Here is a 54,818-nt window from a genome sequence, read left to right on the forward strand (position 1 = left end):
CGCGCCGTGTTCGACCCGCGCGGGGAAGGCGTCGGCGGCGGTGGCGCGGGACAGGCCGGCGATGTCCAGGGGGTGGTGGGCGGCGGCCAGGACCACGTTGCCGAAGCGGCGGCCGCGCAGTACCCCCGGCTCGGCGATCAGCGCCAGCTCCTCGAACCGCGTCCCCAGGGTGGCGAGTTGGGAGCGCAGGAAGGCGAACGGGGCCGCGTCCGCGAGGTTGGCGAGATAGACCCCGCCGGGCCGCAGGACGCGGGCGGCCTCCTGCGCGTAGGCGACGGACGTCAGGTGCGCCGGGACCCGTGAGCCGCCGAAGACGTCGGCGACCAGGACGTCCGCGCTGTCGTCGGGGGCCGACTCCAGCCAGGCGCGGGCGTCCGCCGCGTGCAGCGTGACATCGGCGCCGGCGGGCAGCGGCAGGTGCTCCGCGACCAGTTCCAGCAGTCCCCGGTCGAACTCCACGACGTGCTGCCGGGAGCCGGGGCGGGTGGCGGCCAGGTAGCGGGGCAGGGTGAGCGCGCCGCCGCCGAGGTGCAGGGCGTCCAGGGGGCGCCCCGGCTCGCCCACGGTGTCGAGGACGTGCCCGAGCCGACGCGCGTACTCGAACTCCAGGTGCGTCGGCTCGTCCAGGTCGACGTACGACTGCGGCGCCCCGTCGACGGTCAGCAGCCAGGCCCGCTCCCGGTCCACGTCGGGCATCAGCTTGGCGGTGCCGTGATCGACGACACGGGTCACGGGGATGGGCTCGCTCACCGTCCCATTGTGTGCCGTCGTCCGTACGGACGGCCGACCGCCCCCTGTCCGGGGGCGGGCGGCCGTCCGTCGCTCAGCCGACCGCCGTCACCGTGCCGGCGCCGACCGTGCGGCCGCCCTCACGGACGGCGAACCCGAGTCCGTCCTCCAAGGGCACGTCCCGTCCCAGTTCGACGGTCATCGTGACCGTGTCCCCGGGCCGCGCCACCGCCGCCTCGCCGAGGTCGACGTCACCCACGACGTCCGCGGTGCGGATGTAGAACTGCGGCCGGTACCCGGTCGACACCGGTGTCGTACGGCCGCCCTCGCGGGCCGACAGCACGTACACCCGCGCGGTGAAGCGCCGGCTCGGCACCACGCTGCCCGGCGCGGCCACCACGTGCCCGCGCCGCACCGCGTCGCGCGGCACCCCGCGCAGCAGCAGCGCCACGTTGTCGCCGGCCTGCGCCTCCTCCATGGGCTTGCCGAAGGTCTCCAGGCCGGTCACCACGGTCTCCACCCCGGCGCCGAGCACCTCGACCCGGTCGCCGACGCGGACCGTGCCGCGCTCCACCGCGCCGGTCACGACGGTGCCCCGGCCGGTGATGGTGAGCACGTTCTCCACCGGCAGCAGGAACGGCGCGTCCAGATACCGCTCGGGCATGGGCACGTACGTGTCCACCGCGTCGAGCAGCGCCTCGACCGACGCCGTCCAGCGCGGGTCGCCCTGAAGCGCCTTCAGCCCGGAGACCCGTACGACGGGCGCGGACTCGCCGCCGTAGCCGTGCGCGGAGAGCAGGTCGCGGACCTCCAGCTCGACCAGGTCGGTCAGCTCCTCGTCGCCCGCGTCGGCCTTGTTGAGCGCGACGACGATGTGGTCGACGCCCACCTGACGGGCGAGCAGCACGTGCTCGGCGGTCTGCGGCATGATCCCGTCGAGCGCGGAGACGACGAGGATCGCCCCGTCGAGCTGCGCGGCGCCGGTGACCATGTTCTTGACGTAGTCGGCGTGGCCGGGCATGTCGACGTGGGCGTAGTGCCGGGTGTCGGTCTCGTACTCGACGTGCGCGATGTTGATGGTGATGCCGCGCGCGGCCTCCTCCGGCGCCCGGTCGATGCGGTCGAACGGGACGAAGCTGCCGGAGCCGCGCTCGGCGAGGACCTTGGTGATGGCGGCGGTCAGGGTGGTCTTGCCGTGGTCGACATGGCCCATCGTGCCGATGTTCAGATGCGGTTTGGTGCGGACGTACGCCGTCTTGGACATGGCGGTACCTCGAAGCCTCTCGGTGATGACGCGTGGTGACGCGTGACGGCCCCGGGCGCGGCGGATCGGCGCGCGGCCGGGACGGGGACCCCAGGAACCTGGCCGACCCTCCCCCTGGGGGGTCCGCCGGGCGATCCGGGGAGGGTCAGCTTCGGGCGCCGTCGACTGCGGCGAGGAATGTGGGAACGGCAGCCTTCGGGGCATCCGCGACCGCGGATGCTGCGAGGTGGAAGGCGTACCGGAACATGGTGTCGATCCTTGCCGACAACCCGCCCCGCGTCGAATGGTTTTCCGCGCCCGGCCGGGTCACCGGGCGCCGGTGTTCTTCAGCGCCTCCCTCACCGACAGCGGCGCGAACCGTCCCTGCTCGCGGGCCAGGAAGGCCCGTACGGCGTCGGGGTCGGTCTTGGCGTACTCGCGCAGGCACCAGCCGATGGCCTTGCGGATGAAGAAGTCCTGGTGTCCGGACCGGCGCAGGCAGTAGTCGAAGAGGCGCGCGGTGTCGGTGCGTTCCTTGTAGCGCAGTTGGTGGAGCAGGGCGGTGCGGGCGAGCCACAGGTCGTCGTCGCCGATCCACTCGTCCATCTCGGCGGTGAGGCTCCGGTCGGCGGCGACCAGCGCCCCGACGACGTGCGCGGCGAGCAGGTCGACGGTGTCCCACCACGGGACCGTGGTGACGAGGTGCCGGGCGACGGGCAGGAAGCCGGAGGAGCAGTGCCGTACGTGGCGGCGCAGGTAGTCCACGGCGAAGTACTGGTACTCGCGCTCGGGCAGCTCCCAGCAGCGCAGGGCGACGGCCGCGCAGTCGGCCTCGCCGGGGCGGGGCAGCCCCGCCACGACGGTGCGGGACAGGGCACGGCGGGCCGGGGTGGTCATGCCCAGGAAGGGGGCGACGTCCTTCATGTACGCCCGCAGGGCCACCGCCCGCTCCGGATCGGCCGCGGGCCCGTACGTGGCGGTGAGCCGCTCCAGCACGGTGTCGGCGAGCGGACTGCCCGGCACACGCGGTGTCGCCGTACCGTCCTCTGTGACGCGCATGAGACGAACACTACGGCGATCACACACATATGTCGGTTAGTGTCACCGGATGCTCGATGCCACCACCCGCTCTGGGGGCACCGCCGCCATGGCCTCTCCCCGGGCCACCGCCACGGACCTCGCGGTACCGCTCCCGCCGGCCACCGCCACGGGATTCGCCGCCCGCTGCGCCAGGATCCTGCTGTCGCCGTGGTCACGGCTGTCCCTGCTGGTCGCCCTGCTCCTCACCGCCGTGTCGCTGATGCTCGCGTTCGAGCCGCAGCGGCTGCTGACCGACGGCTGGCCCGCACAGCTCGGCGGGACCGCCGCGGTCGTGGCGTACGCGGTGGCCTACGGGGTGTGCACGGTGGCGTTCGTGCCGCGCCCGCTGCTGAACCTCGCCGCGGGCGCGCTGTTCGGCTCCCAGCTCGGCCTGGGCGCGGCGCTGGGCGGCACGGTGCTGGGCGCCGGGCTGGCCTTCTGCCTGGGGCGGGCGCTCGGCCAGGAGGCGCTCCGTCCGCTGCTGCGCGGACGCTGGCTGAAGGCCGCGGACGACCAGCTCAGCCGGCACGGCTTCCGCTCGATGCTGGCGGCCCGGCTGTTCCCGGGCATCCCGTTCGCCGCATCGAACTACTGCGCCGCCGTCTCCCGTATGGGCCTGCTGCCGTTCCTGCTGGCGACGGCGCTCGGGTCGGTCCCGAACACCGCCGCCTACGTGGTGGCCGGCGCCCGCGCGTCGACGCCGACGTCCCCGGCCTTCCTGATCGCGCTGGCCTGCATCGCCGTACCGGGTCTGGCGGGCGCGGTGGTGGCGTGGCGCAAGCGGCACCGGCTGCGCGGGCGGTGAGCCGGCCGGCGGTACGTCAGACCTGCTCCAAGACCATCGCGTTGGCGAGTCCGCCGGCCTCGCACATGGTCTGCAGGGCGTAGCGGGCGCCGCGTTCGCGCATCGCGTGGACCAGGGTCGTCGTCAGCCGGGTGCCGCTGGCCCCGAGCGGATGGCCGAGGGCGACGGCGCCGCCGTGCACGTTGACCCGGGCCAGGTCGGCGCCGGTCTCCTGCCGCCAGGCCAGGACCACGCTGGAGAACGCCTCGTTGACCTCGAACAGGTCGATGTCGTCGAGCGACAGGGAGGCGCGGCGCAGCACCTTCTCGGTGGCCGGGACGACGCCGGTGAGCATCAGCAGCGGGTCGGATCCGGTGACGGCGAAGCTGTGCAGCCGGGCGAGCGGGCGCAGGCCGAGGCGGGCGGCGGTCTCGCTCGACGTGATGAGCACGGCGGAGGCGCCGTCGTTGAGAGGGCTGGCGTTGCCCGCGGTGACGTTCCACTCGATCTGCGGGAAGCGCTCGGCGAAGACCGGGTCGTGGTAGGCGGACCGCAGGCCGGCCAGGGTCTCGGTGGTGCTGTCCGGCCGTACGCACTCGTCGCGGGTGACACCGTCGAGCGGTGCGACCTCGGCGTCGAACAGTCCGGCGTTCCAGGCCTCGGCGGCCTTGCGGTGCGAGGAGACGGCGAAGGCGTCCATCTGCTCGCGGGTGATCGACCACTTGGCGGCGATGAGTTCGGCGCTGATGCCCTGCGGGACGAGCCCTTCCGGGTAGCGCTCGGCGACTCCGGGGCCGAAGGGGTCCTTGCCGGCGGGCACGTTGGACCACATCGGCACCCGGCTCATGGACTCCACGCCGCAGGCGACGACGAGGTCGTACGCGCCGGACATGACCCCTTGCGCCGCGAAGTGCACGGCCTGCTGGGAGGAGCCGCACTGGCGGTCCACGGTGGTGGCCGGGACGGTCTCCGGCAGGCCGGCGGAGAGGACGGCGTAGCGGGTGGTGTTCATGGCCTGCTCGCCGACCTGGTCGACGGTGCCGCCGATGACGTCGTCGATCAGCGCGGGGTCCACGCCGGAGCGCTCGACGAGGGCGCGCAGGGTGTGGGCGAGGAGTTCGACGGGGTGGACGTGGGCGAGGGCGCCCTGCGGCCTGCCCTTGCCGATGGGGGTGCGTACGGCTTCGACGACGACTGCGTCACGCATGGTGCGGGCCTCCTTGGCCGGGACCGGTTCAGGACGACGTACCAGTGAGTAGGAAATCCGAACTCACCATAGCCCTGTGAGTTGGAAAATCAAACCCTCCTCTAGACTCGGCCGCATGGCCGCCTCCAAAGACCCGCGCCCCTGTTCGATCGCCGACACGCTCGCACTGGTCGGCGAGAAGTACTCCCTGCTCGTCCTGCGCGAGGTGTGCCTGGGCAACGGCCGCTTCGACCAGTTGGTGCGCAACACCGGCGCTCCGCGCGACATCCTGGCCACCCGGCTGCGGCGGCTGGTCGACGCCGGGATCCTGGCCAAGCACCCCTACAGCGAGCGCCCGCAGCGCTTCGAGTACCGGCCCACCCGGGCGGGACTGGAACTGGAGCCCGTCCTGCTGACCCTCAAGGAGTGGGGCGACCGCCATCTGCACCAGGACGGCGACCTGCCCATGGTGCTCGAACACGCCTGCGGCAACGAGTTCGTCCCGGTCGTCACCTGCCGGGCCTGCGGCGACGAGGCGCGCCACGAGGACCTGACCTCGCACCCGCAGACGCCGGGGTGGACGGTGGGCGGCCCCACGGCGGCCTGAACCGCCGCTTTCCGCCGAGGCGGGGCCGTGAAGCCCCTGTGGCGGAACTGTTCATCTTGGGGCGCTACGCTTCCCCCTCGGCGCGCCTGATCATCGATCACCGCCCACGGCGGTGCGGTGCGCCGTCGCCCGTCCCACGATCGGCACTTGGACTCCGCTACCTCATGTCTTGGTTCGAATCACTCATCCTCGGACTCGTCCAGGGGCTGACCGAGTTCCTGCCCGTCTCCTCCAGCGCGCACCTGCGGCTGACCGCGGCCTTCTCCGGCTGGGAGGACCCGGGCGCGGCCTTCACCGCGATCACCCAGATCGGTACGGAGACCGCGGTCCTGATCTACTTCCGCAAGGACATCGGGCGGATCCTGTCGGCCTGGACCCGCTCGCTGACGAACAAGGAGATGCGCCGCGACCAGGACGCGCGCATGGGCTGGCTCGTCATCGTCGGCTCGATCCCGATCGGTGTGCTCGGGGTGACGCTCAAGGACCAGATCGAGGGGCCGTTCCGTGATCTGCGGCTCACCGCGGCGATGCTGATCGGCATGGGCATCGTGCTCGGCGTCGCCGACCGTCTCGCGGCACGGAGCGAGAGCGGCGGCCGGCACCGCGTGGCCAAGCAGCGCAAGGAACTCGGGGACCTGAGCGTCAAGGACGGCCTGATCTACGGCGTCTGCCAGGCCATGGCCCTCATCCCGGGTGTCTCCCGCTCCGGCGCCACCATCAGCGGCGGTCTGTTCATGGGCTACCGGCGCGAGGCCGCGGCCCGCTACTCCTTCCTGCTCGCCATCCCCGCGGTGCTGGCCTCCGGCCTGTTCGAGCTGAAGGACGCCGCGGAGGGCGGACACGTCTCCTGGGGCCCGACGCTCTTCGCGACGGTGGTCGCCTTCGCCGTCGGGTACGCGGTGATCGCCTGGTTCATGAAGTTCATCTCGACCAAGAGCTTCATGCCCTTCGTCTGGTACCGCATCGCGCTCGGCATCGTCATCATCGTGCTGGTCGCCACGGGCGCCCTCAGTCCGCACGCGGCGGAGTCGGCGGGCTGAGGCCCTGCGGGGAACACGCCTCCCCGGCGGGAACACGCCTTCCTGGCGGGAACGTGACTCGGGCACGTGACCGAAGACATACGGTGTGCGTAGCCGTCCGGTAGCGCACTGTCAGTCCCTGGCCCTAGGCTGGTCCGCATGTCCCCCGATTTAGTGACCCCTGGTTCCGTGCGGTCCGCCGCCGAGGTCAACGAGCAGATCCGCGCGCTGTGGCTGCGCGCGGGCGGCTCCCTGTCCGCCCAGGAGCGCGAGCAGTACGAACTGCTGGTGGTCGAGTGGGCGGCGGCCATCCGCGGCCGGGTCGTCAAGGCGGCCTGACCGCCCCCGCCCCCGCACCGCGGCTCAGCGCCCGCCCGCCACTCTCAGCACCGTCCCCGTGGTGTACGAGGCCTCCGGCGACATCAGCCACGCCACGGCCGCCGCGATCTCCTCGGCCTGCCCCGCCCGCCGCAGCGGAATGCTCCCGGCCATCTCCCGGACACGGTCCGGGGCCCCCATCGCGGCGTGCATCTCCGTGTCGATCAAGCCCGGAGCGACCGCGTTGACGCGGACGCCGTCCGGCCCCAGCTCCTTGGCCAGACCGAGGGTGAGGGTGTCGACGGCGGCCTTGGTCGCCGCGTAGTGGACGTACTCGCCGGGGCTGCCCAGGGTGGCGGCCCCCGAGGAGACGTTCACGATCACGCCCTCGCCCCGGGGCGTCATGAGCCGCGCCGCCCGCCGCGAGCACAGCAGCGTGCCGATGAGGTTGACGTCGACGACCCGTCGCAGGACATCCGTCCCGACCTCGGTGAACCGCCCCAGCGGCCCCGTCACCGCCGCGTTGTTCACCAGCCCCGTCAGCGGACCGAGCTCCCGCTCCGCCACCTCGAAGAGGCGGTCGACATCCGCCTCGACGGAGGTGTCCGCGCGCACGGTCACGGCCCGCGCGCCGGCCGCCCGCACCCCCTTCGCCACGTCCTCGGCGGCCTCGGCGTCCCGGACGTAGTTCACCGCCACGTCGTGCCCCTCCGCCGCGAGCCGCAGACAGGTCGCGGCACCGATCCCCCGGCTGCCACCGGTGACCACCGTGACGAGACGCTTCATGAGTACCTCCAGGCGAAGAACGCGAAGATCGCGGGACGAAGGTCCTCAGGCTCGCAGATGCGCGAGCACGTCGTCGTCGAGGGGGTAGGGACGCTCCTCGGGCAGCAGCCCGGCCGCACGGTCGAGCTCCCCCTCCCGCACCAGGGCGTGGATCTCGGCGGCGAGCGGTGTCACGTCCTCGATGCCCACGATCCACTCGTCCGCGTACCGCGCCGCCGCCTCCCCCGCGAGCCCCAGTTGCAGCGACCGGTGCGCCAGCGGGGTGAGACGCAGATCCCGCTCCGGGTCCCACTGCACCCGCGCGGGCGCCTTCCGCAGCTCCCGCTTCCAGGTGCCGCCGTCACCGTGCAGGGCGGGCACGTAGTGCGACAGACACGCGTTCCGCAGCGCCCACACGAACCCCTCCCGGCTGATCTCCACGGCCAGCACGGTCTCCTGGTCCTTCTTCGTGCCCCACCCGCAGCGGTACATCATCCACAGGAACGACGGCTTGATCCACGTCATGCGCTCCCGGCTCCAGGACGACGGGAAGCGGCCGTGGCGTGCTGCGGCACGGCCGATCTCCGGGCGGTAGGCCTGGTAGACGGTGACGGTGGTCTCGGTGTGGCGGGCGCGCACCTCGAACTTCGGGTGCCGCCCGGTCGGCTGATCGTTCACGGCGTACAGCCTCGGCCGCGCGAGGGGGCGGAGGCCAGTGAATATCCGCGCACGCCCCCTTGGCTGCGCACGTCCCATGGCCAACACTGAGCCGATGACGCAGCGTGTGGAGCTCGCGACCGTGAGGGACCGGCTGGCCGTGGACGGGCTCGTCACCGAGTACGCGGTGGCCGTGGACGACGGTGACTGGGAGGCGTACCGGGGGCTGTTCACGCCGGACGGGCGGGCGGACTACCGCTCGGCCGGCGGCATCGAGGGCAGCGCCCGCGCGGTGGCCGGATGGCTGGCGGACAGTCTCGGGGGCTTCCCCGTGCGGCAGCACCTGATCGTCAACCGGCGGGTGCGGTTCGGGGTCTGGGAGCAGGACACCGGCGACACGGCCCAGGTGCAGGCCGACTACGTCAGTCCGATGGGCCGCACCGGGCAGGACGGCGCGTCGCCCGCGCCGGACCTCATGTGCGGCGGCCGGTGCGTCTTCGCCATGCTGCGCACGGACGACGGCTGGCGGCTGAGCGAGGTGGTCGTACGGGAGAAGTGGCGCCGCCCGCCCGACCGGCGGACGGCTCCCGTGACCGGCTGACCCCGGCGCGCGCTGTCCCGGATCACCGGGGGGACGCACACTGGAGGCACCACGGGGTAGGGAGGCGCCCATGAAGACGCTCGGCCACTGGCTCGCCTCCCCCTGGCGGCGCTCGACCGTCGCCGCGGTCGTGGGCGCCCTGCCCGTCCTGGCCTTTCCCGCCCCGTCCCTGTGGTGGTTCGCCTACGTCGCCCTGGTCCCGTGGGTGCTGCTGGCCCGTACCGCTCCGACGGGGAAACGGGCGGCCTTCGACGGCTGGTGGGGCGGGTTCGGCTTCATGCTGGCCATGCACCACTGGCTGCTGCCGAATCTGCACGTGTTCACGTTCGTCATCGCCGCCCTGCTGGGCGCGCTGTGGGCGCCGTGGGGGTGGCTGGTGCGGCGGCTGCTCGGCGGGGTGCCGTCGCGCGGGCGGGTCGCGACCGCGCTCGTCGTGGTGCCGTCGGGGTGGCTGACGATCGAACTCGTCCGCTCCTGGCAGGGGCTCGGTGGCCCCTGGGGCGTCCTCGGTGCGAGCCAGTGGCAGGTGGAGGCCGCGCTGCGGCTGGCATCGGTCGGGGGGACGTGGCTGCTCAGTTTCCTGGTGGTGGTCCTGAACGTCGCCGTGGCCGTACTGGTCGCGGTCCGGCGGGCCCGGGTGCCCGCCCTGGCCGGGCTCGTCGCCACGGCCGCCGCCGCTTCCGCCGCCTGGGTGTTCTCGCCCCGGCCCGGCACCGACGACCGGGTGCGGATCGCGCTCGTGCAGCCGGGTGTCGTCGCCGGGCCCGACAGCGCGGACCGCCGCTTCGACCGCGAGGAACAGCTCACGCGCGAGCTCGTCGGGCAGGACGTCGGCCTGGTCGTCTGGGGCGAGAGCAGCGTCGGCTTCGACCTCGGGGACCGGCCCGGCCTCGCGCGGCGGCTCGCCGCGCTGTCCCGCGAGACGGGCGCCGAACTCCTGGTCAACGTGGACGCCCGGCGGTCGGACAGGCCCGGCATCTACAAGAGTTCGGTACTGATCGGCCCGGACGGTCCGACCGGCGACCGGTACGACAAGATGCGGCTGGTCCCGTTCGGCGAGTACATCCCGGCCCGTTCCCTGCTGGGCTGGGCGACCTCCGTCGGCGAGGCGGCCGGCGAGGACCGCCGGCAGGGCTCCGAGCAGGTGGTGATGGACGCGGGGAACGGGCTGCGGATCGGCCCGATGGTGTGCTTCGAGTCCGCGTTCCCCGACATGAGCCGGCATCTCGCCGAGGACGGCGCGGACGTCCTGCTCGCCCAGTCCTCCACGTCGACGTTCCAGCAGAGCTGGGCGCCCGCGCAGCACGCCTCGCTCGGCGCGCTGCGCGCCGCCGAGACCGGCCGCCCGATGGTGCACGCGACCCTGACGGGCGTCTCCGCCGTGTACGGGCCGGGCGGGGAGCCCGTCGGCCCGCGGCTCGGCACGGACACGAGCGCCGCGCGGGTGTACGAGGTTCCGCTGGCGCACGGCACCACGCCCTACGTCCGCTTCGGCGACTGGTCGCTGTACGGGGCCCCCATGGTCCTCGTGGTCTGGGGCGTCGCCGAGGTGCTGCGGGTCAGGCGGGGCGCTCGTGGATCGCTCGCAGCACCCGCTCGCACAGTTCATGGGTCGCCAGCGCGTCCCGGGCGCTGAGCACCTCGCCCGCGCGGACCGCGTCCAGGAAGGCGAGCACCGCCTGCTCGATGCCGCGCTGCCGCGACACCGGCACCCAGTCGCCGCGCCGGCGCACGGTGGGCTGTCCCTTGTGGTCGATCACCTCGGCGAGGTTGACCACCTGGCGCTTGGTGTCCTGCCCGGAGACCTCCAGGATCTCCTCGGCCGAGCCGCTGAGCCGGTTCATCACGCCGAGCGCGGTGAAGCCGTCCCCGGAGAGCTGGAGCACCACGTGGTGCAGCAGGCCGTCCTCGGTGCGGGCGCGCACGGTCACGTCGTCGACCGTGCCGGGCACCAGGAAGCGCAGGGTGTCGACGACGTGGATGAAGTCGTCGAGGATCATCGTGCGGGGTTCCTCGGGCAGTCCGACGCGGTTCTTCTGCATCAGGATCAGCTCGCGCGGGTGATCGGCGCACTGGGCGTAGCCGGGGGCGAAGCGCCGGTTGAAGCCGACGGCGAGGCTCGTGCCCCGTTCCTCGGCGAGCGCCACCAGCCGCTCGGAATCGGCGAGTTCGTAGGCGAGCGGCTTGTCGACGTACGTCGGTACGCCCGCCTCCAGGAGCCGGGTCACGATCTCCGGGTGGACCTCGGTGGGAGCGTGCACGAAGGCCGCGTCGAGGTCCTGGGCGATCAGGGAGTCGAGGTCCGCGTGGCGCCGCGCGGGCGGGAGGTGGAGGCCGTCGGCGACCCGGTCGAGGGTCGCGGGGGTGCGGGTCTGCAGGTGCAGCTCCACTCCGGGCTGGTGGGCGAGCACCGGAAGATAGGCCTTCTGCGCGATGTCACCGAGTCCGATGCAGCCGACCTTCACGGGGTGTTCTCCTCTAGCCATTGCTTTGCGTGGTGTGCTGCGAAGCATACGACTGCTGCGGCGGCCGCCAGCCGGCGATCGAGTCGAAGCCGCGCAGGAACAGGGCCGGTCCGGCCTTCGACAGCGCGGCGACCGCGTTGTCGCGTACGGCGACGCCGACGCGGTTGGTCATCAGGTTGAGGCGGGCCACCTTCACGGCCCGGCGGGCGATCCCGGTGGTGCGGGGCAGCCGGGCCGCGGTGTAGGCGGACAGGTCACCGGCGTGGTGGGCGAGGGTGATCGCGTCCTCGATGGCCTGGTTGCCGCCCTGGCCGAGGGTCGGCGGCATGGCGTGCGCGGCGTCGCCGACCAGGGCCACCCGGCCGTGATGGTAGGCGGGCAGCGGCTCGGTGATGTGGTGGACGTCGTGGCGGAGTACGTCCTCGGGGCGGGCGGCGGCCAGTACGTCGGGGACCGGGGTGTGCCAGTCGCCGTAGAGCCGCAGCAACTCGGCCCGCTCGTCGTCGGGGGCGTGCTCCCCGGCGGGCGCCACGGCGGCGGCGTAGGCGTAGACCCGGCCGTCCTTGAGCGGATGCGTGCCCCAGATGCGGCCCCGGCCCCAGGTCTCGTGGGAGGCGAACTCCACGCCGGGCAGCGGGATCACCACCCGCCAGGTGGTGAACCCGGCGTACACGGGCCCGGGGTGGCCGGGGAACAGCACGCGGCGTACGGCGGAATGGATGCCGTCGGCCGCCACCACGAGGTCGGCCTCCAGTTCGCCGTCGGGAGTGCCGACGCGGGCCGGCCGGCCGGAGTCGCCGGGGACACCGGGGTCGAGGAGGCGGGCGTCGGCAGCCGTGCGGACGGCGTCCGACGGGAGCAGTGCGGCCAGGTGGCCGACGAGGGTGGCGCGGTGCAGCAGGACGAGGGGGCCGCCGAAGCGCTCGGTCGCCGCGGCGGCGCTGGTACGGGACAGCCACCGTCCGCCGGGCGCGCGCAGCCCTCCGTCGCCCTGCCAGGCGGACAGGGCGCGGACGTCGTCGCCGAGGCCGATGACGTCAAGGCCGCGCAGTGCGTTGGGCGCCAGGGAGATGGCCGCGCCGACCGGTTCCAGGGAGCCGGCCCGCTCCAGCACCGTCACCCGCACACCGCGCCGGTGCAGGGCGGCCGCCGCGGTCAGGCCGCCGATCCCTCCGCCGATGACGATCGCCCGCTCGATCCGCGCCATGACTCCTCCTCGCACCACACTTGAACTACACCTGTAGTGAACGCAGGACTCCAACGTACTACACCCGTAGTGAGGTGGGTAGTTTGACCTCCATGTCCGTACGCACCGCAGGCGCCGCCCGTGCCGATCTCGTCGCCGACACCGCCCTCGCCCTGCTCGCCGAACGCGGGATGCGCGGGCTCACCCACCGGGCGGTCGACGAGGCGGCCGGACTCCCCCAGGGGTCCACCTCGAACCTGGCGCGCACCCGCCAGGCACTCCTCGAGCTGGCGGTACGGCGGCTCGCCGAGCGGGAGGCACGGGTTCTCGCACTGCACGAGATGCCGGATCCACGGGCCGGCGCGGGCTCCCTGCTGGACGCCATGGCACTGGCCGCGCACCGCGCGCTCACGCGGAACCGGGCGCTGACCCTGGCCCGCTACGAACTGGCCCTGGAGGCCACCCGCCGACCCGAGCTGCGGGCGTACTTCGACGCGGCCGGCGCCCGCTTCCGCGATCAGCTGACCGCCCTGGTCACCGGGCTCGGCTCCACGGACCCCGAACGCCACTCGCTGTCCCTGATCGCCTGGGCGGACGGGCTGATGTTCTCCTGCGTGGCCGGCTCCTTCAGCGCGCGCGTGCCGAGCCTCGCGGAGGTCCGCGCGGATCTGCGGGAGCTGCTGGCGGGGATGCTCGGCACCGAAAAGCCCTGGTGAAGGGGGATCGCGCTGGGCAAGGATGGCGGCATGACGATCGAGCGCAGTGAACCCGCCGTCGACGCCGACGAACGCACCATGCTGGAGGGGTGGCTCGACTACCACCGCAGCACCCTCGCCCTGAAGTGCGAAGGGCTGACCGACGAGCAGCTGCGCACCGCGTCGGTGCCGCCCTCGGAACTGTCCCTGATGGGCCTGGTACGGCACATGTCGGAGGTGGAGCGGAGCTGGTTCCGCAGGGTGCTCGCGGACGAGGACGCCGGCCCCCTGTACTACAGCGAGGCCGACCGGGACGGCGAGTTCCATCCGACCGAGGCGGACACCTGGCAGGAGGCGTACGCGACCTGGCAGTCCGAGATAGGCGCCGCCCGGCGCAACGCGGCCGGCTTCGCCCTGGACGACCCGTCCCGGGGCCGCCACAGGTTCAGCGACGATCCGTACAGCCTGCGCTGGATCTACACCCACATGATCGAGGAGTACGCGCGCCACAACGGCCACGCCGATCTGCTCCGCGAGCGCGTCGACGGCGCCACCGGCGACTGACGTCACCCGCGGCACGTCCGGAGGCCCCCGTACGGGGCGGGAGATCACCCTTGCGGGGCATGCTGTGCCTGTCCGGCCTTCCCGGGGCGGCCGGAGCCAGCAGAGTGGCGCGGGTGCATCGAACGACGACCACAGCAACGCTTCTGGTGACCGTGGCGGTCTCGGCCCTCTCGGGCTGCATGACGGTCCACCGTCCCCTCGCACCCGGACCGGCGACGGCACCGTCCCAGGGCTCGGATCCACGTCCGGTCGGGGGCGACGAGACGGAGGTCGTGCAGGCACCGGCGCGCGAGGCCCTGGAGATGATCGGCCCGTCCCGGCCCTCGAAGACGCCCGCGCCCCCGTCGCGCCGTGCCGCTCCCGAGGCCACGCCGGAGCGGGACGCACCGCCCGACGACCGGAACGGGCAGGCCCGGCCGGCCCGTCCCGGAACCGGCGGGAACGGCCGGCCGCGGCCTCCCGCGACAAAACTCCCCGACGTGGCGGAGTCGATGCGCCGCGGCTCCTCCGGCGGAACGGACGTGTGCGCGCTGGGCAGGCAGTACGGCGGCTGGCGCCCGGGCAGCCCGGAGGCGGCCATCTGCGAGAAGACGTACGGAGGCTGAACCGGCCGGAGCGGTGCCGGTCCTAGGGACGTCGTCCCGGCGGCCACCGGTCCTCGGGCGCCTGGTCCTCGTCCAGCCGGATCTCCAGCCGCCGGATGGCGGCCCGTACGCCCTCGCCGTAGCGGTCGTCGGCCAGGGTGCGGGCGGCGCCCCGGGCCCGGTGGAGATGGGCGCGGGCGGCGTCGGGGCGGCCGAGGCGGGCGTAGTCGGCGGCCAGGTTGAGCTGCAGGGACGGGTAGAACGCACGCACGGCGGGGGATTCCCCGTACGCGCCGACGCGGTCGTCCGCGGCCTCCTCGGCCGCCGTCAGCGCCCGCAGGTCCCAGGCCAGTTCGTCCTCGGGGTCGTCCTGCGTGTCGGCGAGGTAGTGGGCCAGGGTGCAGCGGTGCAGCGGGTCCCCGTGCTCGCCGATCTCCGCCCACAGGCCGAGCAACCGGTGCCGGGCCTCCTCGCGGTCCCCCGCGTGGTGCAGCATCACGACCTGACCGATCCGTGTGAGCACGGCGTCCGGCGCCGCCTGCTCCCGTCGCTCCGCCACCGCGTCCTCCGCACCGCTCGCCGACTGTCGCCCCCGACGCTAACCGCAGGCCGGGGCGATACCGGACAAGCCGCTCCGTAGCGCCGCGAGCGGGCCGGGTGCGGGGCCGACGGAGCGCTCCGCACCCGGCGGGGCGGCGTCAGCCCAGGTTCGGGACGGTCCAGTCGATCGGCTCGTGGCCCTGCGCGGCCACCGCCTCGTTGATCTGCGTGAACGGCCGGGACCCGAAGAACTTCTTCGCGGACAGCGGCGAGGGGTGCGCCCCCTTGACCACTACATGCCGGCTCTCGTCGATCAGCGGCAGCTTCTTCTGCGCGTAGTTGCCCCACAGCACGAAGACCGCCGGGTCGGGGCGGTCCGCCACCGCGCGGATCACCGCGTCGGTGAACAGCTCCCAGCCCTTGCCCTTGTGCGAGTTGGCCTCACCGGCGCGGACCGTGAGCACCGCGTTGAGCAGCAGCACGCCCTGCTCGGCCCACGGCATCAGGTAGCCGTTGTCCGGGATCGGCGTGCCCAGCTCGGCGTGCATCTCCTTGTAGATGTTGCGCAGGGACGGGGGGATCTTCACTCCCGGGCGGACGGAGAAGCACAGGCCGTGCCCCTGCCCCTCGCCGTGGTAGGGGTCCTGGCCGAGGACCAGGACCTTCACCTTGTCGTACGGCGTGGCCTCCAGCGCCGCGAAGACCTCCTCGCGGGGCGGGTAGACCGGACCGTTCGCCCGCTCCTCCTCGACGAACTCGGTCAGCTCCTTGAAGTAGGGCTGCTGCAGCTCGTCGCCCAGAACCCCGCGCCAGGACTCGGGCAGCATGGCGATGTCGGTCACGTCAATGTCCTTACGTGTGCGGTCGCTTCCAGACCACAGAACTTACAGGTGAGCACTGACAACCGGCCCGGCGAACGGCCGTACCCGGCCCTACCAGCTCGTCTTCCGGGAGAGCTGCCACATCATCATGATCGTGGACGGGTCCAGGGCCCGCTCCGCGCCCGAGATGTCGCGGCTCGCCGCCACGTACGGCCGGCCCTGCCACAGCGGCAGCAGCCGCACGTCGTCGACGAGGATCTGCTGGGCCTCCTCGAACTGCTTCACCACGTTCCCGCGGTCGCTCTCCCGGCGGGAGCTGGGCAGCAGCTCGTTTATGATCTTGTCCGCCTCGTAGGGTGTGCCGAGCGCGTTCTGCTTGCCGACGAACGGGGCGATGAAGTTGTCCGCGTCCGGGAAGTCGGGGGCCCAGCCGCGCCCGAACACCGGGTACTCACCGTTCTGGTAGCCCTCGACGTACGTCTTCCAGGGGCGGCTCTTGAGCGTGATGTCGAACAGCTTCGACGCCTCCAGCTGCCGCTCGAGCTCCTTGAACTCCAGGGCGGTCTCGGATCCGTAGCGGTCCGTGGTGTACCAGAGGGTGAGCGGGACCGGTTCGGTGATGCCCGCCTCGGTGAGGATCCGCCGGGCCTTGGACACGCTGGGCTCGCCGTAGTCGTCGAAGAAGCCGGTGGTGTGCCCGGTCAGGCCCTTGGGGACCATGGAGTACAGCGGGTCGACGGTGTCCTTGTAGACCTTGTGCGCGATCGCCGCGCGGTCGACGATCTGGGCGACGGCCTGGCGCACCGCCTTCTTGCCGGCCCACGGGTCCTCCGGGTTGAACACCAGGTAGTTGATGTCCGTCCCGGTGCCGTCGATCAGCTGGAGCTCCTCCTCCTTGGAGGTCTTGCCCTGGAGGTCGATGATGTCGTCCGCCGCCAGACCGCGGTAGGTCAGGTCGATCCGGTCGTCCCGCAGTGCCTTGACCATGGTGCCGGAGTCCTGGAAGTAGCGGATGGTCACCGCGTTGTTCTGGCGTTCGGCGAAGCCCTTGTAGCGGTCGTTGCGGGCGAGTTCGGCCTCCTCGCCCTCCTTGTACGACTGGAGGGTGTAGGGCCCCGAGCCGACGACGCCGTCGTCCTCGCGCAGGGCGTCGGCCGGGTAGGCGTCAGGGTCGACGATGGACATCGCCGGGGTGGCGAGCACGAACGGGAAGGTGGCGTCCGGCTTGTTGAGGTGGAAGACGACCTCGCGCTCGCTGGGCGCCTGCACCCGTTCGAGGCTGCCCAGCAGACCGGCCGGACCGCCGTTGACGTTGATCTCCCGGATCCGGTCGATGGAGTGCTTGACGGCCTTGGCGTCGAGGGTGCTGCCGTCGGAGAACGTCAGCCCCTCGCGCAGCTCGCAGCGGAACACCTGGTTGGAGCTGTCGGAGAACTCGCAGCTCTTGGCGGCGTCCGGCTGCGGGGCGCTCGCGCCGACCGGGTAGCTCAGCAGGGTCTGGTAGATGTTGCGGAACAGCTCCCAGGAGCTGTCCCAGGAGGCGGCAGGATCCAGTGTGCTGGGCGAGCTGGTGGTTCCCACGACGATGGGTCCCTCGTCGTCCGAGGTGTCGGACGACAGGACGCCGCATCCGGTCACCAAGGACGATATGGACGCGATGGCCGCCACCCGCCGCAGGCATCGGTTCCGGTTGAACACGCGCACGCTCCTCGATCTGCCGTCCCAAGAGTCGGCAGACCATACCGCAGTGTTCGCCCCGTTGACCCCTCTCTGTACGGCCCTTGAGATCAACTCTCCGATGACTACGTTGTCACGCACCGTCGCGGCCCCGGTACGCCGACACGGGCGCCGTTTTCGTCAACGGACGCCCGTGCCGGACCGTCGAACAGGAGCCCCGCGCGGCGCACGTGCCGCACCGCGCGGGACGTGCGGTTCAGGCGACGCCGGCGTTGAGGAAGATGCCGCCGTCGACGACCAGGGTCTGGCCGGTGACCCAGTCCGACTGGTCCGAGGTGAGGAACGCGGCGGCACCGCCGATGTCGGAGGGCACACCGAGCCGGCCCAGCGGGTAGCCGGCGGCGGCCTCCGCCTCCCGTCCCTCGTACAACGCCTGCGCGAACTTGGTCTTCACCACGGCCGGGGCGATGGCGTTGACCCGCACCCCGGGCGCGAACTCGTGCGCCAGCTGCTGGGTCAGGTTGATCAGCGCGGCCTTGCTGACGCCGTAGGCGGCGATGAACGGCGAGGGCGCGATGCCCGCGACGGAGGCGATGTTGACGATCGCGCCGCCGTTGTCCTTCTGCCAGGCGTGCCAGGTCTTCTGAGCGAAGCCGAGCGCCGAGATCACGTTGGTCTCGAACACCTTGCGCGCCACGTTCAGGTCGAGATCGGCGATCGGCCCGAACACCGGGTTGGTACCGGCGTTGTTGACCAGGTAGTCGACCCGGCCGAAGGCCTCCATCACGCGCTCCACGGCGAGGGCCTGATGGGCCTCGTCGTGCGCCTTGCCCGCGACGTAGACGGCACGGTCGGTGCCGAGCTTCTCGACGGCCTCCTTGAGGGCGTCCTCGCCCCGGCCCGTGATGCAGACCCGGTCGCCGCGCGCGACCAGCGCCTCGGCGACGCCGTAGCCGATGCCGCGGCTGGCGCCGGTGATCAGGGCGACCTTGCCCGAGAGTTCCACAGCAGTCATGTTCCCGGTCTTCCTAGTCGAGCGGTCCGCCGGCGACGTACAGCACCTGGCCGGAGACGAAGCCGGCCGCCTCGCCGGTGAAGAAGGCGATCGCGTTGGCGATGTCCTCGGGCTCGCCGACGCGGGCGACCGGGATCTGGGTGGCGGCGGCGGCCTTGAAGTCCTCGAAGCCCATGCCGACGCGGTCGGCGGTGGCCTTGGTCATCTCGGTGGCGATGAAGCCGGGGGCGACGGCGTTGGCGGTGACGCCGAACTTGCCGAGCTCCTTGGCGAGGGTCTTGGTGAAGCCCTGGAGGCCGGCCTTGGCGGCCGAGTAGTTGACCTGGCCGCGGTTGCCGAGCGCGGAGGAGGACGACAGGTTGACGATCCGGCCGAACCCGGCGTCCACCATGTGCTTCTGACAGGCCTTCGACATCAGGAACGCGCCGCGCAGGTGCACGTTCATGACGGTGTCCCAGTCGGAGACGCTCATCTTGAACAGCAGGTTGTCGCGCAGCACGCCCGCGTTGTTGACAAGGATCGTGGGCGCGCCGAGCTCCTCGGCGATCCGCGCGACGGCCGCCTCGACCTGTGCCTCGTCGGAGACGTCGCAGCCGACCGCGATCGCCTTGCCGCCGGCGGCGGTGATCTTCTCGACGGTGTCCTTGCAGGCGGCCTCGTCGAGGTCGATCACGGCGACCGCTCGGCCCTCGGCGGCCAGTCGTACGGCGGTGGCGGCGCCGATGCCGCGCGCGGCGCCGGTGACGACCGCGACCCGCTGCTCAGTGGTGGACATTGCTGCTTCTCCTCGCGCTTGGGATGCGGCTCCTGCGGTCGGACCGGAATCGATGAGCGACCGCTTAGTACCTTCAGCAGACGTGACGCTAGAAGCCCTGGCACCCGGTGTCAACGGCACACCGCGCGTGTGTGATCCATTCCCCGCGCGGGGCCCTCTTCCGCCCGCCGTGACCGCCACGCGCCCGGCATCCGCGCGGAGCACCCGAACGGCCCAGCGCTGCGCGCCCTCGCGCCGGTCGGCCCCTAGCGTCGAGACGCGAGCCACCCGCGGCCGGAAAGGAGGCGCTCCATGCGCCGTCGCACCGGTGCCATGGGCACGCTGATCGCGCTCGCCGCGATCGTGCCGTTGGCCGACACCGCTCACGCCCAGGACCTGGACTGCGGCGACTTCACCTACCAGGAGGACGCGCAGGTCTTCTTCGACACGGACCGGAGCGATCCGCACCGGCTCGACGAGGACCCGGGTCCGGACGACGGGGTGGCCTGCGAGGCGCTGCCCCGGCGCGGTCTCACGTCGTCCACTTTCCGTCCGGCTCCCGCCACCTCCGCCCCGGCCTCGGCGCCGACCCGGTCGCCGTCTCCGACACCGACGACGGTCGCGCCCACTCGGTCACCGACGCCGGTGCCGACGACCGCCACGCCCACCAGGACGCCCGTCGCGCCCCCGACCCCCGCGTCCGTCGCGCCGACGCGCGGTGTGCAGGGCGGGCTGGGCGGCTCGTCGGAGTCCGGGCCGAGCGGCTGGGACCTGGGGATCGGTACGACGTTCGTGACGGGCGCCGTGGCCGCGGCGGGGTACCTGGTGAAACGTCACCGGGCCTGACGTGCCGTGGGCGGCTGCGGGTGGTTCGCGGTCGCTCGCGCCCACGCGGCGGAGCCGCATGTCGCCACAGCCCCGCGCCCCGGTCAGCGCACGAGCAACTCCAGCAACCGTTCCGCCTCCGCCGCCGGATCGGTGGTGAGCCCGGTGTGGACGGGGCCGGGCCGGACGATGGTGGACCGGGGTGCGATCAGCCAGCGGAAGCGCCGTCCCGCGTCGTCCCGCGCCGCCTGCCCTGCCGCGTCCCCGCCCGCGCAGACGCCCTCGACGGCACGCAGCGCGGCCCGTACGCCGGGCACGTCGGCCTCCGGGTCGAGGGCCAGCAGCCGCGCCTCGTCGAGATGGGTGCGGGCCGTGACGAACGACTTGGGGCGGCAGTACACGAGCACCCCGGCGTTGACGCACTCCCCGCGTTCGACGCGCGGTACGACCCGCAGCAACGCGTACTCGAAGACGTACCGGTCGCTCACTGGTCCCCCTCGAGGCCGTGGATGTCGTGGTGGACGGTGGCCGCGCGGGCGATCAGCGGCCGCGCGTAGGCCGACCGGAGTTCGTCCGGGGTGTCGAAGCCGGGCTCGCCGGTCAGCCAGAGGTCGGGGATCTCCGCGGTGACCTCGGCGAGCAGTTCCTCGGTGACCTGCGGCGCGAGCCGGGCCGCGGCGGACGCGATGTCCGGCGCGAACGACTTCAGGGCGTGGTCGGAGGCGTCGTAGGGGCGGGCGGCGGAGGCTGCCGCGCCGGGCCAGTTGTGGTGCCAGATCATGGTCGCGCCGTGGTCGATGAGCCACAGTTCGCCGCGCCGGCGGAGCATGTTGGGGTTGCGCCAGGAGCGGTCGACGTTGTTCACCAGCGCGTCGAACCAGACGATCCGTCCGGCCTCCTCCGGGCCGACCTCGAAGGCGAGCGGGTCGAAGCCGAGGGCGCCGGAGAGGAAGTCCATGCCGAGGTTGGTGCCGCCGCTGGACTTCAGCAGCCGCTGCACCTCCGGCTCGGGCTCGCCGAGCCCCAGCACGGGGTCGAGCTCGACGGTGACCAGGCGGGGCACCCTCAGTCCCAGCCGGCGGGCGAGTTCCCCGCAGACGACCTCGGCGACCAGCGTCTTGCGGCCCTGTCCGGCGCCGGCGAACTTCAGCACGTACGTGCCGAGGTCGTCGGCCTCGATCAGCCCCGGCAGCGAGCCGCCCTCGCGCAGCGGCGCGATGAAACGGGTCGCGGTGACTTCCTTCAGCATCGCACCAGGCTACTGGCGTGTCGCCGCACGTCGGAGGCGACCCGTGCGGGACGGCCCGGAGTCCGACAGCGAAACGACAGCCGTGGTTTACGCCCGTCAGACCGCGGACACGCCAAGCTCTCGGCATCGTATGAACGGCATGGGCCCGCCGACCGTACCTCTCCCCAGATCACGCGACCCCGGAAGGGACACACCGGCATGACCAGCGCATCGTTCACATCCGCGTCGGGACCCGCCCGTCGAACCGTCGTGGCGGCGGCCGGAGCGGCGGGCCTCGCCGTCGCGCTGACCGCGTGCGGAGGCTCCGACGACGCGTCGGACTCCTCCGTGGACTCCGGCTCCACCGGCGCCTCGTCGGACGGCGGCGGCGACGGCACGAGCGGCGGGGGTTCGGGCGGCGGCGAGAACGCCGGCGCCGGTGCCGACCCGCTCGCCTCGACCGCCGACATCCCCGAGGGCGGCGGAAAGGTCTTCGCCGACCGTAAGGTGGTCGTCACCCAGCCGACGGCGGGCGAGTTCAAGGCGTTCTCGGCGACCTGCACCCACCAGGGGTGCGCGGTGAAGAGCATCGCCGACGGGGTCATCAACTGCCCCTGCCACAACAGCAACTTCTCCATCACCGACGGCAGTGTGCGGAGCGGCCCGGCGACCAAGCCGCTGCCCGCCGTGGAGATCACGGTGAGCGGGGACTCGATCACCCTCGCCTGAGTCGCCGGCGCCGGGCACGACACGAGAGACGAAGGGACCGTATGACCGCCACGCAGCGCCGGGGCCGGAAGATCATGATGACGCCCGGTGAGCTGGACGACTTCCTCACCGTCCAGCGCACCTGCCGGGTCGCCACGGTGTCCGCCGACGGGGCGCCGCACGTCAGCACGCTCTGGTTCGCCTGGGACGGCACCTCGCTGTGGCTGTACTCCGTGGTGCGCAGCAGGCGCTGGACGGATCTGCGGCGGGATCCACGGGTGGCGATCGTGGTCGACACGGGCGAGGAGTACGACGAGCTGCGCGGTGCGGAGCTGTCCGGGCGGGTGGAGTTCGTGGGCGAGATCCCGCGCACCGGTGAACTGCGCGCGGAACTCGACGTTCCGGAGACGCTGTTCGCCCGTAAGAACTTCGGCCTGGACGAGATGCCCCACGACGGGCGGCACGCCTGGCTGCGCCTGACCCCGGAGAAGACCGTGTCCTGGGACTTCAGGAAGCTGCCGACGCTGCCGTAGGGCTCTCGCTCGTCGCCCCGACGCTCTCCCCCGCAGCCCGCAGCGCCTGGACCGCCGCCCGGATCGACGGGCGGCGGTCGGCGTCCGCGCGCCAGACGACGAAGACGTGCCGTCGTACGCGCTGCTTGAGCGGGACGGTCGCCACCCCGTCGGGCAGCGGGTCGCGGCCCAGCAGCGGGGCGATGCAGACGCCGAGCCCCGCCGCGACCAGGCCGAGCTGGGTGTGACTCTCGGCGGCGCGGTGGCCGATGATCGGCTCGATGCCCTTGGAGCGCAGGGTGAACATCAGCCACTCGTGGCAGAACTCGCCCTCGCCCCAGGTGATCCACTCGTCCCCGGCGAAGTCGGCGAGGTCCACCTCGTCGCGGCCGGCGAACCGGTGGCCGGCCGGGAGCGCCACATCGGCCGGGTCGTCCAGCAGGGGCGCCTTGACCAGGCCGTCGGGCAGCGGCATCGGCTTGTTGTGCCAGTCGAGCACCACCGCGAGATCGAGGTCCCCGCGCACCACTCCCCGGATGCCCTGCTCCGGCTCCTGCTCGCGGGAGCGCACGCGCAGCGCGGGATGCCGCTCGCGCAGGTCCCGCAGGGCCGCCGGGAACAGTCCCCGCGCGGCGGTCGGGAAGGCCGCGACCCGCAGCTCACCGGCGACCTGTCCGCGCTGCGCCTCCAGGTCGGACTGGGCGAGCTCGACCTGGGAGAGGATGCGCGCGGCGTGCTCGGCGAGCAGCCGGCCCGCGTCCGTGAGCCGGACGCCCCGCCCGTTCTTGGCCAGCAGTTGCTGGCCGACCTCGCGCTCCAGCTTGGACATCTGCTGCGAGACGGCCGAGGTGGTGATGTGCAGTCCCTCGGCCGCGCCGCTGACCGAGCCGTGCCGGGCGAGGGCGTCGAGGGTGCGCAGGCGCTCCAGGTTCAACATGTAAGCGATGCTACGAGATACCGCGTGCGAAATCTCGATTGTGCTACGAGATGGATGTCCCTCATCGTTGCGTCCATGAGCAGCGTCACCGCGACCACCACCGCACCGGCCGGCCCCGCCCCGGAGCATCCCCGCCCCCGCCTGGACTGGCGGCTGCGTTTCGGCGCGCTCTCCCTGATCTGGGGGTTCAGCTTCCTCCTCATCAAGGTCGGCACCCAGGGCTACGCCCCCTTCCAGGTCACCTTCGGCCGGCTGGCCTTCGGTACCGCCGTCCTGGCGGTGGCGATGGCGGTACGGCGGGAGGGGCTGCCGCGCGATGCGCGCACCTGGGGTCATCTCGCGGTCGCCGGGTTCCTGCTGAACGCCCTGCCGTTCTCGCTGTTCGCCTTCGCGGAGCTGACCATCCCGTCCACGCTGGCCGGGATCTGCAACGCGACCTCGCCGCTGTGGGGCATGGCGCTGTCGCTGGTGGCGCTCTCCGAGGACCGGCCGACCCGGGTGCGGGTGGCGGGGCTCGGCCTGGGCTTCCTCGGGGTGCTGACCGTGCTGGGCGCCTGGCAGGGATTCGAGGGCCTGGACGCCCGCGGCACGACGCTGGCCCTGCTGGCCTCGCTGAGCTACCCCGTCGGCTGGATCTACGTCCGCCGTACCCTGGCGGGCAGCAGCCACTCGAACCTGTCCCTGACCGGCGGTCAGCTGCTGCTGGCCACGGCCCAGCTGGCCGTCGTCACCCCGCTGTCCACCACCCTGCCGACCGACTTCGCCGTCGGTCCGCTGCTGGCGATCGCCGCGCTGGGCACGCTGGGCACGGGGCTGGCCGTACTCATCCAGTACGGCCTGGTCGCCGAGGTCGGCCCGACGACCGGCCAGATGGTCACCTACTTCGTCCCGGTGATCGCCGCGGCGGCCGGCATCGCCCTCCTCGGCGAAACCCTGACCTGGTCGACACCGGTGGGCGCGGCGATCGTCCTGGCGGGCGCGGCCCTCACCCAGGTGAGACCCAAGCGGCCGGCGTAACCGCCCCGGCTACGGCCGATCACCCCAGCGCCCACCCCGCCCCGTCACCACATCGCCGCGTCACCGCATCACCACAGCGCCGCGCAGCTGCGGGCAGTCGTGCCTCCCCCAGTGCCTCAAGGGCCTGGGAGGTACCCCCAGGGCGGCACGGGTGGGCGATGGGGGTACCTCCCGCTCATGGGGGTACCTCCCGCTCGAGCGAAGCCGAGAGTGGGGGAGGAGCCGAGAGTGGGGGAGGCACCCCGCGAACGCCGGGCCGCGCAACACCCCGCCCAGCGCGCTCCCGGACACCGCCTCAGGCATACGTCCGCACCAGCCCCCCGGCCGGACCGATAGCCGCGGCGATCGCCTCGGACAGCGGCCCTATCTCGTCCTCCGTGAGCGTCGAGACCGTGACCCGGATCCCCGGCGCCGCGTCCATCCGGAAGCGAGCCCCGGGGGCTACCGCCCAGCCCGCGTGCAGCAGCCGGGCGACCGCACCGGTCTCGTCGGGGACCGGCACCCACACGTTCATGCCGCTGCGCCCGCGCGCCGCGACCCCGCACCCGGCCAGTGCCCCGATCAGCGCCTCCCGGCGCCGCCCGTACCGCGCGGCCACGGCCGCCGGATCCACCGCCCCCTCGCTCCACAGCCGCACCACCGCGCGCTGGACGATCCTGCTGACCCACCCCGGCCCGAGCCGCTGCCGCCCGCGCACCCGGTCGAGGGTGACCGCGTCCCCGGTGAGCACCGCGAGCCGCAGGTCGGGGCCGTAGGCCTTGGCCGCCGAGCGCACGAAGGCCCAGCTACGGGTCGTACCCGCCAAGGCGTACAGCGGCAGGTCGACGATGTGGTGCCCGTGGTCGTCCTCGATGAGCAGCGTCTCCGGATGGTCGGCGAGCACCCGGCGCAGGGCACGCGCGCGTGCGGCGCCCAGTGCGGCGCCGGTCGGGTTCTGCGCCCGGTCCGTGACGATCAGGGCCCGCGCCCCGCCCGCCAGCGCCCTCCGCACGTCATCGGGCAGCGGACCCTCGTCGTCGACCCCTACGGGAACGGTCCTCAGCCCCAGCGCCGGGACCAGGTCCAGCAGGCTCCCCCACCCCGGATCCTCCACCGCGACCGCGTCCCCGGGCCTGAGATGCGCCACGAGCACCCGCTCCATCGCGTCCAGCGCGCCCGAGGTGACGGCGACGGGCCCGTCGGGAACACCGTCGGTGTCCAGCCCGGCCCGTGCCAGCCGCGCCAGCTCGGGCTCCACGGGCGCGTGCCCGTACAGCACCGGCTCCCGGTCGCCCTCCCCGGCCGCCGCCGCGAACGCCCCGGCCAGCGCGGGCAGCAGCGCCGGGTCCGGGTTGCCCTCGGACAGGTTCCGCACGCCCGGCGGGACCTCCACCCGGATGAGTTCACGCGCGGTGGTGGCCGGTTTGGACCGCACCCGGCTCCCCCGCCGGCCCGCGGTCTCGATGACCCCGCGCTCGCGCAGGGTCCGGTACGCGGCGGCGACGGTGTTCGGGTTCACCCCGAGCCGCTCCGCCAACTCCCGCAGGGGAGGCAGCGGTTCGCCCGGACCCAGCGCCCCGTCCCCCACCGCGCGCTCGATGCTCGCGGAAATCTCCGCCGCACGCCGCCCACTGATCCGATACTCTCCTAGCACAAAGCCAATTATGCACTAGTGCAATGGAGAGTGCCATGCAGGGGACCCCGCAGCAGCGGCCCGCCGACACCTACCCGCCCACCGAGCGCACCGTCCCCACCCGCTCCCCCGAGCGTGCCGCGTACGACAAGGAGCTGGTGCACGCGATACTCGACGAGGGCTACGTCTGCCACCTCGGCTTCGTCCGGGACGGCGCGCCGGTGGTGCTGCCCACGCTGTACGGCCGGGTCGGCGAGGTCCTCTACGTGCACGGTTCGACCGGCTCGCGCCCGCTGCGCGCGGCGGGCCAGGCCGACCCCGGCCTCCCGGTCTGCCTGACCGTCACCCACGTCGACGGGCTGGTGCTGGCCCGCTCGGCCTTCCACCACTCGATCAACTACCGCTCCGTGGTGGTCCACGGCCTGGCGTACGACGTGACCGACCCCGAGGAGAAGCGGCAGGCCCTCGACGCCCTGGTCGACCACGTCGTACCGGGCCGCGCCGCCGACTCCCGGCCGGCGAACAAGAAGGAGCTGGCCGCCACGGCGGTGATCCGCCTCGACCTGGACGAGGTCTCCGCCAAGCTCCGCACCGGCGGTGTCAACGACGAGCCCGAGGACCTCGCCCTGCCCCACTGGGCCGGCGTCGTCCCGCTGCGCAAGGGCTACGACGCCCCGCTCGCCGACCCGGGCCTGGCCCCGGGCACCGAGCTGCCCGGCTACCTGACGGCCCTGTGATGCTGATCCACCCCTGGGACGCGCCCCGCGACGACGACGAATGGCAGCGGTGGCTGGCCGCGCACGACTTCGGTCAGCTCGCGGTCAACGGCCCGCCGGGCGAGCCGCCCCACGTCCAGCCCCTGCACTTCGCCTACGACGCCGAGCGCGGCGAGGCGGTCACCCACCTGGCCCGGCCCAACCCGCTCTGGCACGCCGTCGAGGCGAACCCGGAGGTCGTGCTGAGCGTGGTCGACGACTACGTCTACGTCCCCGGCCCCTGGCAGGCCGAGCCCGGCACCCCGCCCGAGCACGGCGTCCCGACGAGCCTCTACGCGTCCGTCCAACTCCGCTGCCGCGCCCATGTCGTGGACGATCCGGTACAGAAGGCCGCGCTCCTCGACCGCCAGGTCGGCCACTTCCAGCCGGAGGGCGGCTCCGCACCGGCGGCGGCGGGCGAGGCCCCGTACGGCAGGCTGCTGTCCGGGATCCGCGGGCTCCGGCTCGAAGTGACGGGCGTGCGGGCGAAGTTCAAGTACGCGGGCAAGCGGTCCGAGGCGGTACGGGAACGCATCGCGGCCGGGCTGGCAGACCGGGGCGGCGCGCGTGACGCGGAGGCACGCGCGCACGTCCTGCGCCGGCAGCCGGCCTGACCACCGGGGTCGGGGGCCCTTCCGCGCGGAAGGGCCCCGCGCCGTCACACCGGCACCACGTCCGGCTCCTCCCCGCGGGCCCGCGCGCTCCGCGCCTCGCCGACCGCGAGGCCCGCGACCGAGCCGAGCATCAGCAGGGTGCCGGCCAGGGTGGCCGTCGTGAGCCGCTCACCGAGCAGGGCGACCGCGAGCACCGCCGCGCTCACCGGCTCCAGCAGCATGATCACGGACACGGTGGCCGACCGTACGACGGCCGCGCCGGCGAAGTAGAGGCCGTACGCGAGCGCCGTCGGCACGGAGGCGACGTACACCAGCAGGCACAGCAGCGCGCCGGGGGCGTCGGTGTGCGGCACCAGTCCCTCGGCCGCGGCGAACGGCAGCAGCACCAGACTGGTGACGGCGAACGCCCTGACGGTCGTGCCGGCGGAGTCCGTACCGCCGTCGCGCCCCCACCAGCGGGTGAGCAGCGTCATCGCCGAGTATCCGGCCGCGGACAGCAGGGCGAGCAGGACGCCCCACGGGTCCACGGTCGCGTCCCCGCCGCCGAGGACGAGCACGACGAGTCCGGCGAGCGCGCCCACGACGGCGGCCAGTCCGCCGCGCCCCAGGCGCTCCCCCATGGTCAGCCACGCGCCGAGCGCGATCAGTACGGGTCCGGCGCCGAGGGTGACGACGGTGGCCACGGCGAGTCCCGTGGCGGAGACGGCCGCGAAGTAGGCGGTCTGGAAGACCGCGAGCCCGACGCCGGTGGCCCCGGCCCGCAGCGCCCGGCGGGCGAGCGGCTCGGGCGCGGCGGGCCGGGAACGGCGGGACAGCGGCCGGGCGGCGAGCAGCAGGACCAGGCCGACGGCGCAGCGCCAGAAGGACAGGGCGACGGGGCCCATGTCGCTGGTCCGGTAGACCAGCGACGCGGCGGCGCCCGCGGTGCCCCAGGCGGCACCGGCGACGATCAGATAGAGGAGGCCTCGCCCGACGGGCAGGCCGGAGACGGCGTTCGACACGTGTTCTCTCCGCGGGTGCACGCACCACGCGCGTCGGCGTGGGCGCGGAAGTTCGGGAAGGGATCCCGGATCAGTCCCGGTCGGGGCCGGGCAGGCGGGATCCGCGGACTTCGTTCGCGGGCAGCACCGTCACGCCCGGCGACCGGCCGGGCGGATGTACCGGAGGGCCCGCGTCAGGCGGCCGGAGGCGGAAGAACACGTGCGCGCGCATGCATGATCAGCACCCTAGGCGGTCGTTCCCGGCGTGGACAACTCCCTTTCGGGACCGCCGCTCGCCACGGGTTCTCCCGAGCCCTTCGCGGGGGCCGAGGACTGGGCGATGAAGGCGCCCGTCAGGACCACCGCGCCGCCCACGATCTGCGGTGCCGACAGGTGCTCGCCGAGCAGGACCCAGGCGAGGACGGTGGCGATGACCGCCTCCAGGCAGGCCACGACACCGGCGACCTGCGGGGAGAGCCGGCGCACCGACACCACCCCGGTGACGTACGCGGCCACCGTGGCGACGAGGACGATCCAGGCCAGCAGGACGAAGGCGGCGACCGGGGTGCCGTCCATCTCCGCGCTGCCGGTGAGCACGGACCACTCCATGGACCAGGGGCGGGCGACGACGGTCAGGACGGCGGCGCCGATCAGCAGTCCGTAGGCGATCACACCGAGCGGGTCGGGTGCCTCGTCGCCGTCGCTGCCCTGGTCGGACAGGACGAAGTAGCCGACCTGGCAGCAGGCCGCGCCGAGCGCCAGCAGCAGACCGAGCGCGTCGAAGCCGAGGCCCGACCACACCTCCACGACACAGGCGAGCCCGCCCACCGCCAGGACCACGCCGACCGCGGCGGCACGGGTCACCGGCCGCCGCTGCACGAACCGCACCCAGCCGAGCACGAGCGCGGGCGCCAGGTACTCGACCAGCAGGGCGACCCCGACGGGGATGCGGGAGAGGGCGGCGAAGTAGCAGGCCTGGACGCCGGCCACGGCGAACAGGCCGAACCCGGCGAGCAGTCCGGGCCTGCTGCGCAGGAGTCCCCGGTGGCGCACCGCCGGCGGCAGCATGACGAGCGCCGCGCCCGCCACCCGCAGCCACACGACGTGGAGCGGGTCGAGACCCGCCTCGATCAGCGGCTTGGCCGCCACACCGGAACCCCCGAAGGCCAGCGCGGACAGCAGCGCGAGGCCGAGCCCGACGCCCTTCCGGTGGTCGCTCGGGGTGATGACAGAGGTAGGCACCGGCACATGATGACAGGCCCCGACAGGAGCGTCACCCCTTATGGCACCTGTCTCACCGACCGGACGGCGCCTCAAGTCGGACGAACAGTTCACGAGGGTCGATCCCGGCGCGTTCGAGCACCTCGACGGCGCGCGCCCCGGGATCCACGACGAGCGCCGCGAGCAGGTCCGTGCCGCACGCCGGGCCGCGTCCGTGACGGGCGGCGCGCTCGTGGGCGTACTCCATGCAGCCCGCGGCCAGCGGCGAGAGGCCCGCGGTCCCGGCCACCACGGGGACGCTTCCGGAGTCCTCGACCGCGCCCTGCCAGCGCAGCCCGTAGCCGATGCTGCGCTGGACCAGGTAGCCGAGCAGCCGGGCGATCCGCGGGCCCTCGCCGAAGAGGGCTCTCACGTCGGCGTCGGACTCCAGGAGCGAGTGCAGCAGATGGGCGGTGTCGATCTGCCGGTCCCCGTCCCGGACCGCTCTGCGCCGGGCACCGGACACCACCGCTGCCAGCTCGGCGCCGAGCCTGACATCGTTCTCCGCGCGGTGGATGCCCTGCTCCTGGAGCTCCTGGGCCTGCTGCCGGGGGATACGGGGTTGCACGTCCCCCACCCCATCAGCCGCACGGGCCCGGGGCATCCCCGGCGGGAAGCATCTTGGCGTCCGACGGGAAGTGGACGTCCCGGTCCGGGATCTCCTCCTTGCGAAGGACATCAGGGCGTTTCCGCCCGAGGGGCGCGCGCCGGTTTGCGTCACGCCCCTCGGCGGCCCTCACCGGCCTCGTCAGTCCTCGTCGGCGAGGATCAGGTACAGCTTCTTGCGGGCCTCGTTGATGACGGCGAGGGCCTTCTCCCGCTGCTCCTTGCTGCCCGTCTTCCAGACCTGCCCGAAGGCCTCCATCAGGCCGAAGCCGGCCTGCCGGATCTCGCTCAGCGCCTCCCAGTCGACCCCGCGCGAGGCCTCCTCCCAGGGAGCCTCGGGGCCCTCCTCGGCCGCCGAGCGGCCGGCGTCGGTCAGCGAGAACAGCTTCTTGCCGCCCTCGGACTCGCTGGCGATCAGCCCCTCGTCCTCCAGCAGCTGGAGGGTGGGGTACACCGAGCCGGGGCTGGGCTTCCACGCCCCGCCGCTGCGCTCGGCGATCTCCTGGATCATCTCGTAGCCGTGCATCGGACGGTCCTTCAGCAGGGCCAGGATCGAGGCCCGTACGTCACCGCGCCGCGCCCTTCCCCTCGGTCCGCCGCGCCCTCGTCCGCCCCAGGGGCCGCCGTGCCCGAAACCCGGGCCGAAGGGACCGCCGGGACCACCCGGGCCCCCCGGGCCGAAGGGCCCGAAGGCCGCCCGCAGCCGCTCGAAGTCGCCCCGGCCGCCACGCGGGCCGCCGTGACCGTGTCCATGCTCGTGACCATGGGTGCGCATCGCAACCACTCCATTCTGTCGTTGATCTGTCGCGATGCTTCAACGATATATCGGAACTGTTCATCCGGCAACCCCCTTCCGACCGGGCGACAGCCGCGGCGAACGGGCCGGCACTCCCGAATTGGCCTTGGCCCGCGGCTTCGTGGAACCCCTACCGTCAGGACATGCGGATTCGAATCGTCGACGCCTTCACCGACCGGCCCTTCGCCGGCAACCCCGCCGGGGTACTGCTGCTGGACGCCTTCCCGGACGACCCCTGGCTGCAGAACGTCGCCCTGGAGGTCAACCACGCCGAGACGGCCTTCGCCCACCCGCTCCCCGCGGGCGGCGAGGCCGACTGGGCGCTGCGCTGGTTCACCCCCGCCACCGAGGTCGCGATGTGCGGCCACGCGACGCTGGCCACCGCGCACGTCCTGCACACCACCGGCGCGCACCGGGGGCCGGTGCGGTTCGCCACCCGCAGCGGCGTCCTCGTCGCCACGCCCGGCGAGGACGGCGCCGTCACCCTGGACTTCCCCACCGCCCCGCTCACCGCGGTCGACGTTCCCGAAGGCGTCGCCGAGGCGCTGGGCACCCGGCCGCTCACGGCGTTCGACACCGGCCCGAACATCGGGGACCTGCTCGTCGAGGTCGCCGACGAGCGGACCGTCCACGCCCTGCGGCCCGATCTCAAGGCCCTGACCGCCCACTCCGAGCGCGGCGTCATCGCCACCGCCCGCGCCGAGAACTCCGCCCTCGGCTACGACTTCGTCTCCCGCTGCTTCTTCCCGAACGTCGGCATCGACGAGGACCCGGTCACCGGCAGCGCGCACACCGCTCTGGCCCCGTACTGGTCCGAGCGCCTCGGCCGCTCCGTCCTCACCGGCCTCCAGGCCTCACCGCGCTCCGGCCGCGTCCGCACCGAGGTGCGCGGCGGGCGCACCCTGCTGGGCGGACGGGCCGTGACGGTCATCGAGGGCGACCTGCTGGTCTGAACCCGGTACGGCGGAGGGGCGTACGGCCGTGCCGTACGCCCCTCCGCCGCCTCACGCCGTCGGCAGCCAGTCCACCTTGCCGGCCAGCAGCGCGTACCCCACGAACGCCCCGATGTCGAGCAGCGTGTGCGCGACCACCAGCGGCCCGACGCGCCCCCAGCGCCGGTAGAGGTACACGAACACCACGCCCATCACCATGTTCCCGATGAAGCCGCCGATGCCCTGGTAGAGGTGGTACGAGCCGCGCAGCACCGAACTGGCCGCCAGCGAGGCGCCGGGGCTCCAGCCCAACTGATCGAGCCGGCGCAGCAGATAGCCGACGACGATGACCTCTTCGAGGATCGAGTTCTGCATCGCGGACAGGATCAGCACGGGGTACTTCCACCACACCTCGGGCAGCGCCTCCGGCACCACGGTGAGGTTGAAGCCGAGGCCGCGCGCGGCCAGGTAGAAGGCGATGCCGCTGCTGCCGATGACCGCCGCGACCGCCGCTCCGCGGCCGAGGTCGGACCAGGGCCGGGTGCGGTCGAAGCCGAGGGTGCGCAGCCCCGCGCCCTCGCGCAGCAGGAAGTGCGCGACCAGCGCGACGGGGACGAGCGCCGTGGTGATCCCGAAGAGCTGCCAGGCGAGGTCCAGCCAGGGGCGGCCCGGCGCGGCCGACGCGTTGAGGGTGGCCGCCTGGTCCTTCAGGCCGCCCGGTTCGGTGACCGAGCCGACGAAGCTGATCAGGGCCGACACTCCGCTCGCGCCGAGCGACAGCGCGAGCACGAGAAGCGTCTCGTTGCGGAGCGTCGTCCGCGAGGGCCTCCGCTCAGGGTACGAATCGGCCGCCGGGCCCGCCTCCGCCTGCACACCTGCCTCCACATCACCGATCGGTCCGATCAGTATGAGGGCAGCGGCTGTGCGCCCGGCCGGGGGGCGGTGACGGCGTCAGCCCGTGGGCACCGGTTCCGGCAGTCCCACCGGCCAGCTGTGCACCGGATCGCCCTGCTTCATCAGCTCGCGGTAGCGGCGGGTGGTGGCGGCCAGGGCGGCCTCCCGGCCGAGGCCCAGGTCGAGGGCCCGGTGGAAGGTCGCGGCCTGCCAGGTCGCGCCGTTCACCCTTCGCCGGCACCGCTCCTCGATCACCCCGAGGTACAGGTCCCGGTCCGCGGGCTCGATCCCCCACGCGTCCAGCCCGGCCTCGGCGAGCGGCAGCAGTTCGTCCCGTACGAGGGTGACCGCGTCCACCTCGCCCAGCCCGCCGAGACGGCCGCGCCGGGGCCAGGTGAGGCGGGCGTCGATGCCGTGCTTGCAGGCGGCGTCGAAGTTGGCGGCCGCCGCCTCGAACGGCAGCCGGGTCCACACCGGCCGGCTGTCCTCGGCGAGGGCGCGGACCACGCCGTAGTAGAAGGCCGCGTTGGCGATGACGTCGGTGATCGTGGGGCCGGCGGGCAGCACGCGGTTCTCCACGCGCAGGTGGGGAACGCCGTCGGCGACGCCGTAGACGGGGCGGTTCCAGCGGTAGACGGTGCCGTTGTGCAGGACGAGTTCGGCGAGGCTGGGGACGCCGCCCCGGTCCAGCACCTCCAGCGGGTCCTCGTCGTCGCAGAGGGGCAGCAGGGCCGGGTAGTAGCGCAGGTTCTCCTCGAACAGGTCGAACGCCGAGGTCACCCAGCGCTCCCCGAACCAGGTGCGCGGCCGCACGCCCTGGGCCTGGAGCTCGGGCGGGCGGGTGTCCGTGGACTGCTGGAACAGCGGGGGCCGGGACTCGCGCCACAGTTCGCGGCCGAACAGGAACGGCGAGTTGGCGCCGACGGCGATCTGGGCGGCGGCGACGGCCTGGGCCGCGTTCCACACACCGGCGAAGCGCTCCGGGGTGACCTGGAGGTGCAGTTGCACCGAGGTGCAGGCGGCCTCGGGGGCTATGGACTTGGAGGTGCAGCTGAGGCGCTCGACGCCGTCGATGTCGAGGGTGAACTCCTCACCGCGCGCGGCCACGATCTGTTCGTTGAGCAATGCGTAGCGGTCGACGTCGGAAAGATTCGAGGAGACCAGGTCGTCCCGGTCCAGCGTCGGCAGGATGCCGATCATCACGATCCCCGCGTCCACCTCACCGGCTTTCCGGTCGGCGTACGTGAGCGAAGTGCGCAGTTCCTCGTCGAGCCGGTCGAATACCCGCCCGCCCAATCGGTGGGGGGCGATGTTCACTTCCAGATTGAACATGGCGAGTTCCGTCTGGAAGTCCCTGCTGGCGATCCGTTCGAGGACTTGCGCATTCAACATTTTCGGCATGCCGTCGGCGCCCGCGAGATTCAATTCGATCTCCAGCCCCATGAGGTTCTTGGGGCGGTCGAACCGCTTCTCCGCCAGCAGTCGCTCCAAGCCCGTCAGACAGCTGCGGAGCTTCTCACGGTAACGCTGGCGATCGGACAGGTCGAACCGACCTGCCACGACCTTCTCCCCCATCGAAGGGTCCTTCCTCGCGCGGGCGGGCCGAAGATCGGCCGCCGGGGTCCCGGTCCACAAGGGAGGATGCCCCGTCGATGCGATCGATAACGCCCCGGACGGAACCGTCGACCGCTAGTCTGATCGAGGTGACCAGCGGCACATTCACGAGGCATGGCACAGAAGGCGACTTGCGGGTCGGTTGCGAACTCGTGAAAAACGCCGACGAGAATTGGCCGACCGCTTCGCGGCCATTTTCCGAGGTCATCGGCGTGCACCCGGCCCGGAATCGGGATGATTTTCGCATTTCACCGGCCAGAAGTGCCCTTGTTCCGCCGGTCGAGAACAGCTAGAAGAAACACAGTCTGAACACATGTCGTATAAACTTCGCGCACAAGGCAGAAGGTTGGCGCCCACGGTTCGAGCGATCCAGCCGGGAGGTGGCGTGCGGCACTCCTCGCCCCCGTCTCCCGGGCTCGGCCCCCGGCCCCTGTCTCTCTGACCTTCGCGAGCTGACAGCGCCGTCCGCCCCGCCACGCCCCGCCCTCGCGCCACTGTGCCTTCGAATGAGAGGCGACCCACCATGCCGCTGCATGTTCCCCCGGCTCCCGCGCCCGCACTGCGTTCCGTCCTCACCGCGCTCTCCTCACCGACCGCGGTCCGCGAAGCCCGAACTCCCTCTCTGCTCGTCACCCAGGGACCCGCCTCACCCGAGCTGCCCCTTCCCGTGCACGTCCTGGACCGGACCACCCCCGACGGCGGGACCGCGACCCGGCTGGCCGGCTGGCGTTTCCTGATCCGCACCGGCGACCGCGCGGTGGCCGCCGCGGACACCGTGCTCACCGCCGACGGCTGGACGTTCTCCCGCTTCTTCGAGGGCCCCTACATCACCTCCACCGAGCTCGCGCTGCGCCAGGCCGAGGCCATGGCACAGCCGTACCAGCCCCGGCTGCTGTCGGTGCCGGGCCTCTACATGCTGGCGCTCTGGCTGCACGGCGATCCCAGCGCGGACGGCGCCACCGGGCACCCGGCCGCCGACGATCTGCTCGTCCCGCTCGCCCCGGCGCCGCCCGGCATCGCGGCCCACCGCCCGCACCGGTTCACCGACCTGCTCCCGGTCCTGACGCACCGGGTGACACCGACCCGCCTGCTCGGCTCGCCCGCCTGAGGGTCCACCGTGTGCCCCGCCGCCCGGACCTCCGACGCGGCGGGGCACACACGTCTTCCGGAAGGACTAGCCCCATCCGGCCACGGCGAACCACCCGAAGTGACAGTGCAGTTGAGATGAACCGTCCGCGCGGGTGACGCGTCCTCAAGCTGTGAGGAGCGGTGCCGCGAAATCCCTGCGGATCCCCGCCCATGGGGCAACACTGGTTTCCGACCGACCTATCACAACGGGGGGCGGCCATGAACGAAGCTTCACGCCGCGGAACTGAAACGACAGCCGACTCACAGGTCACCACAGAGCGAGAGATCCCACCCATGTGCCAGCACCAGCCACCGTGCCCCTCAGCAGACTCCGCCGACCGGGAATCCGCCCGTCTCGTGGCGCACCACCCGGAGCAGGGCTGGAGCCTGCTGTGCAACGGTGTCGTGTTCTTCGAGGACACCGGTGAACTCCTGCCCGACGGCAGGATCATCGCCCCGCAGCGTCCCCGGGGCGCCAGCCTGACCACCGCCTGAGCACGACCGGGCGGAACGGGGCCCGCCCGGGGTGACGAGGGGCCGGACGCAGGACCTCCTGCGCGCCGGCCCCGACGCGTGTCCGGGGTCGATCACCCACCGTAGCCCGGCGCATGGGAGGGGTGACCGGCCGGCCCCTCCGGCAAGAGTCCGCCCCGCGACGCCTTCCCACGGGCGCCCGCTTTCCGGAAGACTCCTGGAAGTTTCGCGGGTTTCGTCACGGAGGTGGGGCAAGTGGCAGCACATGGGGCCGACACCGGGGGCAGAGTCACGATCACGGAGATCGCCCGGCAGGCCGGCGTCTCCGTGCCGACCGTCTCCCGCGTGGTCAACGGCCGCTCCGACGTCTCCCCGGGGACCCGCGCCCGGGTCGAGGACCTGCTGCGCCGTCACGGCTACCGCAAGCGCCCCAGCTCCTCCGCCTCGCGTGCGGTCCTGCTCGACCTGGTCTTCAACGACCTCGGCAGCCCCTGGGCGGTGGAGATCATCCGCGGTGTCGAGGAGGCCGCCCACACGGCCGGGGCTGGCACGGTGGTGTCGGCGATCCACGGGCGTTCCGGCGACGCCCGGGAGTGGACGCGCAATCTGCGGGCGCGCGCGTCCGACGGCGTCATCCTCGTGACCTCCGCGATGAACACACTGCACGAGGAGTTGCAGATCCTGGGCGTCCCGCTGGTGGTCGTGGACCCGGCCGGCTCCCCCGCCGTGGACGTGCCGACCATCGGCGCCGCCAACTGGTCGGGCGGCATGGCCGCGACCGAACACCTGCTGGCCCTGGGACACCGCAGGATCGGGCTGATCGCCGGGCCGTCGCGCCTGCTCTGCGCACGCGCGCGGCTCGACGGCTACCGGGCGGCGCTCGAGGGCTCCGGCATCACGCTCGACCCCTCGCTGATCGTCCCCGGCGACTTCCGCCCGGAGGCCGGCTTCGCGGGCTGCAACGCCCTGCTGGACCTGCCGGAGCCGCCGACCGCGGTGTTCGCGGCGAGCGACCAGATGGCACTGGGGGCGATCGAGGCGCTGCGCGGCCGGGGGCTCAGGGTCCCGGAGGACATGAGCGTGGTCGGCTTCGACGACCTCCCGGAGGTCCGGTGGTCGGCGCCGCCGCTGACCACCGTCCGGCAGCCCCTGGCCGACATGGGCAAGCTCGCCGTCCGTACGGTGCTCCGTCTCGCCCACGGCGAACAGCCGGACTCCCCGCGTGTGGAACTGGGCACGGACCTCGTCGCCCGGGCGAGCACGGCCGCTCCCGCCGCACGGGGCTGAGACGCCTCAGGCACCACCTATCGTGACCGGCATGCAGTCCTACACGATCGGCCAGGCAGCGAGGCTGCTCGGCGTGAGCCCGGACACCGCCCGCCGCTGGGCGGACGCGGGACGTCTCACCACCCACCGCGACGACGGCGGACGCCGGCTCGTCGACGGGCGGGACCTGGCGGCGTTCTCCGTCGAACTCGCCAGGGCCGGCGCCGTCGAGGAGGGCGCTTCGTACACCTCCGCCCGCAACGCCTTCCCCGGCATCGTCACCGCGATCAAGCTCGGCGACGTCGCCGCCCAGGTCGAGATCCAGGCCGGCCCGCACCGCCTCGTCTCGCTGCTCACCCGGGAGGCCGTCGAGGAGCTGGGGCTGGAGGTCGGCGTGGAGGCCACGGCCCGCGTGAAGTCGACGAACGTCCATATCGACCGCACCTGACGGCGGCAGCACACCTGTGTGAACGCACATGCGCACCCCTTGGCTTCTTTTCCTGGCTCATGCGAAGAGACAGGGGGCGAATGCCTGGCAGATGCGCCAGTATGATCGGCGTATCGGGAGGGCTCTGCGGGCTCTTCCTCCGGCCCACCCAGGGAGTGCTCCGCGATGACTCGTTCCCCGCACCGGACACGCCGGACCCGTCGGACCGCCGGCGCCGGGGCGGTCGCCGCCGTACTGGCGCTGAGCGCCTGCTCCGCCTCCGGCTCGGAGCCGTCCCCGGATTCCACCGGGGACGGCCTCACCGGCACGGTCACCGTCTTCGCGGCCGCCTCGCTGAAGGAGAGCTTCACGACGCTGGGCGAGCGGTTCGAGAAGGAGCACCCGGGGACCCAGGTCACCTTCAACTTCGGCGGCAGCGACGGTCTGGCCGCCGGTATCAGCAGCGGCGCCCCGGCCGACGTCTTCGCCGCGGCCAGCGCGAAGACGATGCGGCTCGTCACGGACGAGGGGCTCGCGGCGGGCAGCCCGAGCACGTTCGTCCGCAACCGGCTGGAGATCGCCACCGCACCGGGCAACCCGCACGCGATCGACTCCCTGGAGGACCTGACCGCGTCCGGCCTCAAGGTCGTGCTGTGCGACGAGACGGTGCCCTGCGGAGCCGCCGCGCGGACCGCCCTCGCCGCCGGCGGCGTCGAGCTGGAGCCGGTCTCGTACGAGCAGGACGTCAAGAGCGCCCTGACGAAGGTCCGGCTGAAGGAGGCCGACGCCGCCCTCGTGTACCGCACGGATGTGAAGGCGGCCGGTGACAAGGTGGAGGGCGTGGAATTCCCGGAGTCCGCCGAGGCCGTCAACGACTATCCGATCGCCCGGCTCGAGAACGCGCCCAATCCGTCGGCGGCGAAGGCGTTCGTGGCGCTGGTGAAGTCCGCCGAGGGCCGGCGGGTCCTGGGCGAGGCGGGGTTCCTGAAGCCATGACCGACGGCCAGGAAGCCCCCCGGAAGGCACGCCCCCGCGCCCCCGGCCGCGGTGTCCCCCTCGCCCTCCTCGCGCCCGCCCTGCTGGGCCTGGCGTTCCTCCTGGTGCCCCTCCTCGCCCTCCTCCTGCGCGCCCCCTGGCGGGACCTCCCCGAGCAGCTGACCAGCCCCGAGGTGTGGGAGGCGCTGCGCCTGTCACTGCTGTGCGCCACGACGGCGACCGCGCTGAGCCTGGTCGTCGGCGTTCCGCTGGCCTGGCTGCTGGCCCGTACGGACTTCCCCGGCCGGGGCCTGGTCCGCGCCCTGGTGACGCTCCCGCTGGTGCTGCCCCCGGTGGTGGGCGGTGTCGCCCTGCTGCTCGCCCTGGGCCGCAACGGCGTCGTCGGCCAGTGGCTGGACGCGTGGTTCGGCATCACCCTGCCCTTCACCACCACGGGCGTCGTCCTCGCCGAGACGTTCGTGGCGATGCCGTTCCTCGTCATCAGCGTCGAGGGCACGCTGCGCGCCGCCGACCCGCGCTACGAGGAGGCTGCCACCACCCTGGGCGCCTCCCGCTTCACCGCGTTCCGCCGGGTCACGCTGCCGCTGATCGCTCCCGGCGTCGCGGCCGGTGCCGTGCTGGCCTGGGCGCGGGCCCTCGGGGAGTTCGGGGCGACGATCACCTTCGCCGGCAACTTCCCCGGCCGCACCCAGACCATGCCGCTCGCGGTCTACCTCGCCCTGCAGAACGACCCGGCCGCCGCCATCGCCCTCAGCCTGGTCCTGCTGGCGGTGTCCATCGCCGTACTGGCCGGGCTGCGGGACCGCTGGATGAGGACCGTCTGACACCATGCCGAAGAATCCCGGGGCCGTGCCCGACGCCGCCGCCGAGGGCCTGGACGCGCACCTCGTCGTGGACCGCGGCTCCTTCCGCCTGGACGTCGCGCTGACCGCCGCGCCCGGTGACGTCGTCGCCCTGCTGGGCCCGAACGGCGCCGGCAAGACCACCGCCCTGCGCGCCCTCGCGGGCCTCGCTCCCCTCGCCGGCGGGCATCTGCGGCTGGACGGCGTGGATCTGCGCCGTACACCGCCGGAGTCGCGCCCGGTGGGTGTCGTCTTCCAGGACTATCTGCTCTTCCCGCACCTGACCGCCCTCGACAACGTGGCCTTCGGACCGCGCTGCCGGGGCGCCGGCAAGGCGGAGGCACGCGCACAGGCCGCCGAGTGGCTCGACCGCATGGGGCTGGCCGGACACGCGGCTGCCAAGCCCCGGCGGCTGTCCGGCGGCCAGGCCCAGCGCGTGGCCCTCGCCCGCGCCCTGGCCACCCGTCCCCGGCTGCTGCTCCTGGACGAACCGCTCGCCGCCCTGGACGCCCGCACCCGGCTGGAGGTGCGCGCGCAGCTCCGCCGCCATCTGGCCGCGTTCGAGGCCGTCGCCGTCCTGGTCACGCACGACCCGCTGGACGCCATGGTGCTCGCCGACCGGCTGGTCGTCGTGGAGCAGGGCCGGATCGTGCAGGAGGGCACGCCCTCCGACATCGCCCGCCACCCGCGCACCGAGTACATCGCCCAGCTGGTCGGCCTCAACCTGTACCGCGGGCAGGCCGACGGCCACACGGTGCTGCTCGACGCGGGCCCCGCCGTGAGCACCACGGAGGACCTCTCCGGGCCCGCCTTCGTGGCGTTCCCGCCCGGCGCCGTCACCCTGTACCGGGACCGGCCGACCGGCTCCAGCGCCCGCAACCTCTGGCGCTGCGAGGTCGCCGGTCTGGAGACCCACGGTGACCAGATCCGCGCGGAGCTCACCGGCGAACTCGCGCTGGCCGCCGACCTCACCACGGTCGCCGCGGCCGAACTCGACCTGCATCCGGGCGCGACGGTCTGGGCGGCGGTCAAGGCGACTCAGACGCACGCGTACCCGGCGTAGCCGCACACGCCGAAGGGGGCCCCTCCGACAAGGGCCCCCTTCGGCGTGTGTCAGTCCTCGTACGCGTCCAGCGGCGGGCAGGAGCAGACCAGGTTGCGGTCGCCGAAGGCCTGGTCGATGCGGCGCACCGGCGGCCAGTACTTGTCGGCGGCGCTCACCCCGGCCGGGAAGACGGCCTCCTCGCGGGCGTACGCGTGGTCCCACTCCCCGCCGAGCGCGGCGGCGGTGTGCGGGGCGTTGCGGAGCGGGTTGTCGTCCGCGGGCCACTCACCGGAGCCGACCTTCTCGATCTCCGCGCGGATCGCGATCATCGCCTCGCAGAACCGGTCGAGTTCGGTGAGGTCCTCGGACTCGGTGGGCTCGATCATCAGCGTGCCGGCCACCGGGAACGACATCGTCGGCGCGTGGAAGCCGTAGTCGATCAGCCGCTTGGCCACGTCGTCCACGCTGACGCCGGTCGCCTTGGTCAGCGGGCGCAGGTCGATGATGCACTCGTGCGCGACCAGCCCGCCGGGGCCGGTGTAGAGCACCGGGTAGTGCGGCTCCAGGCGCTTGGCGATGTAGTTGGCGCTGAGCACGGCCACCTGGGTGGCCCGCTTCAGGCCCTCGCCGCCCATGAGACGGACGTACGCCCAGGAGATGGGCAGGATGCCCGCCGAGCCCCACGGCGCCGCCGAGATCGGGCCCACGCCGGTCTCCGGGCCGGCCTCCGGCTGGAGCGGGTGGTTCGGCAGGTACGGCGCGAGGTGCGCCCGTACGCCAACCGGGCCGACGCCGGGGCCGCCGCCGCCGTGCGGGATGCAGAAGGTCTTGTGCAGGTTCAGGTGCGAGACGTCGCCGCCGAAGTGGCCCGGCTTGGCCAGACCCACCAGGGCGTTGAGGTTGGCGCCGTCCACGTACACCTGGCCGCCGGCCTCGTGCACCTCGGCGCAGATGTCGGCGACGTGCTCCTCGAACACGCCGTGCGTCGAGGGGTAGGTGATCATCAGCACGGACAGCTCGTCGCGGTACTGCGCGATCTTCGCCCGCAGGTCCGCGACGTCGATCTCGCCGTCGTCGGACGTCTTGACGACGACGACCTTCATGCCGGCCATCACGGCGCTGGCGGCGTTGGTGCCGTGCGCGGAGGACGGGATGAGGCAGACGGTGCGCTGCTCGTCGCCGTTGGCCCGGTGGTAGCCGCGCACGGCGAGGAGACCGGCCAGCTCGCCCTGGGAGCCGGCGTTGGGCTGGAGGGACACCTTGTCGTAGCCGGTGACCTCGGCGAGACGTTCCTCCAGCTCGTGGATGAGCGTGAGGTAGCCCTGGGCCTGCTCGGCGGGCGCGAAGGGGTGCAGCTGACCGAACTCGGGCCAGGTGACCGGCTCCATCTCGGTGGTCGCGTTGAGCTTCATGGTGCAGGAGCCCAGCGGGATCATGCCGCGGTCCAGCGCGTAGTCGCGGTCGGAGAGCCGGCGCAGGTAGCGCAGCATCGCGGTCTCGGAGCGGTGCTGCTGGAAGACGGGGTGGGTCAGGTACTCGTCGTTGCGCAGCAGGGCGTCGGGCAGCGTGTCCCGCGCGGCCGCGTCCAGGGTCTCGATGTCGCCCTCGACGCCGAAGGCGCTCCACACGGCGCTCAGCCGCTCCCGGGTGGTGGTCTCGTCGCAGGCGATCGAGACGTGGTCGGCGTCGACGAGACGCAGGTTGACGCCGTTGTCGCGGGCGGCGGCGACGACCTCTGCGGCCCGCCCGGCGACGCGCACGGTCAGCGTGTCGAAGTAGGAGCCGTGCACGATCTCGGCCCCGCCGGCCCGCAGGCCCTCGGCGAGGACGGTGGCGTACCGGTGGGTGCGCCGGGCGATCAGCCGCAGTCCCTCCGGGCCGTGGTAGACGGCGTACATGCCGGCCATGACGGCGAGCAGCACCTGGGCGGTGCAGATGTTGCTGGTGGCCTTCTCGCGGCGGATGTGCTGCTCACGGGTCTGCAGGGCGAGGCGGTAGGCCTTGTGCCCGTCCGCGTCGACGGAGACGCCGACGAGCCGCCCGGGCAGGCTGCGCGCCATCTTCTCCTGCACGGCCATGTAGCCGGCGTGCGGCCCGCCGAAGCCCATCGGCACACCGAAGCGCTGCGTGGTGCCGACCGCGATGTCCGCGCCCAGCTCACCGGGCGACTTCAGCAGCGCGAGGGCGAGCAGATCGGCGGCGACGGTGACGAGCGCGCCCAGCTCGTGCGCCTGGTCGATCACCGGCTTGATGTCGCGCACGGCACCGGAGGCGCCCGGGTACTGGATCAGTACGCCGTTGATCTCGCGCCCGGCGACCTCGGCGGGGATGCCCTCGCTCAGGTCGGCGACGACGACCTCGACGCCGGTCGGCTCGGCACGGGTCTCGATCACCGCGATGGTCTGCGGCAGCGCGTCCGCGTCGACCAGGAACAGGCCCTTCTTGTTCTTGCCCATGCGCCGCGACAGCGCCATCGCCTCGGCGGCGGCGGTGCCCTCGTCGAGCAGCGAGGCGCCCGAGGTCGGCAGGCCGGTGAGTTCGGCGACCACGGTCTGGAAGTTCAGCAGCGCCTCGAGCCGCCCCTGGGAGATCTCCGGCTGGTACGGCGTGTACGCCGTGTACCAGGCGGGGTTCTCCATCACGTTGCGCAGGATGACGGGCGGGGTGAAGGTGCCGTAGTACCCGAGTCCGATCATGGAGCCGAGCACCTCGTTGCGGTCGGCCAGGGAACGCAGCTCGGCCAGCACCTCGGCCTCGCTCCGGGCACCCGGCAGGTCCAGCGCGTCGGCGTTCTTGATGACGTCCGGCACGGCGGCGGCCGTCAGCTCGTCCAGCGAGCCGTAGCCGACCTGCGCGAGCATCTTGGCCCGGGCCTCGTGGTCGGGGCCGATGTGGCGCTGCTCGAAGGGGATTCCCTGTTCGAGCTCGGAGAGCGGAGTGCGAGGGGCGGTCATTGAGGAGGCCTCCTGGTCCGACGACCTTCGAGGGGCACCACGGCGCGGGTGCCCGGACGGCCTCCCCCTCTGTCATCTCAACCTGAGAGCTTCACCGGACGGCCCGAAGGCGCCCGACTTTCACCGTCGGTGAGAGCGGAAGCCGTCGACACCCGCTCTGCTTTCCAGAGTGACCTCGTCCGTGCGGTACGTGTGCCTGAGAGATTCCGGGGAGGATTTGCTCCTTCGGCGCCCCCGATGGTGTCCGGAGGGCTCTCCCGCACGGGGTCAGCAGCCGTCTGCCAGCGTACCAGCGAGCACCCCACCAGAACTTTCGAGTGGCCGTCCAGCCGATTGTGCCGTTCTGTAGTGCTTACGGATGAGTTTGCGACCAGTGGAGGGCCTGTGCAGACCGACATCGATCCGCGCCACCTGATCGGCCGCAAGGCGTTCGACCGCAACGGAAACCGGATCGGCACCATCGACGAGATCTACCTCGACGACGCCACCGGCGTACCGGAGTGGGCGGCGATACGCACCGGCCTGTTCAGCAGGGACGCCTTCGTCCCCCTGGAACCCAGCGACCTCGTCGACGGCGCCCTCCACGTCCCCTTCGAACGCGCCCTCATCAAGGACGCCCCCGACTTCGGCGTGGGCCGCCATCTCTCCCCCGAACAGGAACTCCAGCTCTACCACCACTACGGCCTGGACCTCGCCGCTCCCCCGCCCCTCCCGGACCGCGACTTCGGCAAACTCGCCGGGAACGACAAGCCGGCCTGATCCGCCCCGCTCACCGGCTCTCCGCCCGCGTCCCTCCACCGGCCCCCGCGCCCTCGTCCTCCCCTGGTCTCCGGGACACCAGCGGCAGCGGATCCGCCGGTTGCAGAGCCGGATCGTCGACGCGGAAGGTCTTCACCCGGCCCGGCTCCGAGTCGGGTGTCTCGAAGCGCGCCGTGACCCGGCCCAGCCCGCTGCCCTGCACCCATCCGTGCCCGTACACGGCGTGCCGTACGTCGTGCCCCGCCGGCCAGCGCCGCTCGGCGGGCGTCTCCTGCTCCGGCGCGGGCGCGGCCTCGGCCTCCTCGTGCGGGAGGTCGTCGGCGGGGACGCCCGCGGCCTGCGCGAACAGGTCCTCCTGCGTGTAGTCGGCCAGCCCGCTGACCCCGACGCCCAGCAGCCGCACCCCGCCCGTCGTGTCGACCGAGTCCAGCAGCCGCGCGGCCGCCTCCCGCACCACCGCCGGATCGTCCGTGGGGCCCCGCAGCGTCTCGGACCGGGTGAGGGTCGAGAAGTCGTACCGGCGCACCTTCAGCACGATGGTCCGCCCCGACAGGCCCGCCTCCCGCAGCCTGCGCACGCACCGGTCCGCGAGCCGCCGCACCTCCGTCCCCACCCGCACCCGGTCGTGGATGTCCACGTCGTACGTGTCCTCGACCGACACCGACTTGGTCTCCCGCTCAGCCACCACGGGCCGCTCGTCCCGGGCCAGCGCCATCGCGAACAGCGCGTGGCCGTGGGCCTTGCCCAGCAGCCGTACGAGCTCGTCCTCCCCGGCCTCGGCGAGCTCGTCGACCGTGTGGATCCCCGCCCGCCGCAGATGGTCACCGGTCGCCGGCCCGACGCCCGGCAGGGTGCGGACCGGCAGCGGCCCCAGCAGGGCCCGCTCCGTGCCCGGCTCGATCAGCACCAGTCCGTCCGGCTTCGCCTGCTCCGAGGCGATCTTCGCCAGCATCTTGGAGGCCGCGAGCCCCACCGACCCGGTGAGCCCCGTGACCGCCCGTATGTCCGCGCGCAGCTTCGCCCCGGCCAGCCGCGCCGACCGCTCGTCCCAGGCCGCGCCGCCGGCCTCCAGGTCCACGAACGCCTCGTCCAGGCTCAGCGGCTCCACCAGCGGTGACAGGGCCCGCAGCAACCCCATCACCTGCTCGCTGATCGACCGGTAGAGAGCGAACCTCGGCACCAGGTACGCGGCGTTCGGCGCGCGTCGCCGGGCCTGCGCCATGGGCATCGCCGAGTGGACGCCGAAGACCCGTGCCTCGTACGAGGCGGTGGCCACCACACCCCGCGGCCCGAGCCCGCCCACGACGACCGCCTTCCCGCGCAGGCTCGGCTTGGACGCCTGCTCCACCGAGGCGAAGAAGGCGTCCATGTCGAGATGCAGGATCGTGGGCGCGGATCTCACGTCTCCGATGCTGCCCTACGCCACTGACAACGGCCGTTCCCGGGCGAGACCGGACGGCCTCAGACCGCCTTGTTCCGCCGCCGCGCCAGCTCGTCCATCGGGTTGTGCCCGACCAGGGTCTCCCCGGTGTCGACGCGCTCCCCGTGCAGCTGGGACAGCGCGCTCTCCACGTCCCGCCACACCACGCCCACGGCGATGCCGAAGACGCCCTGGCCGCCCTGGAGCAGGGCGTGCACCTCGTCGGGCGAGGTGCACTCGTAGACCGTGGCCCCGTCGCTCATCAGCGTCATGCGCTCCAGGTCGCTGAAGCCGCGCTCGCTCAGATGCCGGACCGCGGTACGGATGTTCTGCAGGGAGACGCCCGTGTCCAGGAACCGCTTGACGATCTTCAGCACGACGACGTCGCGGAAGCTGTACAGCCGCTGCGTGCCCGATCCGTGGGCCGGCCGTACGCTCGGCTCGACCAGGCCCGTACGGGCCCAGTAGTCGAGCTGCCGGTAGGTGATGCCGGCGGCGGCGCAGGCCGTGGGCCCCCGGTAGCCGATCTGCTCGGACGCCATGGATGTCGCCCCTCTGCTGCTCGGCACAGCCGTCGGTCGCTGCGGAGCCTGATCGATCGCGCCGCCGTGCGCGGGATGCCCCCCGCTCGGACGGAACCGGGAGCTCTGGGGAGGGTACGGCCCGCTCGCCCCGAAACCTCGTCCGGGGGCACCCCCAGCCGTACCGTCGCCGCTGCTTCTCACGCCGACCTCCGTCCTTGACCTGCCTCCTCGAAGGTAGGCAGTCACCAAGGGTGCGTCAACGATCGCCACACTCGGCACGCCGAGTGATAATCACCCTAAGAGTGGTTTCCCGTACCTCGCCGCGGGGAAAGGCTAGCCGAATGCCCTCGGCGCGAGCCCCGGCGGCCGACCGGGCCGACGGCCGCCGGCCTCCCTCACTGGTTGCTGGTTCCGAAGTCCTCCGGCGAGATCTGGTCGAGGAACTCGCGGAACTTCTCCACCTCGTCCTCCTGCTCGTCCGGGATGGCGATCCCGGCGTCGTCGAGCACCGTGTCACTGCCGTAGATCGGCGTACCCGTGCGCAGGGCCAGCGCTATGGCGTCGGAGGGGCGGGCACTCACCTCGACCCCGCTGGCGAACACCAGCTCCGCGTAGAAGACGCCTTCGCGCAGATCGGTGATGCGTACTTCCGTGAGCTCCTGTCCGACGGCTTCCAGCACGTCCTTGAACAGGTCGTGGGTCAGCGGCCGTGCGGGTGCCATGCCCTGCTGCGCGAAGGCGATGGCCGTCGCCTCCCCCGGTCCGATCCAGATGGGGAGGTAGCGGTCGCCACCCACTTCACGCAACAGCACGATCGGTTGGTTGGAGGGCATCTCGACCCGGACACCTACGACATCGAGCTCGTTCACACAGCAACCCTAGGCCGTGCCCGGGACGTTTGGGTAGTCGGGCAGGGAACGGGTGGCCGATCCGGGCTCCCGCACCGCTCCGTCTCAGGGCAGCCGTATCCCGAGCGCCGCCTGCACCAGCGCCGCGTGCAGCTTCACCGTGAGCCCCGCCAGCTCCTTCGTACGCGCCTGCGCGTGTGCCCTGGTCTGCGGGTTCCGGTGGCGCTTCAGCGGGGCGACCACCTGGTCCACCAGACCGGCCTCACGGTCGGCGGCGGCCTTCATCGCCCTCAGATGACGCGGCTCGATCCCGAACCGCCCCAGCTCGGTGATGAGCCCGGCGACGGTGACCGACTCGGCGTCGTACAGGCCGTCCTCGACCGGGGCGAGCAACCCGTACGACTCCCACTCGGCGAGCGTCCGCTCCTCGATTCCGGCCGCCGCCAGCAGCCGGCCGCGCCCGATACGCGCCGCCGTGGCCCCCTCGGCGGCGGACTCCTGAGCGGTGTCCCCGTCCCCCGGACGGCCCAGCACCGGCAGCTGGACGGCCTCGCCGCGCTCCATGGCGTCGAGGTGCTCGCGGATCACCTTGAGCGGCAGGTAGTGATCGCGCTGCATGCGCAGCACATGGCCGAGGCGCTCGACGTCCCCGGCACTGAACTTGCGGTACCCCGACGGGGTCCGCTGCGGCTCGATCAGCCCCTCCGACTCCAGGAAGCGGATCTTGGAGATGGTGACCTCGGGGAACTCCTCGCGCAGCACGCTCAGCACCGTGCCGATGCTCATCAGTCCGGTGCCCGCGGCGGCGGCGCCGTCGCCGGCACCGCCGCTCGGTGTCTGAACCATGAACCTTCCCTGGGGTCCCCCGGACGGATCCGGGGTGGTCAGTAGCCCCGCTGGCTCGCGTAGAAGACCAGCCGGTACTTGCCGATCTGCACCTCGTCGCCGTTGGACAGGGCGACCTGGTCGATCCGCTCCCGGTTGACGTACGTGCCGTTCAGGCTGCCCACGTCGGCCACCGTGAAGGAGCCGTCCGGGCCGCGCCGGAACTCCACGTGCCGGCGGGAGACCGTCACGTCGTCCAGGAAGATGTCGCTCTGCGGGTGACGCCCGGCCGTGGTCAGGTCGCCGTCCAGCAGGAAGCGGCTGCCCGAGTTCGGTCCGCGGCGCACGACCAGGAGCGCGGAGCCCATCGGCAGCGCGTCGACGGCCGCCTGCGCCTCGGGAGAGAGCATCGGCGTCGGCGTCTGGCCGGTGGCCTCGGCGTCGTAGGCCTCGAGACCGGAGATCGAGATCGTGGACGTCGTCTCCGAGGGGCGCTCCGGGGTGACTCCGGGCCTCAGCGGCGCGCCGCAGTTGGAGCAGAAGCGGCTGTTCTCCGCGTTGCGGTTGCCGCACCTCGTACACACCAGGGCCGACATGGACGGATCCTCCTGCCGCGGCTGCCCCCCGGGGGCGTGGGACGCGTACGGGTCGGAGAACCCTCCACCCGTACCTGAGGTCGACGGTTGCCCGAAACCTATGCCGCCCGACTGTGCGGGGTCAACGGACGGCGCACCCTGACCCACCTGGTCCCGGTACAGCGGACGCTGACCTTCCGCCTCAGGCTGTGCGCGATGACGAGCGGTCGCGTTGTCGCTGCCCTCTCGCCGCGCGCTCTTGCCGAACAACTTCGCAAACAACTTCACGGGCGATTCCCCTTGACCGAAACAGACCCGCCCGTGGGGCAGGACGAACCCTGACTGAACACATTGGCCGACCCGGACATCTTCACAACGTCCGCCTCCGCCAGACAGTTTCCACCACGCACCACCCATTCGGTGCGCCGACCCCCCGCAACCTCATGCCCTCGCCGGACGCCTCGCATGCACCTCCGGTTCACTGGGAGGACGACCGAGCGTAGTCAGGCCGCTTCACCACCCGCAAGGCATCCACGACGATCTTGGTCGACCGCTCCACGGTAACGGTGGCCTGTTCCTTCTCGAGAGTCTGCACCACGCCTCCGGGGATGTTGAGCGCCGGCTCGAGGTCCTGCGGCTTGCCGATGACCTTGAAACGATAGGGCGTGGTGATCTTGTTCCCGTCCACGCCGACACCGTTACCGGAGTCCGTCAGGTAGGTGCCCGCCACCACCCGCACATCGTTCACCTGGATCGCCTCGGCACCGGCCGCGCGCAGCTCCTGGATGGCGTCGAGCAGCATGTCCGCCTCGACCGTCCCCTTCGTGTCCTCGATGGTCATCGTGATCCCGGGCCCCTGCGCGGCCACGGTGCCCGCCAGCACGCCGAGTTGCCGTTCCTTCTCGATCGTCTGCTTGCGGGCCTCCTCGGCCTGGTCGGAGCTGTTCTCCAGCTCGTCGCGCTGCTTCTCGAGTCCCTGCTTCTCGTCCTCAAGACGCTCTGTGCGGTCGTCCAGTTCATCGAGGATGCGCACAAGATCTTCCTGACGTGCCCCGCGCAGCGCGCTGTCGCTGTCGCTGTTCGACGCCACCTGGACGGCCAGGCCGAAACCGAGGCCGAACAGCAGCAGGGCGACGATGAGTTGGGCCCGGGTCACCCGCGGCGGCCACAGCCCCTTCACCAGCCGCTGCCGGCCGGTCAGGCCGGGCGGGGGCTTCGGAACGGCCCCCTCCGCGGGTGCGGACGCCTGCGTGGGCACTCCGGCGGGTACCTCCGCCGGAAGTTCCCTGCGCAGGCCGGCCGCGGGCGAGGCGTCCGGAGCGGGCCTCGGCGGGGACACCGCCGGGCGTGTCGTCTCGTTGTGCTCGTGCTCACTCATCGGCCTCACGCCCGGAACACATGCCGGCGGATCGCCGCGGCGTTGGAGAAGATGCGGATGCCGAGGACCACCACGACGCCCGTCGACAGCTGGGCGCCCACGCCGAGCTTGTCGCCGAGGAACACGATCAGGGCGGCGACGACGACGTTCGACAGGAACGACACCACGAACACCTTGTCGTCGAAGATGCCGTCGAGCATGGCCCGCAGCCCTCCGAACACGGCGTCGAGCGCCGCGACGACGGCGATCGGCAGGTAAGGCTCGACGACCGCCGGAACCTCGGGCCGGACCAACAGTCCGGCCACGACTCCCACGACGAGGCCCAGTACGGCGATCACGATGTGCCCTTCTCGGTTATCGGCTGTGCGGTACGTACGATCACACTCGGTGCGGCGGGCAGCCGGACGTCGTCCTCCACGGAGATGGCCGTCCGGATCCCGTAGTTCTCTTGCAGGGCATGCAGATACAGCCCGTCAGCGCTGTTCTGGAACCGGTCGCTCAGTTTCCCGCCGTCCCCCACCGCGAGCACCGTGTACGGCGGCACCAGCGGCCTGTTGTCGACCAGTATCGCGTCTCCCGCGGCCCTGATCGCCGACAGGGCGGTCAGCCGCTGCCCGTTGATGGAGACGGCCTCGGCGCCGGACTCCCACAGACCGTTGACCACACGCTGCATGTCGCGGTCGCGGACCCGCCCGGTGTCGGAGAAGCCGGTGGTCGCCCGCGGGCCGCCGTCGCCGCCCGTACTCGCGTCCTTGGCGTCGTTCACCACGAGCCGCACGCCGGGCCCGTGCACCGCGACGGCGCCGGACAGGATGCCCACCAGCGCGGACCGGTCGCCCCCGCTGTCCCGGAGCGCCTCGCGCTGTCGCGCGCTCACGTCCGCACGCAGTTCGTCGACGCTGTCCTCGAGCTCGTCCGCGGCCTCGGTCTCCTGGTCGATCCGGTCGATCAGTTCCTCGCGCTCCTTGGCGACGACGGGAGCCTCGACCCGGGCCTGCGCGGCCCCGACCGTCACGATCAGGGCGGCGAACACCAGGCCGACGGCGAGCCCCAGCTTCGCCCTGAGGGTCTTCGGCATGCCGCCCTCGCCGGCGGTCTTCCTCCGCGCCGCGGCCTCGGCGTATCCGTCGTCGAGGCTGTGGTCCATGACGTTGGTGAGCAACGACATGGAGGCGTCCGGGCGCGCGGGCCGCGCGGGTGTGCTCCGAACGGGGGGTTGCTGCGGCATGCCGCACATCGTCGCACGCCGCGACCACTACCTCCGAACGGACCTACCGGCGTGCCGGACAGGCCCCGTTGGGGACACTTGTCCGGCACGCACGCGTACCGCTCGTTCTACCGCTCGCGCCGGCCGCTCACCGGCCCGCGCTGTCCACGACCGCGGACCACTCGTCGAGCAGGGCCTGTGCGGAGGCGTCGTCGGGGCCCTCGGCCCACAGATGGGTGACCGCCTCGGCCGGGTCGGGCAGCACCATCACCCAGCGGCCGTCGGTCTCCACCACCCGCACGCCGTCGGTGGTGTCCACGAACCGGTCTCCGGCCGCCTCCACGACCCGCCGCATCACCAGGCCCTTGACGGCCCACGGGGTCGCCAGGTCCCGCTTGAGCACATGTGCCCGCGGGATGCGCGCGTCGATCTGGCTGAGCGTGAGCTGGGTGCGCGCCACCAGCCCGATGAGCCGCACGAAGGCCGCGGTGCCGTCGTAGACACTGCTGAACTCCGGGACGATGAAGCCGCCCTTGCCGTCACCGCCGAAGATCGTCCCTTCCTCGCCGCCCACGCGTGTGAGGTCGTCGGGCGAGGTGGTCGTCCACTCGACCTGCGTGCCGTGGTAGGCCGCGACCTGCTCGGCGATCCTGGTGGTGGTCACCGGGAGCGCCACCCGGCCGCTGCGCCGCTCGGAGGCGATGAGGTCGAGCATCACGAGGAGCGACCGGTCGTCCTCGATGATCCGCCCCTTCTCGTCGACGAGGGACAGCCGCTCACCGACGGGGTCGAACCGTACGCCGAAGGCGGCACCGGAGGACGCCACGATCTCCCCGAGCCGGACCAGCCCCGAGCGCCGCATGTCGGCCGTCTCGGTCGGCCTGGACTCGTCGAGACCGGGGTTGATGGTCAGCGAGTCGACGCCCAGCTTGCCGAGCAGGCTCGGCAGCACCAGGCCGGCACTGCCGTTGGAGGCGTCGACGACCACCTTGAGTCCGGACTCCGCGATACCGGTGATGTCGACGTTGCGCAGCAGCGAGCCCGTGTACGAGTCGAAGACGCTCGCCGGGAAGTGCAGGTCCCCGATCTCCCCGGGAAACGCGCGCCGGTACTCCTGCCGCGCGAACACCCGGTCCAGCTTCCGCTGGCTGCCCTGGGAGAGGTCGGCGCCCTGTCCGTCGAAGAACATGATGTCGACGGAGTCCGGCACACCGGGCGTGGTCCGGATCATGATGCCGCCCGCACTGCCCCGCGCGGTCTGCTGCCGCGCCACGGGCAGCGGCACGTTCTCCAGGTCCCGTACGTCGATGGCGCTGGCCTGCAGTGCGGAGATGACCGCCCGTTTCAGCGCACGGGCACCACGGGAGTGGTCGCGGGCCGTGGTGACGGTCGAGCCCTTCTTCAGCGTCGTCGCGTACGCGCCGGCCAGCCGCACCGCGAGTTCCGGTGTGATCTCGACGTTCAGGATCCCGGACACGCCCCGGGCCCCGAAGAGGTGCGCCTGTCCTCTGGACTCCCAGATCACCGAGGTGTTGACGAACGCGCCCGCCTCGATGGTCTTGAACGGGTAGACCCGCACATTGCCCTGGACGATCGATTCCTCACCGATCAGGCACTCGTCACCGATGACGGCACCGTCCTCGATCCGTGCCGCGCGCATGATGTCGGTGTTCTTGCCGACGACACAGCCCCGCAGATTGCTGTGCGGTCCGACGTACACGTTGTCGTGGACGACGGCCTTGTGCAGGAAGGCGCCGCTCTTCACGACGACGTTGGACCCCACGACCGTGTGTTCGCGGATCTCCGCGCCGGCCTCGACCTTGGCGTAGTCGCCGATGTAGAGGGGTCCGCGCAGCACGGCGTCGGGGTGCACTTCGGCTCCCTCGGCGACCCAGACGCCGGGGGAGATCTCGAAGCCGTCGATGTCGACGTCGACCTTGCCCTCCAGGACGTCGGCCTGCGCCTTCACATAGCTCTCGTGTGTGCCGACGTCCTCCCAGTAGCCCTCGGCGACATAGCCGTAGACGGGCTTGCCTTCCTTCATCAACTGCGGGAAGACGTCACCGGACCAGTCGACGGGCACATCGGGTTCGACGTAGTCGAAGACCTCGGGCTCCATGACGTAGATGCCGGTGTTCACCGTGTCGGAGAAGACCTGCCCCCAGGTCGGCTTCTCGAGGAAGCGCTCGACCTTGCCTTCCTCGTCCACGATGGTGATGCCGAATTCCAGCGGATTGGGGACGCGGGTCAGGCAGACCGTGACCAGGGCGCCCTTTTCCTTGTGGAAATTGATCAGATCCGTGAGATCGAAGTCGGTGAGGGCATCGCCGGAGATGACGAGGAAAGCGTCGTCCTTCAGTGCCTCCTCGGCGTTCTTCACGCTCCCGGCGGTACCGAGTGGCTTCTCCTCATTGGCATAGGTGAGCTCCATTCCGAGCTCTTCGCCATCGCCGAAGTAGTTCTTGACGAGCGACGCAAGGAACTGGACGGTCACAACGGTTTCGTTGAGCCCATGCTTTTTGAGCAACCGCAGAACATGCTCCATGATCGGCCTGTTGGCCACCGGCAGGAGCGGCTTGGGCATGCTTGAGGTCATGGGGCGAAGGCGGGTGCCTTCACCCCCGGCCATCACGACGGCCTTCATGTCGGAAGCGTCCTCCTCGAAGAGACGACGGTCTAGCCGACTTCACCCACCAGGATTGTCCCGCACTTTTCCACTGCGAGCCATCGCACCACCTTGTGCGTGCCAATCAGCGAGTTCAATCGGCTACGGCGTCCGCACGAACCAGGCGGCGGACTTGAACCACATAGAGCACTCCTGCCCACCAATACAGAGTTGTACCCCATCCGGCGAACGCCCAGCCGAAAATAGCAGCGAGTGACGAGATCCAGCCAGTTCCGTCACTGAGCAGGAGCAGTGGGAAGGCATACATCAGGTTGAAGGTAGCGGCCTTGCCCAGGAAGTTCACCTGCGGCGGCGGATAGCCGTGTCGCCGGAGGATGCCCACCATGACCAGGAGAACCAGCTCACGCGCCAGCAGAACGACGGTCAGCCAGAGCGGCAGGATCTCGCGCCAGGTGAGGCCGACCAGCGTCGAGAGAATGTAGAGCCGGTCGGCGGCGGGGTCGAGCAGCCGGCCGAGGCTGCTGATCTGGTTCCACCGTCGCGCCAGCTTGCCGTCCAGGTAGTCGCTGACGCCGCTGAAGGCCAGCACCAAGAGGGCCCAGCCGTCGCTCTTCGGGCCGCCGAACTCCGGCCTGAGGATCAGCCACAGGAACAGCGGTACGCCAACGAGCCGTGCCATGCTGAGCATGTTCGGGATGGTGAGGACGCGGTCTGTCTGGACCCGCGTCTCCTGGACCTCCACCCGGGATCCTCCTGTGGGAAACGTGTCGGTGATGCCCCGACCTTACCTCAACGCAAAAAAGCTCTGGCTCTTGGGCTGTACGCCCAAGAGCCAGAGCTCTAAAAGGAGTTCGGCGGCGTCCTACTCTCCCACAGGGTCCCCCCTGCAGTACCATCGGCGCTGTAAGGCTTAGCTTCCGGGTTCGGAATGTAACCGGGCGTTT

Annotated in this window: 58 protein-coding genes, 1 rRNA gene and 1 riboswitch (1 of these 60 cut by a window edge); of the genes, 24 read left to right on the plus strand and 35 right to left on the minus strand. The window is 72.2% G+C overall.

The window, feature by feature from the left end; translation table 11 throughout:
• The 3 genes from ACZ62B_RS33940 to ACZ62B_RS33950 all read right to left on the minus strand — a co-directional run.
• Positions 1-750, minus strand: partial view of a spermidine synthase gene (locus tag ACZ62B_RS33940; RefSeq protein ID WP_469693270.1) — the 5' portion only. It extends 96 nt beyond the left edge of the window; 750 of the gene's 846 nt are visible here — the first part of the coding sequence; the start codon lies at positions 748-750; its stop codon lies beyond the left edge, outside the window.
• Between the two features lie 73 nt (positions 751-823).
• Positions 824-1,993, minus strand: coding sequence for an elongation factor Tu (gene tuf, locus ACZ62B_RS33945; RefSeq protein ID WP_344561757.1), 1,170 nt, complete (start codon positions 1,991-1,993; stop codon positions 824-826).
• A 306-nt stretch (positions 1,994-2,299) separates the two neighbouring features.
• Positions 2,300-3,031: a DNA alkylation repair protein gene (locus tag ACZ62B_RS33950; protein WP_344561755.1), complete on the minus strand. Its 732-nt coding sequence runs from the start codon at positions 3,029-3,031 to the stop codon at positions 2,300-2,302.
• Positions 3,032-3,080: 49 nt separating this feature from the next.
• Here ACZ62B_RS33950 and ACZ62B_RS33955 point away from each other — a divergent pair, with 49 nt between their 5' ends.
• Complete coding sequence (locus tag ACZ62B_RS33955) at positions 3,081-3,857, plus strand: TVP38/TMEM64 family protein (RefSeq protein ID WP_344561753.1); 777 nt, start codon at positions 3,081-3,083, stop codon at positions 3,855-3,857.
• Positions 3,858-3,873: 16 nt separating this feature from the next.
• On the opposite strand, the gene ACZ62B_RS33960 is transcribed toward ACZ62B_RS33955, so the two are convergent.
• On the minus strand, positions 3,874-5,043 hold the full coding sequence (locus tag ACZ62B_RS33960) for a thiolase family protein (RefSeq protein ID WP_344561751.1): 1,170 nt from the start codon (positions 5,041-5,043) through the stop codon (positions 3,874-3,876).
• A gap of 115 nt (positions 5,044-5,158) precedes the next feature.
• Here ACZ62B_RS33960 and ACZ62B_RS33965 point away from each other — a divergent pair, with 115 nt between their 5' ends.
• From ACZ62B_RS33965 to ACZ62B_RS33975, 3 genes are all read left to right on the plus strand, one after another.
• On the plus strand, positions 5,159-5,629 hold the full coding sequence (locus ACZ62B_RS33965) for a winged helix-turn-helix transcriptional regulator (protein ID WP_344561749.1): 471 nt from the start codon (positions 5,159-5,161) through the stop codon (positions 5,627-5,629).
• Positions 5,630-5,793: 164 nt separating this feature from the next.
• The gene (locus ACZ62B_RS33970) at positions 5,794-6,669 is read left to right on the plus strand and encodes an undecaprenyl-diphosphate phosphatase (protein ID WP_344561747.1); all 876 of its coding nucleotides are present in this window, start codon (positions 5,794-5,796) and stop codon (positions 6,667-6,669) included.
• 138 nt (positions 6,670-6,807) lie between these two features.
• Entirely contained in the window at positions 6,808-6,987 is a 180-nt protein-coding gene (locus ACZ62B_RS33975) for a hypothetical protein (protein ID WP_073934613.1), read from the plus strand.
• A 24-nt stretch (positions 6,988-7,011) separates the two neighbouring features.
• Here the strand turns inward: ACZ62B_RS33975 and ACZ62B_RS33980 are convergent, their stop codons facing one another.
• Complete coding sequence (locus tag ACZ62B_RS33980) at positions 7,012-7,752, minus strand: SDR family NAD(P)-dependent oxidoreductase (protein WP_344561741.1); 741 nt, start codon at positions 7,750-7,752, stop codon at positions 7,012-7,014.
• 45 nt (positions 7,753-7,797) lie between these two features.
• Positions 7,798-8,409 (minus strand): DUF4291 domain-containing protein, encoded by a 612-nt coding sequence (locus ACZ62B_RS33985; protein ID WP_344561739.1) that lies wholly within the window; start codon positions 8,407-8,409, stop codon positions 7,798-7,800.
• 94 nt (positions 8,410-8,503) lie between these two features.
• On the opposite strand from ACZ62B_RS33985, the gene ACZ62B_RS33990 reads away from it, so the two are divergent.
• Together ACZ62B_RS33990 and lnt are read left to right on the plus strand one after the other, a co-directional pair.
• Positions 8,504-8,989 carry a nuclear transport factor 2 family protein gene (locus tag ACZ62B_RS33990; RefSeq protein ID WP_468725348.1) on the plus strand — a complete coding sequence of 162 codons (486 nt, stop codon included), beginning with the start codon at positions 8,504-8,506 and terminating at the stop codon, positions 8,987-8,989.
• 70 nt (positions 8,990-9,059) lie between these two features.
• Positions 9,060-10,625, plus strand: a complete 1,566-nt coding sequence (gene lnt / locus ACZ62B_RS33995) for an apolipoprotein N-acyltransferase (RefSeq protein WP_468883332.1) — start codon at positions 9,060-9,062, stop codon at positions 10,623-10,625.
• Here lnt and ACZ62B_RS34000 read toward each other — a convergent pair.
• Entirely contained in the window at positions 10,549-11,454 is a 906-nt protein-coding gene (locus tag ACZ62B_RS34000; RefSeq protein ID WP_469693274.1) for a Gfo/Idh/MocA family protein, read from the minus strand. The genes lnt and ACZ62B_RS34000 overlap by 77 nt on opposite strands.
• Positions 11,455-11,467: 13 nt before the next feature.
• Positions 11,468-12,661, minus strand: a complete 1,194-nt coding sequence (locus tag ACZ62B_RS34005) for an FAD-dependent monooxygenase (protein WP_344561731.1) — start codon at positions 12,659-12,661, stop codon at positions 11,468-11,470.
• 92 nt (positions 12,662-12,753) lie between these two features.
• On the opposite strand from ACZ62B_RS34005, the gene ACZ62B_RS34010 reads away from it, so the two are divergent.
• The 3 genes from ACZ62B_RS34010 to ACZ62B_RS34020 all read left to right on the plus strand — a co-directional run bounded on the left by ACZ62B_RS34010 (position 12,754) and on the right by ACZ62B_RS34020 (position 14,504).
• Complete coding sequence (locus ACZ62B_RS34010) at positions 12,754-13,356, plus strand: TetR/AcrR family transcriptional regulator (protein WP_468725341.1); 603 nt, start codon at positions 12,754-12,756, stop codon at positions 13,354-13,356.
• A 30-nt stretch (positions 13,357-13,386) separates the two neighbouring features.
• Positions 13,387-13,899, plus strand: coding sequence for a DinB family protein (locus ACZ62B_RS34015; RefSeq protein WP_344561727.1), 513 nt, complete (start codon positions 13,387-13,389; stop codon positions 13,897-13,899).
• A 113-nt stretch (positions 13,900-14,012) separates the two neighbouring features.
• Entirely contained in the window at positions 14,013-14,504 is a 492-nt protein-coding gene (locus ACZ62B_RS34020) for a hypothetical protein (RefSeq protein ID WP_382053228.1), read from the plus strand.
• Positions 14,505-14,526: 22 nt separating this feature from the next.
• On the opposite strand, the gene ACZ62B_RS34025 is transcribed toward ACZ62B_RS34020, so the two are convergent.
• The 5 genes from ACZ62B_RS34025 to fabG all read right to left on the minus strand — a co-directional run bounded on the left by ACZ62B_RS34025 (position 14,527) and on the right by fabG (position 19,311).
• Positions 14,527-15,042 carry a hypothetical protein gene (locus tag ACZ62B_RS34025; protein WP_344561723.1) on the minus strand — a complete coding sequence of 172 codons (516 nt, stop codon included), beginning with the start codon at positions 15,040-15,042 and terminating at the stop codon, positions 14,527-14,529.
• 139 nt (positions 15,043-15,181) lie between these two features.
• A complete protein-coding gene (gene ung / locus ACZ62B_RS34030) occupies positions 15,182-15,865 on the minus strand; it encodes a uracil-DNA glycosylase (RefSeq protein WP_073934602.1) in 684 nt (227 codons plus the stop codon).
• Between the two features lie 90 nt (positions 15,866-15,955).
• Entirely contained in the window at positions 15,956-17,542 is a 1,587-nt protein-coding gene (locus ACZ62B_RS34035; RefSeq protein ID WP_344561720.1) for an ABC transporter substrate-binding protein, read from the minus strand.
• A 235-nt stretch (positions 17,543-17,777) separates the two neighbouring features.
• Entirely contained in the window at positions 17,778-18,536 is a 759-nt protein-coding gene (locus tag ACZ62B_RS34040) for an SDR family oxidoreductase (RefSeq protein WP_344561718.1), read from the minus strand.
• A gap of 13 nt (positions 18,537-18,549) precedes the next feature.
• A complete protein-coding gene (gene fabG / locus ACZ62B_RS34045) occupies positions 18,550-19,311 on the minus strand; it encodes a 3-oxoacyl-ACP reductase FabG (protein ID WP_030865253.1) in 762 nt (253 codons plus the stop codon).
• Positions 19,312-19,602: 291 nt separating this feature from the next.
• Between fabG and ACZ62B_RS34050 the strand changes: the two genes are divergently transcribed.
• Positions 19,603-20,136, plus strand: a complete 534-nt coding sequence (locus tag ACZ62B_RS34050) for an excalibur calcium-binding protein (protein WP_469693278.1) — start codon at positions 19,603-19,605, stop codon at positions 20,134-20,136.
• 83 nt (positions 20,137-20,219) lie between these two features.
• Here ACZ62B_RS34050 and ACZ62B_RS34055 read toward each other — a convergent pair whose 3' ends face one another.
• Positions 20,220-20,603 carry a DUF3037 domain-containing protein gene (locus tag ACZ62B_RS34055; RefSeq protein WP_468883344.1) on the minus strand — a complete coding sequence of 128 codons (384 nt, stop codon included), beginning with the start codon at positions 20,601-20,603 and terminating at the stop codon, positions 20,220-20,222.
• Positions 20,600-21,364 (minus strand): HipA family kinase, encoded by a 765-nt coding sequence (locus tag ACZ62B_RS34060; RefSeq protein ID WP_344561711.1) that lies wholly within the window; start codon positions 21,362-21,364, stop codon positions 20,600-20,602. The genes ACZ62B_RS34055 and ACZ62B_RS34060 overlap by 4 nt, the downstream gene beginning before the upstream one ends.
• A gap of 198 nt (positions 21,365-21,562) precedes the next feature.
• Between ACZ62B_RS34060 and ACZ62B_RS34065 the strand changes: the two genes are divergently transcribed.
• Both ACZ62B_RS34065 and ACZ62B_RS34070 read left to right on the plus strand, forming a co-directional pair.
• The gene (locus ACZ62B_RS34065; protein WP_344561709.1) at positions 21,563-22,072 is read left to right on the plus strand and encodes a Rieske (2Fe-2S) protein; all 510 of its coding nucleotides are present in this window, start codon (positions 21,563-21,565) and stop codon (positions 22,070-22,072) included.
• 41 nt (positions 22,073-22,113) lie between these two features.
• Complete coding sequence (locus tag ACZ62B_RS34070; protein WP_344561707.1) at positions 22,114-22,584, plus strand: pyridoxamine 5'-phosphate oxidase family protein; 471 nt, start codon at positions 22,114-22,116, stop codon at positions 22,582-22,584.
• Here ACZ62B_RS34070 and ACZ62B_RS34075 read toward each other — a convergent pair.
• Complete coding sequence (locus ACZ62B_RS34075; RefSeq protein WP_344561705.1) at positions 22,559-23,500, minus strand: LysR family transcriptional regulator; 942 nt, start codon at positions 23,498-23,500, stop codon at positions 22,559-22,561. The genes ACZ62B_RS34070 and ACZ62B_RS34075 overlap by 26 nt on opposite strands.
• 75 nt (positions 23,501-23,575) lie before the next feature.
• Between ACZ62B_RS34075 and ACZ62B_RS34080 the strand changes: the two genes are divergently transcribed.
• Positions 23,576-24,517: a DMT family transporter gene (locus ACZ62B_RS34080; RefSeq protein WP_469693281.1), complete on the plus strand. Its 942-nt coding sequence runs from the start codon at positions 23,576-23,578 to the stop codon at positions 24,515-24,517.
• A 295-nt stretch (positions 24,518-24,812) separates the two neighbouring features.
• Here ACZ62B_RS34080 and ACZ62B_RS34085 read toward each other — a convergent pair whose 3' ends face one another.
• Positions 24,813-26,150: an aminotransferase class I/II-fold pyridoxal phosphate-dependent enzyme gene (locus ACZ62B_RS34085; RefSeq protein WP_469693283.1), complete on the minus strand. Its 1,338-nt coding sequence runs from the start codon at positions 26,148-26,150 to the stop codon at positions 24,813-24,815.
• A 35-nt stretch (positions 26,151-26,185) separates the two neighbouring features.
• On the opposite strand from ACZ62B_RS34085, the gene ACZ62B_RS34090 reads away from it, so the two are divergent.
• Positions 26,186-26,866, plus strand: coding sequence for a pyridoxamine 5'-phosphate oxidase family protein (locus ACZ62B_RS34090; protein ID WP_344561699.1), 681 nt, complete (start codon positions 26,186-26,188; stop codon positions 26,864-26,866).
• A complete protein-coding gene (locus tag ACZ62B_RS34095; RefSeq protein ID WP_344561697.1) occupies positions 26,866-27,498 on the plus strand; it encodes an FMN-binding negative transcriptional regulator in 633 nt (210 codons plus the stop codon). The genes ACZ62B_RS34090 and ACZ62B_RS34095 overlap by 1 nt, the downstream gene beginning before the upstream one ends.
• 44 nt (positions 27,499-27,542) lie before the next feature.
• On the opposite strand, the gene ACZ62B_RS34100 is transcribed toward ACZ62B_RS34095, so the two are convergent.
• The 4 genes from ACZ62B_RS34100 to ACZ62B_RS34115 form a co-directional block, all read right to left on the minus strand.
• On the minus strand, positions 27,543-28,499 hold the full coding sequence (locus ACZ62B_RS34100; protein WP_468725327.1) for a DMT family transporter: 957 nt from the start codon (positions 28,497-28,499) through the stop codon (positions 27,543-27,545).
• A gap of 225 nt (positions 28,500-28,724) precedes the next feature.
• Entirely contained in the window at positions 28,725-29,726 is a 1,002-nt protein-coding gene (locus ACZ62B_RS34105; RefSeq protein ID WP_469693285.1) for an EamA family transporter, read from the minus strand.
• A gap of 46 nt (positions 29,727-29,772) precedes the next feature.
• Positions 29,773-30,306, minus strand: a complete 534-nt coding sequence (locus tag ACZ62B_RS34110) for a Clp protease N-terminal domain-containing protein (protein ID WP_344561688.1) — start codon at positions 30,304-30,306, stop codon at positions 29,773-29,775.
• Between the two features lie 180 nt (positions 30,307-30,486).
• Positions 30,487-31,119 (minus strand): PadR family transcriptional regulator, encoded by a 633-nt coding sequence (locus ACZ62B_RS34115; protein ID WP_073934582.1) that lies wholly within the window; start codon positions 31,117-31,119, stop codon positions 30,487-30,489.
• A gap of 164 nt (positions 31,120-31,283) precedes the next feature.
• Here ACZ62B_RS34115 and ACZ62B_RS34120 point away from each other — a divergent pair, with 164 nt between their 5' ends.
• Positions 31,284-32,093, plus strand: a complete 810-nt coding sequence (locus tag ACZ62B_RS34120) for a PhzF family phenazine biosynthesis protein (RefSeq protein WP_469693287.1) — start codon at positions 31,284-31,286, stop codon at positions 32,091-32,093.
• 51 nt (positions 32,094-32,144) lie between these two features.
• Here ACZ62B_RS34120 and ACZ62B_RS34125 read toward each other — a convergent pair whose 3' ends face one another.
• Positions 32,145-32,945 carry a CPBP family intramembrane glutamic endopeptidase gene (locus ACZ62B_RS34125; RefSeq protein ID WP_344561683.1) on the minus strand — a complete coding sequence of 267 codons (801 nt, stop codon included), beginning with the start codon at positions 32,943-32,945 and terminating at the stop codon, positions 32,145-32,147.
• A 78-nt stretch (positions 32,946-33,023) separates the two neighbouring features.
• Entirely contained in the window at positions 33,024-34,541 is a 1,518-nt protein-coding gene (locus ACZ62B_RS34130) for a glutamate-cysteine ligase family protein (RefSeq protein ID WP_469693289.1), read from the minus strand.
• A 562-nt stretch (positions 34,542-35,103) separates the two neighbouring features.
• Here ACZ62B_RS34130 and ACZ62B_RS34135 point away from each other — a divergent pair.
• From ACZ62B_RS34135 to ACZ62B_RS34165, 7 genes are all read left to right on the plus strand, one after another.
• The gene (locus tag ACZ62B_RS34135) at positions 35,104-35,688 is read left to right on the plus strand and encodes a hypothetical protein (protein WP_344561679.1); all 585 of its coding nucleotides are present in this window, start codon (positions 35,104-35,106) and stop codon (positions 35,686-35,688) included.
• Positions 35,689-36,002: 314 nt separating this feature from the next.
• Positions 36,003-36,203, plus strand: coding sequence for a DUF5999 family protein (locus ACZ62B_RS34140; RefSeq protein WP_073934577.1), 201 nt, complete (start codon positions 36,003-36,005; stop codon positions 36,201-36,203).
• 234 nt (positions 36,204-36,437) lie between these two features.
• Entirely contained in the window at positions 36,438-37,469 is a 1,032-nt protein-coding gene (locus ACZ62B_RS34145) for a LacI family DNA-binding transcriptional regulator (protein ID WP_344561678.1), read from the plus strand.
• Between the two features lie 31 nt (positions 37,470-37,500).
• Positions 37,501-37,896 (plus strand): TOBE domain-containing protein, encoded by a 396-nt coding sequence (locus ACZ62B_RS34150; RefSeq protein WP_344561677.1) that lies wholly within the window; start codon positions 37,501-37,503, stop codon positions 37,894-37,896.
• 165 nt (positions 37,897-38,061) lie between these two features.
• On the plus strand, positions 38,062-38,871 hold the full coding sequence (gene modA / locus ACZ62B_RS34155) for a molybdate ABC transporter substrate-binding protein (RefSeq protein WP_469693292.1): 810 nt from the start codon (positions 38,062-38,064) through the stop codon (positions 38,869-38,871).
• The gene (locus ACZ62B_RS34160) at positions 38,868-39,695 is read left to right on the plus strand and encodes an ABC transporter permease (protein WP_344561673.1); all 828 of its coding nucleotides are present in this window, start codon (positions 38,868-38,870) and stop codon (positions 39,693-39,695) included. Before modA ends, ACZ62B_RS34160 begins: the two co-directional genes overlap by 4 nt.
• Before the next feature lie 4 nt (positions 39,696-39,699).
• On the plus strand, positions 39,700-40,776 hold the full coding sequence (locus tag ACZ62B_RS34165; protein WP_469693294.1) for an ABC transporter ATP-binding protein: 1,077 nt from the start codon (positions 39,700-39,702) through the stop codon (positions 40,774-40,776).
• Positions 40,777-40,826: 50 nt separating this feature from the next.
• On the opposite strand, the gene gcvP is transcribed toward ACZ62B_RS34165, so the two are convergent.
• Positions 40,827-43,712: an aminomethyl-transferring glycine dehydrogenase gene (gene gcvP / locus ACZ62B_RS34170; RefSeq protein WP_468725312.1), complete on the minus strand. Its 2,886-nt coding sequence runs from the start codon at positions 43,710-43,712 to the stop codon at positions 40,827-40,829.
• 174 nt (positions 43,713-43,886) lie between these two features.
• Positions 43,887-43,982: riboswitch (glycine riboswitch) on the minus strand.
• Positions 43,983-44,096: 114 nt separating this feature from the next.
• Here gcvP and ACZ62B_RS34175 point away from each other — a divergent pair.
• Complete coding sequence (locus ACZ62B_RS34175; RefSeq protein WP_344561667.1) at positions 44,097-44,471, plus strand: PRC-barrel domain-containing protein; 375 nt, start codon at positions 44,097-44,099, stop codon at positions 44,469-44,471.
• Positions 44,472-44,481: 10 nt separating this feature from the next.
• Here the strand turns inward: ACZ62B_RS34175 and ACZ62B_RS34180 are convergent, their stop codons facing one another.
• From ACZ62B_RS34180 to rrf, 11 genes are all read right to left on the minus strand, one after another.
• Positions 44,482-45,873 carry a DNA polymerase IV gene (locus ACZ62B_RS34180; protein WP_344561665.1) on the minus strand — a complete coding sequence of 464 codons (1,392 nt, stop codon included), beginning with the start codon at positions 45,871-45,873 and terminating at the stop codon, positions 44,482-44,484.
• 59 nt (positions 45,874-45,932) lie between these two features.
• Positions 45,933-46,616: a MerR family transcriptional regulator gene (locus tag ACZ62B_RS34185; protein ID WP_344561663.1), complete on the minus strand. Its 684-nt coding sequence runs from the start codon at positions 46,614-46,616 to the stop codon at positions 45,933-45,935.
• 194 nt (positions 46,617-46,810) lie between these two features.
• On the minus strand, positions 46,811-47,284 hold the full coding sequence (locus ACZ62B_RS34190) for a bifunctional nuclease family protein (protein ID WP_004934251.1): 474 nt from the start codon (positions 47,282-47,284) through the stop codon (positions 46,811-46,813).
• 84 nt (positions 47,285-47,368) lie between these two features.
• A complete protein-coding gene (ftsR, locus tag ACZ62B_RS34195; RefSeq protein WP_468725307.1) occupies positions 47,369-48,109 on the minus strand; it encodes a transcriptional regulator FtsR in 741 nt (246 codons plus the stop codon).
• A 38-nt stretch (positions 48,110-48,147) separates the two neighbouring features.
• Positions 48,148-49,080 carry an FHA domain-containing protein gene (locus tag ACZ62B_RS34200; RefSeq protein ID WP_344561659.1) on the minus strand — a complete coding sequence of 311 codons (933 nt, stop codon included), beginning with the start codon at positions 49,078-49,080 and terminating at the stop codon, positions 48,148-48,150.
• A 61-nt stretch (positions 49,081-49,141) separates the two neighbouring features.
• On the minus strand, positions 49,142-50,041 hold the full coding sequence (locus tag ACZ62B_RS34205) for a DUF881 domain-containing protein (RefSeq protein WP_344561657.1): 900 nt from the start codon (positions 50,039-50,041) through the stop codon (positions 49,142-49,144).
• A 5-nt stretch (positions 50,042-50,046) separates the two neighbouring features.
• Positions 50,047-50,379, minus strand: coding sequence for a small basic family protein (locus ACZ62B_RS34210; protein ID WP_003988855.1), 333 nt, complete (start codon positions 50,377-50,379; stop codon positions 50,047-50,049).
• Complete coding sequence (locus ACZ62B_RS34215; protein WP_344561655.1) at positions 50,376-51,269, minus strand: DUF881 domain-containing protein; 894 nt, start codon at positions 51,267-51,269, stop codon at positions 50,376-50,378. The genes ACZ62B_RS34210 and ACZ62B_RS34215 overlap by 4 nt, the downstream gene beginning before the upstream one ends.
• A 127-nt stretch (positions 51,270-51,396) precedes the next feature.
• A complete protein-coding gene (locus tag ACZ62B_RS34220; protein ID WP_344561653.1) occupies positions 51,397-53,892 on the minus strand; it encodes a mannose-1-phosphate guanyltransferase in 2,496 nt (831 codons plus the stop codon).
• A 115-nt stretch (positions 53,893-54,007) separates the two neighbouring features.
• Positions 54,008-54,616 (minus strand): CDP-alcohol phosphatidyltransferase family protein, encoded by a 609-nt coding sequence (locus ACZ62B_RS34225; RefSeq protein ID WP_344561651.1) that lies wholly within the window; start codon positions 54,614-54,616, stop codon positions 54,008-54,010.
• A gap of 107 nt (positions 54,617-54,723) precedes the next feature.
• A 5S ribosomal RNA gene (rrf, locus tag ACZ62B_RS34230) occupies positions 54,724-54,818 on the minus strand; the annotation flags it as partial.

This window comes from Streptomyces sp. NPDC053426 (assembly GCF_055585405.1).

Bases quoted from the DNA above. Each gene is read 5' to 3' on its own strand.
- tuf (WP_344561757.1), bottom strand. From the start codon at position 1,993: ATGTCCAAGACGGCGTACGTCCGCACCAAACCGCATCTGAACATCGGC.
- ACZ62B_RS33950 (WP_344561755.1), bottom strand. From the start codon at position 3,031: ATGCGCGTCACAGAGGACGGTACGGCGACACCGCGTGTGCCGGGCAGT.
- ACZ62B_RS33955 (WP_344561753.1), top strand. From the start codon at position 3,081: ATGCTCGATGCCACCACCCGCTCTGGGGGCACCGCCGCCATGGCCTCT.
- ACZ62B_RS33960 (WP_344561751.1), bottom strand. From the start codon at position 5,043: ATGCGTGACGCAGTCGTCGTCGAAGCCGTACGCACCCCCATCGGCAAG.
- ACZ62B_RS33965 (WP_344561749.1), top strand. From the start codon at position 5,159: ATGGCCGCCTCCAAAGACCCGCGCCCCTGTTCGATCGCCGACACGCTC.
- ACZ62B_RS33970 (WP_344561747.1), top strand. From the start codon at position 5,794: ATGTCTTGGTTCGAATCACTCATCCTCGGACTCGTCCAGGGGCTGACC.
- ACZ62B_RS33975 (WP_073934613.1), top strand. From the start codon at position 6,808: ATGTCCCCCGATTTAGTGACCCCTGGTTCCGTGCGGTCCGCCGCCGAG.
- ACZ62B_RS33980 (WP_344561741.1), bottom strand. From the start codon at position 7,752: ATGAAGCGTCTCGTCACGGTGGTCACCGGTGGCAGCCGGGGGATCGGT.
- ACZ62B_RS33990 (WP_468725348.1), top strand. From the start codon at position 8,504: ATGACGCAGCGTGTGGAGCTCGCGACCGTGAGGGACCGGCTGGCCGTG.
- lnt (WP_468883332.1), top strand. From the start codon at position 9,060: ATGAAGACGCTCGGCCACTGGCTCGCCTCCCCCTGGCGGCGCTCGACC.
- ACZ62B_RS34005 (WP_344561731.1), bottom strand. From the start codon at position 12,661: ATGGCGCGGATCGAGCGGGCGATCGTCATCGGCGGAGGGATCGGCGGC.
- ACZ62B_RS34010 (WP_468725341.1), top strand. From the start codon at position 12,754: ATGTCCGTACGCACCGCAGGCGCCGCCCGTGCCGATCTCGTCGCCGAC.
- ACZ62B_RS34015 (WP_344561727.1), top strand. From the start codon at position 13,387: ATGACGATCGAGCGCAGTGAACCCGCCGTCGACGCCGACGAACGCACC.
- ACZ62B_RS34040 (WP_344561718.1), bottom strand. From the start codon at position 18,536: ATGACTGCTGTGGAACTCTCGGGCAAGGTCGCCCTGATCACCGGCGCC.
- fabG (WP_030865253.1), bottom strand. From the start codon at position 19,311: ATGTCCACCACTGAGCAGCGGGTCGCGGTCGTCACCGGCGCCGCGCGC.
- ACZ62B_RS34050 (WP_469693278.1), top strand. From the start codon at position 19,603: ATGCGCCGTCGCACCGGTGCCATGGGCACGCTGATCGCGCTCGCCGCG.
- ACZ62B_RS34060 (WP_344561711.1), bottom strand. From the start codon at position 21,364: ATGCTGAAGGAAGTCACCGCGACCCGTTTCATCGCGCCGCTGCGCGAG.
- ACZ62B_RS34065 (WP_344561709.1), top strand. From the start codon at position 21,563: ATGACCAGCGCATCGTTCACATCCGCGTCGGGACCCGCCCGTCGAACC.
- ACZ62B_RS34070 (WP_344561707.1), top strand. From the start codon at position 22,114: ATGACCGCCACGCAGCGCCGGGGCCGGAAGATCATGATGACGCCCGGT.
- ACZ62B_RS34075 (WP_344561705.1), bottom strand. From the start codon at position 23,500: ATGTTGAACCTGGAGCGCCTGCGCACCCTCGACGCCCTCGCCCGGCAC.
- ACZ62B_RS34080 (WP_469693281.1), top strand. From the start codon at position 23,576: ATGAGCAGCGTCACCGCGACCACCACCGCACCGGCCGGCCCCGCCCCG.
- ACZ62B_RS34090 (WP_344561699.1), top strand. From the start codon at position 26,186: ATGCAGGGGACCCCGCAGCAGCGGCCCGCCGACACCTACCCGCCCACC.
- ACZ62B_RS34095 (WP_344561697.1), top strand. From the start codon at position 26,866: ATGCTGATCCACCCCTGGGACGCGCCCCGCGACGACGACGAATGGCAG.
- ACZ62B_RS34115 (WP_073934582.1), bottom strand. From the start codon at position 31,119: ATGCGCACCCATGGTCACGAGCATGGACACGGTCACGGCGGCCCGCGT.
- ACZ62B_RS34120 (WP_469693287.1), top strand. From the start codon at position 31,284: ATGCGGATTCGAATCGTCGACGCCTTCACCGACCGGCCCTTCGCCGGC.
- ACZ62B_RS34130 (WP_469693289.1), bottom strand. From the start codon at position 34,541: ATGGGGGAGAAGGTCGTGGCAGGTCGGTTCGACCTGTCCGATCGCCAG.
- ACZ62B_RS34135 (WP_344561679.1), top strand. From the start codon at position 35,104: ATGCCGCTGCATGTTCCCCCGGCTCCCGCGCCCGCACTGCGTTCCGTC.
- ACZ62B_RS34140 (WP_073934577.1), top strand. From the start codon at position 36,003: ATGTGCCAGCACCAGCCACCGTGCCCCTCAGCAGACTCCGCCGACCGG.
- ACZ62B_RS34150 (WP_344561677.1), top strand. From the start codon at position 37,501: ATGCAGTCCTACACGATCGGCCAGGCAGCGAGGCTGCTCGGCGTGAGC.
- modA (WP_469693292.1), top strand. From the start codon at position 38,062: ATGACTCGTTCCCCGCACCGGACACGCCGGACCCGTCGGACCGCCGGC.
- ACZ62B_RS34160 (WP_344561673.1), top strand. From the start codon at position 38,868: ATGACCGACGGCCAGGAAGCCCCCCGGAAGGCACGCCCCCGCGCCCCC.
- ACZ62B_RS34165 (WP_469693294.1), top strand. From the start codon at position 39,700: ATGCCGAAGAATCCCGGGGCCGTGCCCGACGCCGCCGCCGAGGGCCTG.
- gcvP (WP_468725312.1), bottom strand. From the start codon at position 43,712: ATGACCGCCCCTCGCACTCCGCTCTCCGAGCTCGAACAGGGAATCCCC.
- ftsR (WP_468725307.1), bottom strand. From the start codon at position 48,109: ATGGTTCAGACACCGAGCGGCGGTGCCGGCGACGGCGCCGCCGCCGCG.
- ACZ62B_RS34200 (WP_344561659.1), bottom strand. From the start codon at position 49,080: ATGGGTGGTGCGTGGTGGAAACTGTCTGGCGGAGGCGGACGTTGTGAA.
- ACZ62B_RS34205 (WP_344561657.1), bottom strand. From the start codon at position 50,041: ATGAGTGAGCACGAGCACAACGAGACGACACGCCCGGCGGTGTCCCCG.
- ACZ62B_RS34215 (WP_344561655.1), bottom strand. From the start codon at position 51,269: ATGCCGCAGCAACCCCCCGTTCGGAGCACACCCGCGCGGCCCGCGCGC.
- ACZ62B_RS34220 (WP_344561653.1), bottom strand. From the start codon at position 53,892: ATGAAGGCCGTCGTGATGGCCGGGGGTGAAGGCACCCGCCTTCGCCCC.